Raw genomic sequence first — 57,671 nt, forward strand, 5'->3', positions numbered from 1 at the left:
ACTGGTGAGGTTCTTGTTAGGCGTAGCCTGGTTCAGGAAGGACTCGGCTTGATGCACCGATTTGGATTGATATCAGTTGCCCCCTCAGATACAGGTGTTTATTACCAAGCTACAGATGATGCACACCCTTTAGTTAAGCTGTTGAACTCTGAATACTCACAAGGACTCAAGAGCCGAGCCCAGTGGCTTGCTGACTTTATAGCCCCCATGTCTGGCGCTGAAATTAAAGAACTGATTCTTGCCAAAATTGGAAACTGGGAAGTTGAATTTCAAGGAGACTTAGCTCCAGAGGTTGTGCGCTATGAACCATAAAGGAATTGCAATCCGTAGTATCGAGTTTGTTGGAATTCAGGAAAAACCAGTTAGGCTGGACTTCACCTCTAGGCTTAATCTTATTTACGGAGCATCGAATACAGGAAAATCCTTCTCTCTTAAAGTTTTAGATTTTATGTTCGGCGGAGCTGGGCCTTTGCCTGGCATTCCTGAAAGAAATGGTTATGACACTATTCTGATGGGAATCGAAATATTGGGAGAAGGCCTATATACGGTTCTACGATCCACCTCAGGCGGTGCGTATAAGCTGTATAAAGGCCTCTGGAAATACTCGGAATTACCCTCGAAATCTAAGACTCTGCAGCCAACTCAACGCGGCTCAGGTGAACAGAGCTTTTCTGGCTGGCTCTTAGAATATTTAGAACTGTCGGGCCGTCAGCTGGCAAAAAATCAATCTGGCGAGAAAGAAAACTTTAATTTCCGAGAGCTAATGCCATACGTATTAGTAGACGAGACTAGCATTCAGTCTGAGCGTTCTCCTGTTGAGAGTGATCTTGGGCCTGTAACACGACCAAAAGAGCGAAGTGTATTTAGGCTACTGTTAACCGGTACGGACGACAAATCCATCATACCGATCCTTGACGCAAAAAAATTTAACGCTGCCAAGTCCACCAAAATAGAAGTCATCACAAGCTTATTAGATGACCTGAACAAAAAACTGGAAGCTGATTATCCAGACATATCTGATTTGAGAGCCCAAGGTGAGCGGCTTGATGAAAGCTTAGAAAAGGTGAAAAAAGAGTTAAAGTCTTACCAGAGTAACTCCGCAGAAATGCTAGAAAAACGAAGCTCACTCTTGAAAATCATTGCTCAGAACAAAGAGCGCGCCGACGAAATCCAACTGCACTTACAAAGATTTTATCAGCTGAATAGCATTTATGACTCAGACATTGACAGACTTGAATCTATAGAGGAAGCCAGCTTCTTACTTTCACTAGAAAGCGCAGACTGTTCTATCTGTGGTGCCCCAGCGGAAGCTCAAACTGCCAAAAGGCAAGTTGAAGAAGTACTCAAAAGCCAAAAGTCCGCTCTAGCTGAAATACAGAAAATAAGACTTCTACAGTCAGAACTTGAATCAACAATCAGCAAGCTTAGAATCGAGCTTTATTCAATAAACGAAGAGCTACCTGCCTCTGAGGATATATTGGCTGAAATAGACTCAGTGCTTGAGGCTAAGCGCCCAGAAGTCGGGTCTTATGAGGCGTCCCTGAATGATTTACTCTCTCAAAAATATCATGTCCTGAGAGGGCTTTCTCTTTTGAATCAAAGAGATGGTTATCTTGCCAAAATTTCAGAATTTGAAAGTGTAAAAGCACCAGGTAAAAAAGATAGACCTAATTTGACACTACCCGGAGCCTCGTCACTTGAATTTTGCAAGGTAATTTCTAGCGTATTAAGTGCATGGGGATTTCCTGGTGAGCACATAGTATCGTTTGACAATGATAAATATGACATCTCCATCGACGGTAAGTTACGCATCGATAATGGCAAAGGAGTTAGAGCTATTACTCATGCGGCCTTTAAAGTTGCTCTCTTGATTTACTGCAGAACGAAAGAACTACCTCACCCTGGATTTATAGTATTCGACTCACCGCTGATTACATATAGAGATCCGCTAAAAAACCCTAAAATGGGTGATCTGGCTCCTGACGAACTATTGCTTTCGAAAACTTCTGTAAAGTCCAGATTTTTTTCACATCTAGAAAGTATAAGTCACATGGGGCAGTTTATTATTTTAGAAAACATTGATCCACCCGAAAATATTGAGCGCATATCGAATGTAGAAATTTTCTACGGCAGCTCAGGTGGAGGTCGATACGGGCTTTTCCCGATGCTCGCAACGGCTTAATAGACTGGAATAATAGGAGCAGGACACGCTCAATTAATCGCGACCTGTTCCTATTGTCCGCTCCGCAGAACGTCAAATCCAAACACGCTCTAGCGGAATACTTCTAAACCGCCTCTACATAATTTCTGAAACCGAATAATGATTTTTTGCAGGCAGGATCAAACACCAACAATCCTCTGAAAGGTATGCCGTTGCGCTAACGGTCTTATCACCTGTACCCGCGGTGCATCTCGCGATGCAGGGTCGGAGTACGGCAGCACTGAAGCTGCTTTAGATGCCATCGTCGTTACAGGACTATGCAACTCAAGACACTGATGGCAAATAGCGGTGTCAATAAACCCTGCAAATACTCGGAGAGCACCGCTCCAAGGGGAAAAGCAGTACACCAGCGGTACAGTGCCCAGCTTTTACAGATTTCGCGTAAATTACGCTTAAACCCATCTACGACGCTACTTTCAGCTCACTGTACCTGCGCTAAGCTACGCACGATTTCACTCGGTTTGCAGCGTTTCTAGGCAACTCATAATCCTTTGGTCCACGGTTCGAGTCCGTGTGGATCCACCACCTTTAAAGCCGCGCACTGCGCGGCTTTTTCATGTCTGCAGGAAAAACCGTGCACGCCAGCCCCATGACCGTATCAGGTGCGCCGGTCGATCCGTAGCGTGGAGACTTGGAACCGAGCAGCGCTGGCGCGATCTATGACGCGCTGCATTCCGGTTACTCCGGTGCAGGTATTGCCGGGGCTTGAGGGTCTGGCTTCATTCTGCCCGGTGCCTCAAGCGCGTACAAAAGCCATCCCCAGGCTGTCCGCCGCTTCAGTTGTTCAGCACCCCCTGCAAGATGGTGAAGACGACGCCCGTGGCGACGGCAACTAACACCACATCGCGGCCGACTCGCCGCCACTCGTAACCCTGGTAGCTCGGCAAGCCACGCAGAGCATGGGCGTCGAGACGTTTGCCATAGCCCTTGGGCAACGGCTTGCCGGCCTTTATGTGCAGCCCCGGCGGCACTGCAGGCCCCTGGCCGATTTGCGCGCGGCGCTCATGGAAGGCTCGGTGCACCGGGGCGAAGTTCTTCGGCGGAGACTGATTGCCGCGAACTGTGACGGGCTGTCGCGCATGGTCCTGGGTAGGCTTCGGTATCTTGCCGGCACCGGCCGATGGCGTGATCGCGCGTGGCAGGCCCCCGCCCTGCTTGCTCGGACCGGACTGGCCATGCTGCTCCTGTCTATGCGTCGGGTTTTCCTGTGGGGCGGCTTGCAACAGTGGGCTAACTAGCAGCAAGGCGATGCTCAGGCGGGTAACCAGTGGTATGGCTTTCATCAATGAACTCTCGTATGGACGCGAAGAAATGTGACGTTTACGGGCACGGCGCTGGATGGTTGGCGCCCGGTTTATTCGCTGAAGCCACCGCCCAGCACCTTGTACAGGCTGATGCGATTACTCTGTTCGGTCAGTTGCAGGCTGATCAGGGTCTGTCGGGCGGCGTACAAGTTACGCTGCGCATCGAGGGCGTCGAGGTAACTGCTGGCGCCGTTGCGGTAAAGCGCATCGGCCAACTGGTAGCTCCTGGCCGTGGCATCGGTCAGCGCCTGCTGTGCGTCCAGACGCTCGCGCAGAGTGCTGCGCACGGCCAGGGCATCGGCAACTTCGCGGAAGGCGGTCTGCAGAGTCTTCTCGTAGCTCGCCAGCTCTATCTGCTGCGCGCTCTCGGCCGCATCCAGGTTGGCCCGGTTAGCGCCGGCATCGAAGATCGGCAAATTGATGCTGGGTGCGAATGCCCAGGCCTGGCTGCCACCGAGGAACAGGCTGCTGAGCGCGCTACTGCTTCTGCCAGCCGTAGCGGTCAGGCTGATGCTGGGGAAAAACGCCGCACGCGCCGCACCAATGCTGGCATTGGCTGCCTTAAGCTGGTGCTCGGCGGCGAGCACGTCGGGGCGCTGCTGCAGCAGGCTGGAGGACAGACCGGCAGGGATCTCCAGCAACTGTGCACTGTCGGCACCGAGGCTAGCTGGCAACTGCTCGGCACTCAGGCTGTCGCCGACCAGCAGGTCGAGGGCATTGATGTCCTGCTGCACCAGGCTCTGGTAGCTGGCAACATCGACCCGCGCCGACTCCACGGTAGTCTGCGCCTGGGCCAGGGCCAGACCGGAGGTGTTGCCAAGCTCATGACTGCGTTGCTGCAGGTCATAGCTGGCCTGCTGGCTGGCCAGGGTTTCCTCGGCCAATTGCAGCAGGGCCCGGTCGGCCGCCAGGGTCAGCCAGGAAAAGGCGACCTCGGCGACTAGGCTGATCTGCGTACTGCGCTGAGTTTCCTCCAGTGCCAGGTACTGCTCCAGGCTGGCATCGGTCAGGTTGCTCACGCGGTTGAACAGGTCCAGCTCATAGCTACTCACCCCGAGATTGACGCTGTACTCGTGGCTGACGCCATCGTCGCTGCCGACGTGGCTGCCGCTGGCAGTGGCGCTGACGCCCGGGCTCAGATCGGCGCGTTGCACTCGATATTCGGCGCGGGCCTGCTCGACATTCAGCGCGGCCACGCGCAGGTCGCGGTTATTGGCCAGGGCGCGCTCGATGACCTGTTTCAACTGCGGGTCGAGGAAGAAACTGCGCCAGCCAATGTCGACGCTGGCCTGGCCACTGGTCGCACTCGACCACTGGGCAGGGATCGGCGCCTGCGGCTGCTGGTAGTCCGGGGCCAGGTTGATGCAGCCGGCGAGCATCAGCGCAGGCAGCAACAGGGCCAATCGGCAAGAACGCATCATGGTAATACCACTCCGGAAGCACTAACGGGTGTCGGGCGGCGGCCGGCCAGGCGGCGCACCAGCACGAATAACAGCGGCACGAAGAAGATGCCGAGCACGGTGGCGCTGAACATGCCGCCGAGCACGCCGGTACCTATGGCCTGGCGCCCGCCGGCGCCAGCGCCGCTGCTCAGGGCGAGTGGCAACACGCCGAACATGAACGCCAGGGACGTCATCAGGATCGGTCGCAGGCGCTGGCGGCAAGCTTCTAGCGTTGCGCTGACGAGATCCTGACCCTGTTCTTGAAGTTGCTTGGCGAACTCGACGATGAGAATTGCGTTTTTCGCCGCCAGGCCCACGGTGGTCAGCAGACCGACCTGGAAGTACACGTCGTTGGCTAGCCCGGCGCCAGCGCTGCCGAGCACGGCGCCGACGATGCCCAGCGGCACCACCAACATGACCGCGAAAGGCACTGACCAGCTTTCATACAGCGCGGCCAGGCAAAGAAATACGAACAGGATTGAGACTGCATACAAGAACGGTGCTTGCGAGCCGGAAAGGCGCTCCTGATAAGACTGTCCCGACCATTCATAGCCAATGCCAGCCGGTAACTGGGCAAGCAGGGTTTCCACTTCATCCATGGCTTCACCTGAGCTGACCCCAGCGGCCGGATCGCCCACTAACTCTACTGAGGAGTTGCCGTTGTAGCGCTCAAGCAGGGGCGCGCCCACGCTCCAGGAGCTGCTGGCGAAGGCACTGAACGGCACCATCTCGGCACTGCTGTTGCGTACGTACCAGCGATTGATGTCTTCAGCCTGCATGCGCGCCTGGATATCACCCTGCACGTAGACCTTCTTTACCCGGCCATTGTGGATGAAGTCATTGACGTAGCTGCCGCCCATGGCGGTGCCCAGGGTGCTGTTGATGTCGCTGGTGGCCAGGTTGTAGGCGCCGGTCTTGCGGTCGTCGATCGCCACATGCAGCTCCGGCGTGTCGTCGAGGCCAGTGTTGCGCACCCCCACCAGTTTGCTGCTTTGTCTGGCCAGGCTGAGGAATTGGTCGCGCGCGGCAATCAACTCATCGTGCCCGACCCCACCGACATCTTTGAGTTGCAGGCTAAAGCCGGAACTGCTGCCAAGACCGCGAATGGCCGGTGGTTGAATGACGAAAATGTTCGCATCGCGCAATGAAGACAAAGCGATGGTGGCCCGTCTGGCGATGGCGGCAGCGGTCTCCTCGGCGTCTTCTCGCAAGCTCCAGTCTTTCAACTTGATGAATGCACGACCAGAGTTCTGCGCATTGCCATTCAGCCCCAGGCCGGTGATTGTGACTACTGCATCGACTTCCGGCTGAGCGCGGATGTAGTCGACAAACTGCTGGGTGGCAGCCTGAGTGCGTGAATCGGTTGCGCCGACCGGGAGCTGGATCATGGCCATCAGAATGCCTTGGTCTTCATCGGGCAAAAATGAGCCCGGCAGGCGCGTATAACCCATGGCCAGCGCCACCAGAATCAGTGCGTAGAGGGCCAGCATGCGTGGTTTGTGGCGCAGTACACTGCCAATGCTGCGCTGATAGCGCTGAGCATTACGCTCGAAGGTGCGGTTAAACCAGGCAAAGAAGCCGCGGCGCGGAGTGTCACTGTGGTTGGGTTTGAGCAGTGTGGCGCACAGCGCCGGGCTGAGGGTCATGGCCACCAGCACAGACAACAGCATGGCACTGACGATGGTGACCGAGAACTGCCGATAGATCACTCCGGTGGAGCTGCCAAAGAAGGCCATCGGAATAAACACCGCCGACAGGACCAGAGCGATGCCGACCAGAGCCCCGCTGATTTCGCCCATCGACTTGCGCGTCGCCTCCAGTGGTGACAAACCGTCTTCGACCATCACCCGCTCGACGTTTTCCACGACGACGATGGCGTCATCCACCAGCAGACCAATCGCCAAGACCATGGCGAACATGGTCAGGGTGTTGATCGAATAGCCGAACATGGCCAGTACGCCAAAGGTACCGAGCAGTACCACCGGCACGGTAATGGCAGGTATCAGAGTGGCGCGCCAGTTCTGCAGAAACAGAAACATGATCAGCACTACCAGGGCGATGGCTTCAAACAGCCCCTGAACTACTTCCTCGATGGACAGGCTGACGAACGGCGTCGTGTCGTAAGGGGTCGAGGTTTCCAGCTGCATTTCGGCCGGGAAGTTTGCTGCCAGTTCGGCTACCTTGGCCTTCACTGCCGCAGCGGTATCCAGCGCATTGGCACCTGTGGCCAGGGTTACACCCATAGCTGCATTGGGCTTGCCGTTGAGCGCGGTCACTACGTCGTAACTCTCGCTGCCCAGTTCTAGCCGCGCGACATCAGACAGCAACACCAGAGAGCCGTCGCTGGCAGACTTGAGGACGATGTTGCGAAATTGCTCCACGCTTTGCAGCTTGCTACGTGCGCTGATGGTGGCATTCAGTTCCTGCCCGGCGGCAGCTGGCAATGCACCGAGTTGGCCGGCAGATACTTCAGTGTTTTGCGCCTCCAGTGCGTTACTCACATCACTGGGCATCAGCGCGTACTGTTGCAATTTGGCCGGGTCCAGCCAGATACGCATGGCATACGCCGAGCCGAGCATCCTCACCTCACCGACGCCGTCGACACGACTGACCTGGTCAAGCAGTGTGCTGTCGATAAAGTCGCCAATGTCGGTGCTGCCGACGTTCGGGCTGCTTGAGCTCAGGGCGACGATCAGCAAAAAGTCGGAACTGCCTTTGGTGACGGTGATGCCCTGATTCTGTACCGCCTGGGGCAGACGTGATTCGGCTTGCTGCAGCTTGTTCTGTACCTGCATTTGCGCCACATCGGCATCGGTGCCGGCGGCAAAGGTCAGGGTGATGCTGGCGCTGCCTGCCGAGCTGCTGCTGGCGGACATGTACAGCAAGTTATCGAGCCCCTTCATTTGTTGCTCGATCACTTGGGTCACCGAGTCCTCGATGGTTTTCGCCGAGGCGCCGGTGTAGGTCGCAGAAATACGCACGGTGGGCGGCGCGATACTCGGGTATTGTTCCAGCGGTAGCTGGCTGATGGACAGGCCACCGGCCAACATGATGACGATTGCAACGACCCAGGCGAAGATCGGCCGGTCTATGAAGAAATGTGCCATGTGCGGTCCTTAATTAGTCGCCACTGCTGCTGGGCCAGCCGCCGGCTGGATCGTCACGCTGCTGACAGCGTCGCCAATACGTACTTTTTGCCCGCCTTCGACAATGACCTGGTCGCCCGCCGACAATCCGCTACTGACCCACCATTGGTTACCAACGCTGCGTTCGATGCTGACCAAGCGCTGCTCAACCTTGTCATCGATCACTACCAGCACGCTGGTTGCACCACTGTGGCTGCGCGTGACCGCGCGTTGCGGCACCAGTAGCGCTTGCGGGTCGATGGCTTCGGTCACTACGGCACGCACATACATACCCGGCAGCAACAGGCCCTCTGGATTTGGCACCACGGCGCGCAAGGTCACGCTGCCGGTACTCTCGGATACGCTGGCCGCGCTGAATTGCAACTGTCCGGCATGGCCATAGTGGCTGCCGTCCTCAAGGAGCAAGTCGATCTTCACACTGTCCTTATCGGCGCCGACAAGCGTGCCGTCCGCTAGCTGGCGCTTGAGGCGCAGCACGTCGGTGCTGGACTGGGTGATGTCGACATACAGCGGATCAAGCTGCTGCACGGTGGTCAGCACGCTGTCTTGACTGGCTGTGACCAGTGCCCCCGGGGTGACGCTGGAAGCCTCAATGCGGCCGGTGATGGGGGCCGTGATGGTGGTGTGGTTGAGATTGATGCGCGCACTTTCAACATTGGCTTGGGCCGCTTGATACGCGGCTTCAGCACTGTAGAGGCTGGCTTGGGCGTCCTCATTGTCTTGTTGGCTGATGGCATCTATTTTCGCCAGTTCGACATAGCGCTTGGCTTTGAGCTGAGCGGATTTAAGCGTGGCCTTGGTTTCGGCTGCACTGGCCTTGGCCTGAGCGTAAGTCGCCTGATAAGGGGCTGGGTCGAGCTTGTACAGCGCATCTCCGGCCTTGACTTCGCTGCCTTCGGTGAACAGCCGTTGTTTGACGATGCCACTTACCTGAGGGCGAATCTGTGCACTCATCCAGGCCTTGGTGCGCCCTGGCAGTTCACTGGTCAGGGTTTGTGGTTGTGGCGTCAGGGTGATGATGCCAACTTCGCTTGGGCCTTTTTGTGGCGGCTTGGGCGTGGGCGAGCAACCGGTTAACGCAAGGCCTATCGCCAGGGCAAGGGTGGCGAGGGTGCGAGGGGTGAGGCAGGGCATGGAACGTCTCCAACCGGCAGGGCCGTGCTGTTTCTATGCCGTTCATCCTGCAGGGCAAATGTGCAGACAATTTGGAGATTACCTTGCAGGCGTTGAAAGCTGTGTGGCGCTCGCTCTTAATACGCACATATATCTGCACATTGGCTCGTTATGAAACTCAGCTTGTCACGCAAACTCTTTCTCGCCGTACTGGGCACTTCCCTGTTGGCTGTTCTAGCCATGGGCGTGGCCGACAAGGTGAATTTCGCACACGGGTTCCTCGGCTATATCAATGGCCAAGCCGAGGAACGCATGAGCGGCGTGGTACCCAACCTGCGTGATTACTATATTGAGCACGGCAGCTGGGATGAGCTGCGTGCTGAGCATAAGAACTGGTTAAAGCTGATACGCCCGCCCAGCAGGCTGGACCCGAACCCGGCCAATTGGACGGTGCCGGTCTCTGATCTGACTGGCGCGATGTTCCGTATTGCCTTGCTGGATGAGCGTAAGCAGCTGCTCATCGGCTTTGTCGAACCGCGCGATAACGATCCACATCTACCGATCGAGGTGCAAGGTAAAACGGTCGGCTGGCTGGCCATGGCGCCTTTCCAAAGCGTCACCGAAGCCGGCGGCGCGGCGCTGCTCAAACGACAGTTATTAGCCAGCGTTGGTATCGGGACGCTGGCCCTGCTAATGGCCGCACTGATTGCCGGATGGACCTCGCGACGCTTGTTGGCTCCGGTTCGCCAGGTGGCAGCGGCCACTCACCGTTTAGCTGCGGGTGACTATGCCGAGCGTGTAGTGGTCCCCGAAGATGACGAAGTGGGACAGCTGGCCCGTGACTTCAATCAGTTGGCCCATACCTTGGAGCGCAATGAGCGAATGCGCCGTGATTTCATGGCGGATATTTCTCATGAACTGCGTACCCCGTTGGCGGTGCTTCGCGGCGAGCTCGAGGCGCTCGAAGATGGCGTGCGCAAGCTTGACGGCGACTCGCTGTGCTCGCTGCAACAGGAGGTTGTGCAACTGAGCAAGCTGGTTGATGACCTCTATGAGCTCTCCTTAGCCGACGTTGGTGCTCTGACCTATCGCAAACAGCGCCTGGATCTGATCGAACTGCTGCAACAAGCGCTGTCTGGTGCCGCCGAGCGCTGCCAGGAAAAGGGCCTGACCCTGGAGCTGCAACTGCCGGCCGCACCGTTGTTGCTGCTGGCCGATGCTGGCCGCCTGCGCCAGCTGTTCGGTAATCTGCTGGAAAACAGCCTGCGTTACACCGCGTCCGGCGGGCACGTACACATCCGCCTGCACAGCAAGCCCGGACAGATCATCCTCGACTGGCTCGACTCCTCTCCCGGGGTGGCCGAGGCCGATCTACCGCGCCTGTTCGAGCGATTCTTCCGTGGCGAGACATCACGCCAGCGCGCCAGCGGCGGCTCCGGCCTGGGCCTGGCGATCTGCCGCAATATCGCCGAGGCTCATGGCGGCACCCTCGAGGCCCGGCCATCGCCCCTGGGCGGCCTGTGGCTGCAGCTCAGCCTGACGCTGGAGGCAACCTGATGCGAGATAACGACAGCCTACTCCCAGCCAATATTCTAGTGGTGGAGGACGAGCCCAAGCTGGCCAGCCTGCTGCGCGATTACCTGCAGGCAGCCGGGCATCGGGTCAGTTGCCTCGACGACGGCCTGGCCGTGGTGCCGGCAGTGCGCGCGGCCGAGCCGGACCTGATCCTGCTCGACATCATGCTGCCCGGCCGCGACGGCCTGGCGATCTGCCGCGAGCTGCGCAGTTTCAGCGCGGTGCCGATCATCATGATCACCGCACGAGTCGAGGAGGTGGATCGCCTGCTGGGCCTGGACCTGGGTGCCGACGACTATATCTGTAAGCCATTCAGTCCACGCGAGGTTGTGGCGCGGACACGAGCCATCCTGCGCCGGCAGCAGCGCGCCGGCGATCCGCCGAACGTTGCCGGCCTGGAGCTCGATGCAGACCGCTACCGGGCACGCTACGCAGGGGTGGAGCTGGAGCTGACTCCGGTCGAGTTCCGTCTGCTCAGCAGCCTGGCCGCAACCCCCGGCCGGGTGTTTTCCCGCGACCAATTGATGAACCATGCCTACACCGACCAGCGCGTAGTGACCGACCGCACGGTGGACAGCCATATAAAGAACTTGCGGCGCAAGCTGGAGCAGGCCGCGCCGGACCGGGAGCTGATCCATTCCATCTACGGAGTGGGCTACAAACTGGAGCCGTAGCCCGTGTAATGATTCAGCACTGGTAATCGATGAGGCGGGGGAAATCCGTTCGATCCGTCTCGGTGTACGGGCAGCCCCTGTCGTTTTGCACGGACGCAACCCCGAGCAAGGTGTTGAAGGCGATATAGCGAAATGCCGCGAAGTACTGCTTGAACAGATACCCGTATACGAGCAGACAGAGGCCGGCACTAAATAACGTGGGGGTTCAGTACACAAAAACAGTACCCCAGCGGTACAGTGCCTAGCCTCTACCCGTTCCGCCAAACTACGCTCGACACCAGTAACCACAGTACTTTCAGCTAACTGTACCTACGCCAAGCCACTCACGATTTCACTAAGCTTGCAGCGTTTCCAGGCAATCCATAATCCCTTGCTCCACGGTTCGAGTCCGTGTCGGCCCAGCACTCAACGAGAAAGCCGCGCAATTGCGCGGCTTTTGCGTTTTCAGCGCATGACCTTAGCCGGGGTTAACGCTTGGCGATGATCCACACCGCGTGGATGATGCCGGGAATGTAACCCAGCAACGTCAGCAGAATGTTCAGCCAGAAGGCGCCGCCCAGTCCCACTTGCAGAAACACCCCCAGCGGGGGCAACAGGATGGCGATAAGAATGCGGATCAAATCCATGAGTTCACTTCCTTTGCAGTTGGCCCGAGCGGGCTGTACCTCTTAACCGACAGCATGCGCACTGGCGAGGTTCCTTGCCGCCACCTTGGGACGCCGCCCATAATCGGCCGCACTCTTTCTTCGGAACCCTGCTGCCATGGCGATTTCCCGCGCCGATCTCGATCAACACGGCCTGATTATCGGCGTCTCGCCCGAGCGCTTTCGCGCGGTGGCCATGCCGTTGTTGTTCGATCACCTGAACGCACAGTGCGAAGGCACCATTGCGGTGAATCGCCAGGCGCGGATTGTCTGGATCAACGACAAGTACGCGGCGAAAGTCGGGATCAGCGAGCCGAGTAGCGTGCTCGGCAAGGAAATCGAAGAGGTGCTGCCGGCCAGCAAGCTGCGCGAGGTGGTGGAGAGCGGTCAGCCGAGCATGCTCGACCTGATGGCCTTCGGCAGCGAGCACTTCGTGGTCACCCGCATTCCCCTGCGCGATGAGGACGGCACACTGGTCGGCGCCCTGGGCTTCGTGTTGTTCGACCGTGCCCACCACCTGAAGCCCTTGATGGGCAAATACAACGCGCTGCAGAGCCAGCTACTGGCCACCCAGCACGAGCTGGCCAAGGCGCGCCGCGCGCGTTACACCATCGCCGGTTTCATCGGCAGCAGCGCGGCCGCCAGCGAGATCAAGCGCCAGGCCCGCCGCGCCGCACAACTGGATGCCACGGTGCTGTTGCGCGGCGAAACCGGCACCGGCAAGGAGCTGTTAGCCCAGGGTATCCATAACCTGTCGCCACGCGCCAACAACCCTTTCGTCGCGGTCAACGTGGCGGCGATCCCGGAAACCCTGGTCGAAGCCGAGCTGTTCGGCACCGCCCCCGGCGCCTTTACCGGCGCTGATCGCAAGGCGCGCATCGGCAAGTTCGAGGTGGCCAACGGTGGCACCCTGTTTCTCGATGAGATCGGCGACCTGCCGCTGCCTCTGCAAGCCAAGCTGCTGCGCGTACTGCAGGAGCAGGAAGTCGAGCCGCTCGGCTCCAACCAGGTCAAGCCGCTCAACGTGCGGGTAATCGCCGCCACCCATATCGACCTGGAGGCCAAGGTTGCCGCCGGCCTGTTCCGCGATGACCTGTATTACCGCCTCAACGTCCTGGCCCTGCCCGTGCCGCCGCTGCGGGCACGCCAGGAAGATATTCCGGCGCTGGTCGAGTACCTGCTCGACGATATCGCCAACCGCTCAGGCCTGGCGCCGATGGAGCTGTGCGCGGATGCGGTAGCCCTGCTCGCCCGGCAAACCTGGACCGGCAACGTGCGCGAGCTGCGCAACCTGCTGGAACGGGCGCAGCTCAGTGCCGACAACGGCTTGCTCGACAGCGCGCAAATATCCGCGCTACTCGACAAACCGAAGTTAGCCCCAGCGCAGGAATCGCCCGGCGCGGCGGCCCTGCCCAACCCAACACAGGAGGTCGAGCCTCTGGCGCAGAGCCTGGCCCGTGCCGAACGAGCGGCCATTCTCCAGGCCCTCAGCGCCACCGGCGGCAACCGCTTGCAGGCTGCCGCGCGCCTGGGCATTTCCCGCGCAGCGCTGTACAACAAGCTGAATCAGCACGCGCTGGGCTAGTGTCCAGATGAATGGACACGCGCCCTCAATAACCTCCATAAATATGGACACTGTCTAACCGAGTAGACAGCCAAAGCCGCCCAGCCCAGCGTCACTGACCCCACACAAACCCCACCAACCACCTCTCGAAAGCCCGGAATAGAGCGCCTTGCCGCAGATACGAGCAGACTTGCCCGCTACCTGGCACGGCATTCGCTCTAGGGCTGTGCATGAATTGCGTGAACCTGCCAAGACGTCTCACGCAACCACTACCGGCCCGCCACAGAGCGGCGCCTAAAACAACAACAAAAGGAATAACCTGCATGGGTACCCTTGGTATTCTGATTTCTCTGGCCCTGTTGATGTACCTCGCCTACCGCGGCATCAACGTGCTGATCCTTGCTCCCCTGCTGGCCCTGCTCGCCCTGCTGTTTTCCGGCGAAGTGGCCATGCTGTTGCCGACCTACACCCAGGTGTTCATGAAGGCCATGGGTGGCTACGTGATGCAATTCTTCCCGCTGTTTCTGCTCGGCGCGCTGTTCGGCAAGCTGATGGACGACTCCGGATCGGCCCGCGCCATCGCCCACGGCATAGTCGCCAAGGTCGGCAGCCAGCGGGCGATCCTGGCCATCGTCCTGGCATGTGGCATCCTCACCTACGGCGGCGTCTCGCTGTTCGTGGTGGCCTTCGCGGTCTACCCGATCGGCGCCGCGCTGTTTCGCGAGGCCGGCATCCCCAAGCGGCTGATTCCGGGCGCCATTGCCCTCGGCTCGTTCACCTTCACCATGACCGCGCTGCCGGGCACCCCGGCGATCCAGAACGCCATCCCCAACCCCTTCTTCGGCACCGATGCCTTCGCCGCACCGGGCCTGGGCCTGATCGCCGGGTTGATCATGTTCGGCCTCGGCACCTGGTGGCTGAGCAGCCAGGCGCGCAAGCTGAAAGCCGCCGGTGAAGGCTATGGCGAGCACCGCGACGACCCTATCGCGCAAGACGACAGAGGCATTCCGGGCTTCTGGCTGGCGCTGCTGCCGATTCTGCTGGTGATTGCCCTGAACTACCTGATGGCCAAGCAAGTGCTGCCGAACATCGACGCCAGCTTCCTGGCCAAGCCGGAGTTCGGCGGCCTGCAGGACGCCAAGTCGCTGATCGGCATCTGGTCGATCATCGTCGCCCTGGCCGCCGCCATCCTGCTGCTGGTCGGATTGCACTGGAGGCGCTGGGCCAACCTGCAGAAAAGCGTCAACGACGGCGCCTTCGGCTCCATGCTGCCGATCCTCAACACCGCGGCGGAAGTCGGTTACGGCACGGTGATCGCCTCGCTGGCCGGCTTCGTGATCATCCGCGACCTGGTCCTCGGCGTCTCCAGCAACCCGCTGATTTCCGAGGCGGTGGCGGTGAACATCCTCGCCGGCATCACCGGCTCCGCTTCCGGCGGCATGTCGATTGCGCTGAAGACCCTCGGCGAGCAGTACCTGAGCCTGGCCACCGCCGCCGGCATCAGCCCCGAGCTGCTGCACCGCGTCGCAGCCATGGCCTCCGGCTGCATGGACACCCTGCCGCACAACGGCGCGGTGATCTCGCTGCTGGCGATCTGCAAGCTGACCCACCGCGAGTCGTACAAATTCATCTTCGTGAATACAGTGGGCTTCCCCATGGTCGCGCTGGTTGTGGTGATTATGTTGGGCACCATGTTCGGCAGCTTCTAACAGACCGCTGAAAAGCTGCTGCGCTCGGCTATACGGCGTTGCGCTCAGGCTCGGATGCTCATGTACAGCCGTACATTGCGCGTCCTCGCCTGACCGCGCCTTGTCTAGCCATCGCTCGCGACGCTTTTAAGCGCCCTGTAATTCTTCCTGTAGTTCTTGTTGTTTAACCGCTTTCGAGTACCCGCCATGAGCAAGATCATGAGTGCCGCCGCCGCGGTGGCGCGCATCGCCGATAACGCCAACGTCGCCACCGGCGGTTTCGTCGGCATCGGCTTCGCCGAGGAAATCGCCATCGCCCTGGAGCAGCGCTTCCTGGCTGAACAGGCGCCGCGCGACCTGACCCTGGTGTATGCCGCCGGGCAAGGCGACGGCAAGGGTCGTGGGCTCAATCACCTGGCCCACGAAGGTCTGGTGCGGCGGGTGATAGGCGGCCACTGGGGACTGGTGCCGGGCCTGCAGAAGCTGGCGGTGGAAAACCGCATCGAGGCCTACAACCTGCCGCAGGGGGTGATTTCCCAGCTGTTCCGCGACATCGCCGCGGGCAAACCGGGGCAATTGTCCAAGGTCGGCCTGGGTACCTTCGTCGACCCCGAGTTCGGCGGCGGCAAGCTCAACGCCCGGACCACCGCCGAGCTGGTGCGGCGCATGCCGATCGATGGAGTGGACTACCTGTTCTACCCGACGCTACCTATCCATGTCGCCATCATCCGCGCCACCAGCGCCGACCCCGACGGCAACCTGAGCATGGAGCGCGAGGCGCTGACCATCGAAAGCCTGGCGATCGCCATGGCCGCGCACAACTCGGGCGGCCTGGTCATCGCCCAGGTCGAGCGCATCGTCGAGCGTGGCTCACTGAACCCGCGCGAGGTTAAAGTGCCGGGCATCCTGGTCGACTGCGTGGTGGTCGCCCAACCAGACAACCATCAGCAGACCTTCGCCACCGCCTATAACCCGGCCTTTGCCGCCGAGACCCGCGTATCCATGGACAGCCTGAGCCCCATGCCGCTGGATGTGCGCAAGTTGATCGCCCGTCGCGCCGCCCTGGAGCTGAGCGCAGGCGCCGTGGTCAACCTGGGCATCGGCATGCCCGAAGGCGTCGCTGCGGTGGCCGCCGAGGAAGGCATGATCGAGCGCCTGACCCTGACCGCCGAACCCGGGGTGATCGGCGGAGTGCCGGCCTCGGGCCTGGATTTCGGTGCGGCGAGCAACCACAGCGCGCTGATCGACCAGCCTTACCAGTTCGACTTCTACGACGGCGGCGGCCTGGATCTGGCCGTCCTCGGATTGGCTCAGGCGGATGCTGCGGGCAATCTCAACGTGTCCAAGTTCGGCGCGCGCCTGGCCGGCGCCGGCGGTTTTATCAACATCAGCCAGAACGCCAAGCGCGTGGTGTTCGTCGGCACCTTCAGCGCCGGCGCTCAGGACATCCGCATTGAGGGCGGTCAACTGCACATCATCCAGGACGGTGAGGTGCGCAAGTTCGTCGCCGAGGTCGAACACCGCACCTTCGCCGGCCACCAGGCCGCCGAACGCGGCCAGCCGGTGCTGTACGTCACCGAACGCTGCGTGTTCCAGCTGACCCTGGATGGCCTGGAACTGATCGAGATCGCTCCCGGCGTCGACCTGCAACGCGACATCCTCGCGCGCATGGATTTCCAACCGATAATCCGCCAGCCCAAGCTGATGGATGCCCGGCTGTTCGCAGAGGCCGCTATCGGCCTATGCCAGCGGCTGGGCCAATCGGACGACGCCTAAGGGCGAATGCAGCGGGCACTTTTGCGTGACTGGGCAGCCCTCGGGCTGCCTTTTTTTATCCGCGATCACGTGGTATTCCGAGCGGGGCTCGACCCCGCCCGAAGGGCCATGGCCCTTCGGGCGGCGACTCAGTTCTGCCGCAGCTTGGAGGCGACACCCTCGACGAAGTACTTCATGCGGCCCAGGTCGTCATCGCTGATGACCTCGCCAGCGGGCACGCGAGTCCTGCCGTCCTGATCGACTATCGGGCCGGCGAACGGATGGAAAGTACCGGCGCGCATCTCGGCTTCCAATTTTTCCACCTGCGCTTTGACATCAGCCGGTACCGACGGGTTGAGCGGCACGATCTCGATCATCTCGTCCTTGATCCCGCCCCAGGTGGAAGCCGGCTTCCAGGTGCCATCCAGCACGCTCTGGGTGGTATCGGTATAAAACTTGCCCCACTGGTGGGTGGTGCCGGAGAGCTGCGCCTTGGCGCCGTACTTGCCCATGTCCGAGTGGTAGGAGAAGGCATTCACGCCCTTCTCCTCGGCCGCTTGCACCACTGCGGTCGAGTCGGTGTGATGGGTGATCATGTCGGCGCCCTGGGAGATCAGGGTCAACGCGGCTTCGCGTTCCTTGCCCGGGTCGTACCAGCTGTTGACCCAGATCACCCGCACTTCGGCATCCGGGTTGACGCTACGCGCACCACGGGCGAAGGCGTTGATACCCATCACCACCTCGGGAATGGGGAAGGCGGCGACATAGCCGAGCACGTTGGACTTGCTCATCTTGCCGGCGACCACGCCATTCAGGTAGCGACCTTCATAGAAGCGCGCGTTGTAGTTGCCGAAGTTCTTGCCCATCTTGTAGCCGGTGGCATGCATCAGGGTCACGTTGGGGAACTGCTTGGCGACACGCTCGACGTAGTTCATGTAGCCGAAGCTGGTGGCGTAGATCAGGTTGTAGCCGCTACTGGCCAACTCGCGGATGACCCGTTCAGCGTCGGCGCCTTCCGGTACGTTCTCGATATATTTGGTTTCGACCTTATCGCCCAGGGCTTTTTCCATCTGCAAGCGCCCTAGATCATGCTGGTAAGTCCAGCCGGCGTCGCCGATCGGGCTGATATAGACGAAGCCAATCTTGAGCGGGTCGGCCGCCTGCGCGTAGCCGAGCAGACCGACGCCGAACGCTGCCGCCACCGCCATGCCACCCGCTGCCTTGATGAAATGTCTGCGATTACCCATCAGTTCCTCTCCTAGCCTAGTGCTGTGATTGTTTTTGTTGTCGGGGGAAATGAATGCAACTGACCCTTCCCCCTCAGAGCCCGCCAACGGATCAGGCATCCGGCCGGTAAGGCTGGCCGAGCGACATCGGCGAGTTCAGCCGGATGGTCTGTTGATTACGCGAAATCAGCACCAGCACAATGATCGTCGCCAGATAAGGCAGCGCCGAGAGCAACTGCGACGGCACCTCGATCTGCAGGCCCGAGCCCTGGATAAACAACTGACTGATCATCACCCCGCCGAACAGGTAGGCCCCGGCCATCACCCGCAGTGGCCGCCAGGTGGCGAACACCACCAGCGCCAGGGCGATCCAGCCGCGGCCCGAGACCATGCCCTCGACCCATAGCGGCGTGTAGAACACCGACAGAAAGGCGCCGCCGATACCGGACATGGCGCCGCCGAAGGTGGTGGCCAGATAGCGGATGCCAATCACCGAATAGCCGATGGAGTGGGCCGACGAGGGCGACTCGCCGACTGCGCGCAGGATCAACCCGGCGCGACTCTTGTAGAGGAACCAGATCACCCCGCCGAGCAGGGCCCAGGAGAAATACACCAGGGACTGCTGATTGAATAGCGCCGGGCCGATATAGGGGATATCGGCCAGCAGCGGGATGCGGATCGCCGGCACCGCCTGCAGGGTCAACGACTCGAAGGGTTTGCCGATAAAGGCCGAGAGGCCGACACCGAAGATCGTCAGCGCCAGCCCGGAGGCCACCTGGTTGGCCATCAGCGTCAGGGTCAGCAGGCCAAACAGCAGGCTCATCAGCGCACCGGCAGTCATCCCGGCCAACACCCCGAGATAAGGGTTGCCGGTGTAATGGGTGGCGGCGAAGCCGGCCACCGCGCCCATGGCCATGGTGCCTTCGGCGCCCAGGTTGAGCACCCCGGACTTTTCGGTGATCAGCTCACCCAGGGCCACGATGATCAGCGGGGTGCCGGCCACCAGGGTGGCGAACAGCATTGAGGTAAACAGGCTCTGCTCCATCTCACGCCCCCGCCTTGGCCAGCGTTCTGCGCATGCGCAGCCGGTAGTTGATAAATAGATCCGAGCCGAGCAGGAAGAACAGCAACATGCCCTGGAATACCTTGGAGATCGACGCGGGCAGGCTCATATACAGCTGCGCCTGCTCGCCGCCGAGAAACAGCAGCGCCATCAACAGGCTGGCAAAGAAGATCCCGATGGGATTCAGCCGCCCGACGAAGGCCACGATGATCGCGGCGAAACCGTAGCCGCTGGCGACCTTGTCGGTCAGTTGGCCCATGGGCCCCGCTACTTCGGCCATGCCGGCCAGGCCCGCGCAGACCCCACCCGCCAGCATGCCGAACCAGACCATACGCTTGGCCGAGAAGCCGGCATAACGCGCCGCATCAGCCGCCTCGCCGGCCACGCGCATCTTGAAGCCCAGATAACTCCGGTGCATGAACACATAGCCGACCACCAGCACCCCAAGCGCCATCACGAAGGCCAGGTTCAACCGCGTGCCCTCGACCAGCATCGGCAACAGCGCCGAATCGGAGAACATCTTGCTCTGCGGGAAGTTGAAACCGTCTGGGTCCATCCAGGGGCCGAACACCAGCCAGGACACCAGCAACTGGGCGACGTACACCAGCATCAGCGAGACCAGGATCTCGTTTGCGTTGAAGCGGGTGCGCAGGAACGCCGGGATCGCCGCCCAGGCCGCGCCGCCCAGCGCCCCGGCGACGATCATCGCCAGCAGCACCTGAGGACCGCTGACGTCCTCGAGCAACAACGCTGCCCCGGTCGCCGCGCAGGCTCCAAGGATGAACTGGCCCTCCGCGCCGATATTCCACACATTGGCCCGGAAACCGATGGCCAGGCCCACCGCGATGAGCATCAGCGGGACGGCCTTGAGCAGCAACTCGGAAACCCCGTACCAGCTGCGCATGGGGTTGAGGAAGAACACCTGAAAGCCTTCCAGTGGGTCTTTGCCCAAGGCGGAGAACAACAGCAGCCCACCGAGCATCGTCAGAACCACCGCAATCAGCGGCGACAGATAGCTCATGGTGCGCGAGGCTTCGGGCCGGGCTTCAAGCTTGAAGGACAACATGGCTCGCTTTCCCTTGTTATAGATCGCTGGTTGATTGATCGCTGGGCGCTGCCGGCGCGCTCTCGGCGCCTGGCCACATGCCGCTCATCCACACGCCGATATCCTCCACCGAGGTCTCGGCCAAGGGCCGCGTTGGCGACAATCGCCCGTCGGCGATCACCGCGATGCGGTCGCAAATCTCGAACAGCTCGTCCAGCTCCTCGGAGACCACCAGCACCGCGCAACCGGCGTTTCTCAAGTCAATGATCTGCTGGCGGATAAAGGCCGCTGCGCCCACGTCCACACCCCAGGTCGGCTGCGCGGCCACCAGCAGCTTGGGCGCCTGCATGATTTCGCGGCCCATGATGTACTTCTGCAGATTGCCGCCGGACAGCGATCTGGCCTGCGCGGCCGGCCCGCCGCACTTAACGTTGAAGCGTTCGATGCATTCGCTGGCGAAGGCCTTGGCCGCACGAAAATCGATCAGCCCGTGCTTGACCAGGCCCTTCGCGGCGGCGGCGGTGAGAATCGCGTTGTCGCTGAGCGCCATGCTCGGCACTGCACCACGGCCCAGGCGCTCCTCCGGCACGAAGCACAGGCCGATTTGCCGGCGCTGGTCGGGCGACAAGCGCCCCGCCTGGTTGCCGCAAATCTGCACCGGGCCTGCCTCGCTCAGCGGGATTTCCCCGGAGATGGCCGCCAACAGCTCGGCCTGGCCGTTACCCGAGACCCCGGCGATGCCGACTATCTCGCCGGAGCGCACCTCCAACTGGAGGTCCTTGAGAGCGGTGCCGAAGGGATCGGGCGAGGCCTGCGACAACCCCGCCAGCTTCAGCCGGACCTCGCCGTCGGCCTGCCCCGCAGTATGGACACAGGCCGGCAGATCCTTGCCGATCATCAGCCGCGCCATGCTCTTCGGCGTCTCGGCTGAGGGAATGCAGGCGCCCGTGACCTTGCCGCCACGCAGCACCGTGGCGCTGTGGCACAGCTCCTGGATTTCGTCGAGCTTGTGGCTGATATAGAGAATCGCGCAGCCTTCGCTGGCCAGTCGGCGCAGGGTCTCGAACAGGACCCGCACCGCCTGCGGGGTGAGTACCGAGGTCGGTTCGTCCATGATCAGCAGCCGTGGGTTCTGCAGCAGGCAACGGACGATCTCGACCCGCTGGCGCTCACCAACGGACAGCGCATGCACATGCCGACGCGGATCGACCGGCAAGCCGTAACGCGTGGAGACCGACTCGATACGACGGGCCAGATCAGCCAGATCAGGGTTGCCTGGCAGGGCCAGGGCGACGTTTTCCAGCACGGTCAGGGTTTCGAACAGCGAGAAGTGCTGGAACACCATACCGATGCCCAGGCTGCGGGCATGGGCGGGGTTCTCCACCGTGACTGGCTGGCCCTCCCAGAACATCTCGCCGGAGGTTTGCCGCGTCACCCCGTAGATGATTTTCATCAGGGTCGACTTGCCGGCGCCATTCTCCCCCAGCACGGCATGAATCTCGCCAGGCATGACGCGCAGGTCAATGCCATCGTTGGCGACTACCGCAGGATAAACCTTGCGGATGCCCTGCAAGATCAAGCGAGGCTGTGCATCCGACGCAGCTGCGGCGTGCTCAGGCTTCATTGGGTTTTCTCCTGTTCTCCGATGACTTTAGCAGCTCGAATGAGCCGGTATCGGCGCCTTATTATTGGAGAGGAGCAGCAGCCCTGGCGGCAACTGCACCCTTGTGCTTAGCCACCCGAAACAGCCAGCCCGGTACGGATGCGCACTCTTGTGTACTACGCAAAATAATATTGTGCAACTCAATGCGCACAAAAATATTGCTTTATGTAAACAACATTCTCGACAGGCAAGTTCGCTGTTTGCTAGGTGAGCCGCTCTAAACCGGCGGTTTCGTTTTCATGGTCACGGGCAGTTGGCCACTATCCATCACCTGCCAGGAAAGCGCTTTGCTCACGACTGCGTCTGACTAGGCAAGATATAAGCCGGGGAGCGCAAACTCCGAGTCGCCGCTGCTTACGACTGCCAGAAAAACCAACAACCCCGGACAGCCTGTATGGCTGTCCGGGGCTGGAAGCGGCACGGCGCCTGGCTTGGCGCGCCATACAAAGACAGCTCAGGGCTTCAGTCTATGGCGCGCGGCGTACAGGCAGATCATCTCCATCGCCAGGGTGGCGCCGGCCAGGGCGGTGACTTCTGCGCTGTCATAGGGCGGCGCCACCTCCACCACGTCCATACCGACCAGATTGATGCCGCGCAGGCCGCGCAGGATCTCCAGCGCCTGATGAGTGCTGAGGCCGCCGCACACCGGGGTGCCGGTGCCGGGGGCGAAGGCCGGATCTAGGCAGTCGATGTCGAAGGTCAGGTACACCGGGTTATCGCCGACCCGCGCGCGAATGCGCTCGGCGATCTGCTCCGGCGTCTGTCGGTGCACCTCGCGGGCATCCAGCACCTGAAAGCCCATCACGTCGTCGTTGGTGGTGCGCAAGCCGACCTGCACCGAGCGCGCCGGGTCGACCAGGCCCTCGCGGGCGGCGTGATAGAACATGGTGCCGTGATCGATGCGTGCGCCCTCTTCGTCCGGCCAGGTGTCGCTGTGCGCGTCGAAGTGGATCAGCGACAGTGCGCCATGCTGCTTGGCATGGGCTTTGAGCAACGGGTAGCTGATGAAGTGATCGCCGCCCAGGGTGAGCATGGCGCAGCCGGCCGCGAGTATCTTGTCGGCATGCGCCTCGATCAGCGCCGGGGTGTCCTGCGGTGTGCCGTGGTCGAAGTAGCAGTCGCCGTAGTCGATGCAGGCCAACAGGTCGAAGGGGTCGAATTCCCAGGGAAAGTGCCGGGCCCAGGCCGACTGCACCGAGGCGGCGCGAATCGCCCGCGGGCCGAAGCGGCTACCGGGTCGATTGGTGGTGGCGGTGTCGAACGGCACGCCGCTGACCACCAGATCGACGCCGCGCAAGTCACGGCTGTAGCGCCGACGCATAAAACTGGTGATGCCGGCGTAGGTCGGCTCGGCCGCCGTGCCATACAGGCTGTCGCGAGTCATCGCCTGATCGTTTTCGTAGGCTTGATCCATGTTTACGGTCCTCACAGCTTGGATAGAAATTCAGCGCCCGCTGCCGGGCGCGCTCAGTACTGGCTACGGAATGCGGTCCACAAGCGGGTGCGTTGACGCTGTTGCTTGAGGCTCTGGATTTGCTCCGGGAACAACTTGGCGCGCACCGCCGCCGGCGGGTAGATGTCCGGATCGCCGCTGACGGCCTCATCCAGCAAGGGCGCGGAGGCCGCGTTGGCGTTGGCGAAATACAACTCGTTGGTCAGCTCGGCGATGGCCTCGGGCTTGAGCATGTAGTCGATAAAGGCGCGGGCGGCCTGCGGATGCGGCGCATCGACCGGAATCGCCATGGTGTCGAACCAGATCAGCGTGCCCTCCACAGGAATGCGAAACAGCACTTCGAACGGCTGCTTGGCCTCGGCGGCGCGGGCGGCGGCCATGCCGGCGTCGCCGGTGTAGGTCAGCGCCAGGCAGATCTCGCCCTTGGCCAGGTCGTCGATATGCTTGCCGCTGCCGATGTAGCGCAGGTTCGGTTGCAACTGGGCGAGCAACTGCTGCGCGGCCTTGAGGTCAGCGGCGGCGATGCTGTAGGGATCCTTGCCCAGGTAGTTCAGCGCGATCGCAATCACCTCCTGCGGCGAGTCCAATACGGCGATGCCGCAGTCTTTCAGCTTGCTGGCGTACTCCGGCTTGAACAGCAGATCCAGGCTGTTCAGCGCCACACCCGGCAGACGCTGCTCGACCGCCTGCTGGTTTAGCCCTAAGCCGACAGTGCCCCAGGTGTAGGGCACGCCGTAGCGGTTGCCGGGGTCGACGCTGGCCAGCTTGGCCAGCAGCTCAGGGTCGAGGTTAGCGGCATTGCTCAAGTCGCCGACCGGTTGCACGGCCTTGGCCTGAATTGCCCGAGCCAGGCCGCTGGAGGCCGGAAACACGACGTCGTAGCCACTGCCGCCGGTGAGCAGCTTGCTGTCGAGCACCTCGGTGCTGTCGAAGGTGTCGTATTTGACCCGGATACCGGTTTCGCTCTGGAAACGCTTGAGCGCCTGCGGCGCCACATAGTCGGCCCAGTTGTAGATGTTCAGCACCTGCTCCTCGGCCCGTAACGGCAGGGCGCAGGCGAGCAGTAACAGGCTAGTGACAAGACGCATGGCGGAGTCCTCTCTTCTGGCGAATCGGTGTGTCTGGGTACGAGCTCGCTTACGGGCGATCTTCAACAGAGAGAAATCGCCAGCAAGCTGGCTCCTACGAAAACGCTGGAATCATCCTGCGCGAGCTATTGCTTTGAATAAATATGAAGTGATCTACTTTGGCATCGATCAGCATCAATGTTTGGAGCCACCATGCTCAACCAAGTGCGCGACCTCGACCTGCAACTGCTGCGGCTATTCGTGACCGTGGTGGAGAGCGGCGGCTTCAGTGCCGCCCAGGGTGAACTGGGGATCGGCCAGTCGACCATCAGTACGCAGATGGCCAAGCTGGAAACGCGCCTGGGTTTTCGCCTGTGCGATCGTGGCAAGGCCGGGTTCCGTCTGACCCCCAAGGGCGAGCAGGTGCTGCTGGCCACGCACAAGCTGTTCGCCGCCCTCGAGACCTTCAAGGGCGAGGCCCAGGGCATGGCCGACAAACTGCTGGGCACCCTCAGCATCGGCCTCTCCGAAGCTCTGGATGAGCAGGTGCTGGCGCGAGTGGGCGCGGCCATCGGGCGCTTTCGCCAGCGCAACCAGGCGGTGCAGATAGAACTGCTCAGCGCCATGCCCGCCGAACTGGAGCGGCGCCTGCTACAGGATCAATTGCACCTGGCCATCGGCTACTTCTCCGGCACCCAGGCCGCACTCGACTACCTGCCGCTATTCGAGGAGACACAAGCCCTGTACTGCGGCGCCGGCCATCGCTTATTCCAGCAGTCCGACGTGAGCCTGGAGCAGTTGCAGGGCGAGGACAGCGCGCATCACCCCTACCGCTTCATTCAACGCGACGAACCCTGGCAAAACACCGCCAGCACTGCGCACAGCGAACAGGTCGAAGGCACCCTGGCGTTTGTCCTGTCCGGCGCCCATATCGGCTACCTGCCCCAGCACATCGCCACACCCTGGGAAGCACGCGGCCTGCTGCGCGCGCTGTTGCCGGAACGGCTCGGCTTCAGCGTGCAGTTTTACCTGAGCAGCCATCGCGGCCGCCAAGCGAGCGAAGCGCAGCAGGCGTTTGTCGAGGACCTGCTCGGCGCCTTTGCCTGAGCAACTGTTTGATCGCTGTGTCGCGCCGACGATGGCGCACAACAACAGCCTCGACAGGTCTGCATTCAGCCCTACGACAGTGACCAATTCAGCCGCTGAATCGACACATTCAGCACTTTTCAAAACTAAACCGACCGGTCTAAATACAGCACCATGAATACCAAGAACCCCACCACCCGCGACAGACTGGTCGCCGCCATGGCCGACACCTTGCAACGCAAGGGGCTGCATGGCGCCGGCCTGAATGAACTACTGATCCAGGCGCAGGCGCCCAAGGGCAGCCTCTACCATCACTTTCCCGGCGGCAAAACGGAACTGGCCGTGGCGGCCATCGAACACATCGGCCGACGCATCGACGGTTTCTTCGTGCAGCTGTTTCGCGAGCACGCGGATCCCCTGCAGGCCATGCAGCGTTGGCTGGACAACACCCTGCAGCAACTGGAAAGCAGCCGTTTCGAGCGCGGCTGCCCGCTGGCCACCGTGGCTCTGGAAAGCGGCCCGGAGGATGTCGAGATCCGCGCCGCCCTGGCCCGCTGCTTCGCCCGCCTGCGCCAGGCCCTGGCTGCCCAGCTGCAGGGGGTTGGCTTCACAGACGACAGTGCCGATGGTTTCGCCAACCTGTTCGTCTCGCTTTACGAAGGCGGTTTGCTGCAGGCCCGCGTGGCCGGCAATTGCGAGCCGCTGCGAACCGCCAGCGCAGCGCTTTTCCAGCTGATTCGCCATTACCCACGGGAACCCCGGCATGACCAGTGAAACTCCGACCATTCACCGCGAAGAGCTACAACTCAAGGCCCATGATGGCTATCCGTTGTGCGCCACCCTGTACCACGCCCCGGCGCCCCGCGCGCGCCTGTTGATCGGTGGTGCCACCGGTGTACCGCAAGGTTTTTACCGGCGCTTTGCCGAATACGCCGCGCAGCGCGGCTACACCACCCTGAGCCTCGACTACCGAGGCATCGGCCTGTCCAAACCGGCACAGTTGCGCGGCTTTGCCATGCAGTACCTGAACTGGGCGACTCACGACCTGGCCGCCGCCCTCGACCATCTGCATGGCGACGATCTGCCCACTTATATGGTTGGCCACTCTTTTGGCGGCCATGCCTTCGGTCTGCTGCCGGGGCACGAGCGGGTCTCCGGCTTCTACACCTTCGGCACCGGCGCCGGCTGGCACGGCTGGATGCCGCCGCTGGAACGGGTCCGCGTGCAGCTGATGTGGAACCTGATCGGTCCGCTGATCGTGTGGCACAAGGGCTACCTGGCCTGGAGCAAGCTGGGCATGGGCGAAGACCTGCCGCTGGGCGTGTACCAGCAGTGGAAGCGCTGGTGTCGTTACCCGCGCTACTTCTTCGACGATCCCGAACAAAGCCATCTGGCCGCATGCTTCGACAGCGTACGCACGCCGATCGTCGCCGCCAACACCCAGGACGACCTGTGGGCCCCGCCCGCCTCGCGCGATGCCTTCATGGCTGCTTACAGCGCCGCGCCCTATCAGGCTCGCACCATCGACTCCCAGGCCGAGGGCCTTGGCGCCGTCGGTCATATGGGCTACTTCCGCAGCAGCGCTGCGCCACTGTGGGACGAAGCGCTCAACTGGTTCGCACAACTTCAAACCAACCGTCGCGCCGCCTGAGCGCCAGGGAGACCCTCGATGAACCCACAACAGATGACCGGGCTGGAGCTCATGCAAGCCCTCGCCGCCGGCGACCTTGCCATGCCCAACATGGCCAAAACCATGCCCATGACCATGGAATCAGCAGAGGCCAACCGTGTGGTCTTCGCGGTTACCGCTGACGAGCGCCACTCCAATCCCATGGGCGGCGTGCACGGCGGCTTCGCCGCCACCGTGCTCGACTCGGTGACCGCCTGCGCCACCCATACCGTTCTGCCGGCCGGGGTGGGCTATGGCACCATCGAACTGAACGTGAAGATGTGCAAGGCCATCCCCTTCAACCGCACGCTGCGCGCCGAAGGCAAGGTGATCAATGTCAGCTCGCGGCTGGTCATATCCGAAGGCAGCATCCGCGACGAAGAGGGCACCCTCTATGCTTACGGCACCGCAACCTGCATGATTCTGCGCTGAGCGCCAGGCCAGGCGCCCAAAGCGCACCCTGGCGGATTCACGGGAAGCGACAACCCGTTGGCACTGTGTGCGGGACAGGCCCTCTGCTTACAGCAGCATCAGCCCGGTCTAAAGCACGTAGCCGAGCGCTGCACTATAGTTTCCAGCTCAGCCCTTTCATGGCACATACCTGGGAGTCAGCATGAGCAAGGTCTACCGCGTCGCGGTGCTGGTCGGCAGCCTGCGCAAAGCCTCCATCAATCGCAAACTCGCCCTGGCGTTAGCCGAGCTGGCCCCGCCTTCGCTGAAACTGGAAATTGTCGAGATCGGTGCGCTGCCGCTGTACAACGAAGATATCGACATCGACCCGCCACCGGCGTCCTACCTCGACTTCCGCGCCAAGGTCAAAGCCGCCGAGGCGTTGCTGTTCGTCACCCCGGAGTACAACCGCTCGGTACCGGCGCCGATGAAAAATGCCATCGATGTCGGCTCGCGTCCCTATGGCCAGAGTGTCTTCAGCGGCAAGCCCGGCGCGGTGCTGACGGCCTCGCCAGGCGCGGTAGGTGGCTTCGGTGCCAACCACCACCTGCGTCAATCCATGGTGTTTCTCGATGTCGCGATGATGCAGCAACCGGAAGCCTACCTGGGTGGCGCCGGCAGCTTCTTCGAGGAAGCCGGCATGCTCGGCGATGGCATCAAACCCTTCCTGCAGAAATTCATCAGCGCCTATGCGGACTGGGTGGCGCAGCACACCCCCGATTGACCGGTCAGGCACCTGGCTGGATTGCGTGGCGATCTCGCACATGGCAGCCAAGCTGATAGCCTATTTGCCTGACGGTTCTGGAGGGTTGGCACATGACCCCGACACAGGACGAAGACAGCTTCTGGAAGGAGACCAGCGAAGACAAACGGCAAGTCGACGACCTGTGCGCTGCCTTGCAACGGCGTGCGCAGTGCAACCAGCCGATGTCCGGCTTTCAACTGAAGAACGCCGAACTGACAGGCATTGATCTGGTCAACCACGGCAGCCACCACGGCTATGTGCTGCACAACGCCGATCTGTATCGCGCCAATCTGCAGAGCGCCCACCTGTTTGCCCTCGATCTGCGCGGCAGCTCGCTGATGAAGGCCGACCTGCGTCATGCCAACCTGCATTGCGCCGACCTGCGCGACTGCAACCTGCTCGGCATTCGCCTGGAGGGTGCACGCCTGGACAACATCATCTGGGATCAGCAACTGCTGCAAGAGCGCCAAGGCCGCGCACTGCTGCATGACGGTAACAGCGCAGCCGCCATTCAACTCTTTCAGGAGGCCGAGGAGACCTATCGCAACCTGCGCCTGCACCTGGAAAAAGCCGGGCTGTTCGAACAAGCCGGGCTGTTCTTCCACCGTGAGATGGTCATGCGCCGCCTGCAGATTCCGCGCTATTCGGCCAAACGTCTGTTGTCCTGGCTAGTCGACCTGTTCAGCGGGTACGGCGAGAAGCCGCTGAACGTGGTGCTGTTCTCTCTGGGCCTGATCGGTTTCTGCGGCCTGTTGTATTTTCTGGTCGGCGTACAGCAAGGTGACCGGCCCATGGGTATTGCCTTCGAGCACAGCCTAATGAGCAACCTGATGGACCTGCTCGGCTGCCTCTACTTCAGCGTGGTGACCTTCACCACCCTGGGCTATGGCGATATCAGCCCACACGGCTTGGCCCGCCCGATTGCCGCCTTCGAGGCGTTTGTCGGCAGCTTCACCATGGCCTTGTTCGTGGTGGTATTCGTCAAGAAGATGACCCGCTAAGACGCCGCTAAGACGCGCCTAGGAGTTAGGTTTGGGCGAGCGCCCAAAAAAGAAAACCCCGCTGTCGCGGGGCTTTTGCAGACTGAGTCCTGACATCCTTGATCTGCGCCACCATCCTGGCGGCAATCCAGCGTATCCCTGTTGGCTAATCTGCGCTTCCTGCGCGACGTCCATGGGCAACAGATTACTCAGCCCTCTTAAGGACTAACAGTGGTGATCAACGGCAGGCCCTGTAAGCCATAGCCTACATGGCAGCCCCCTGTGTATATCGGCCGCGTGCGCTGTCAATAGGCGGGCTAATCCACCATGCATCGACCAAGCCACTGATCGAATTTGACACCCATACTAAAAACCCCGCATCGGCGGGGTTTCCAGTTCAGCACTCAGTCACTCAGAACTGTGCGGCGTCCAGCAGGTACAGGCTTTCGCTGCCCGCCTTGACCGACGCACTCAGCGAATGAATGCGCGGCAGGATGCGCGCGAAGTAGAAGCGCGCGGTGCCCAGCTTGCTGGCGTAGAAGTCGTCCTGTGCCTCTTTGCCCAGTGCAGCCTTACCGATCGCGGCCCGAGCCATCAATGCCCACATGTACGCGTAAGCGGTGTAACCGAATACGTGCAGGTACTCGACCGAGGCCGCGCCGATTTCATTCGGATTGGACTTGGCGCGCTCCAACAGATCGGCGGTCATCTGCTCGAGGTTGGCGATGGCGGCTTTCAGCGGATCGGTGAACTCGCTCAAGCTGCTGTCGGCCGAATCGGTGAAGGCCTTGATCTCTTCGGCGAAGTGCTTGTAGAACGCGCCGCCGCTGCCAACCACCTTGCGCCCGACCAGGTCGAGTGCCTGGATACCGTTGGTGCCTTCGTAGATCTGGGTGATGCGGCAATCACGCACCAGCTGCTCCTGGCCCCATTCGCGAACGAAACCATGACCGCCGAACACTTGCTGACCGTGGATAGTGGTTTCCAGGCCGAGGTCGGTGAGAAACGCCTTGGCCACCGGCGTCAACAGCGCTACCAGTTCCTCGGCGCGCTTGCGGGTGGCCGGCTCTTCACTGAACTTGGCGGTGTCCAACTGCATGGCGACGTAGCTGGAGAAGGCACGTCCGCCTTCGTTCAACGCCTTCATGGTCAGCAGCATACGGCGTACGTCGGGGTGCACGATGATCGGGTCGGCGACTTTGTCCTTGGCCACAGGACCGGTCGGTGCCCTGCTCTGGATACGCTCGCGGGCGTATTCGATGGCGCTCTGGTAAGAGCGCTCGCCGGTCGCCAGACCTTGAATGCCGACGCCCAGACGCTCGTAGTTCATCATGGTGAACATCGCTGCCAAGCCACGGTTCGGCGCGTCGATGATGTAGCCGGTGGCGCCGTCGAAGTTCATCACGCAGGTGCTGGAGGCCTTGATGCCCATCTTGTGCTCGATCGAGCCGCAGGACAGGGCGTTGTGTTCGCCCAGCGAGCCGTCGGCGTTGACCATGAACTTGGGCACCAGGAACAGCGAGATGCCTTTCGGTCCCGCCGGGGCGTCCGGCAGTTTGGCCAGGACCAGATGAATGATGTTCTCGGTCAGGTCGTGTTCGCCGCCGGTGATGAATATCTTAGTGCCGCTGACCTTGTAGCTGCCGTCAGCCTGCGGCTCGGCCTTGGTGCGAATGATGCCCAGGTCGGTGCCGGCGTGCGGCTCGGTCAGGCACATGGAGCCGGCCCAAGTGCCGGCGTACATGTTGGGCAGGTACTTTTCCTTGAGCTCTTCGCTGGCGTGAGCGTTCAGCGACAGGCAGGCGCCGGCCGTGAGCATCGGATACAGGCCGAAGGACAGGTTGGCCGAGTTGACCATTTCCTCGACCTGCGCCGAGATCACCTTGGGCATGCCCATGCCACCGAACGATGGGTCGCCACCAACGCCGACCCAGCCGCCTGCGGCATAGGTCTGATAGGCCTGGGGGAAACCGGCCGGGGTCTTCACCGCGCCATTGTCCCAGGAGCAACCTTCTTCGTCACCGCTGCGGTTCAGCGGCGCAACCACGCCCGCGGTCACCTTGCCGGCCTCTTCGAGAATGGCGTTGGCGGTCTCTTCGTCCACCACCTCGGCCAAAGCCGGCAGTTCGGCCCATAGCTTGGACACTTCAAACACTTCATTGAGTACGAAGCGCATATCACGCAGGGGAGCTTTGTAGTCAGCCATGGGGAATCCTCGAACGAACCAACGGGCTTGCAGTAGGGTTCGGAGTTTAACTCAACAACTTTTAAGACATATAGGGTCGTGTTATGACCCAATAGTCTAATCAGGTCGACCCGCCGGCCTCATGTAGAAGCCCGCCAAACGGCGGGCTTCCTGGAACCGCGACCATTCGTCAGAGCGCGAAGTGTTCGGCCGGCAAGCCCATCATGCAGGCGCTGCCGGCCTCGGCCGCAGCCAGGTGCGCGGCGGTACGCGGCAGCAGGCGCTTGAAATAGAACTCGCAGGTGGCCAGCTTGGCTTGGTAGAACGCCGCCTCACCGGCCCCCGCCGCCAGCTTGTCCTGCGCGACCAGTGCCATGCGCAACCAGAAGTAACCCAGAATGACGTAGCCGGAAAACATCAGGTAGTCCACCGAAGCGGCGCCGACCTCATCTGGATTGTTCATCGCCGCCAGGCCGATCTTCTGCGTCAGCTCGCCCCATTGCTGGTTCAGCGCCGCCAGCTGGCCTACATAACCTTTGAGTTGCGAATGCTCGGCCTGCGCCTGGCAGAACTTGTGGACGATTTTACTGAAGCCTTTCAGCAGCTTGCCCTGACTCCCCAGCACCTTGCGACCAAGCAGATCGAGCGCCTGGATGCCGTTGGTGCCCTCATAGATCGGCGCAATGCGGCAGTCGCGCACCAGCTGCTCCATGCCCCACTCGCGGATGAAACCGTGACCACCGAATACCTGCATGCCATGGTTGGTCACCTCCAAGCCCGTCTCGGTCATGAAGGCTTTGCAGATCGGAGTGAGGAAGGCCAGCAGGTTTTCCGCCTCCTCGCGTTGTCCGGCGTCAGCACTCAGGTGGGCAATATCCAGCAGCTGTGCGGTGAAATAGGCCAGAGCTCGGTTGCCCTCGTTGAAAGCCTTCATGGTCAGCAGCATGCGGCGCACATCCGGGTGCACGATGATCGGGTCGGCCGGTTTGTCCGGCGCCTTGGGTCCGCTCAGGGCGCGCATCTGCAGACGCTCATTAGCGTATTTGATCGCCCCCTGAAAGCTGGTTTCGCCCAGGCACAGCCCCTGCATACCAGTGCCCAGGCGGGCATGATTCATCATGGTGAACATGCAGTTGAGGCCCTTGTTGGCCTCGCCGATCAGAAAACCCTTGGCGTTATCGAAGTTGATCACGCAGGTGGCCGAGGCCTTGATGCCCATCTTGTGCTCAATCGAGCCGCAGGACACGGCGTTACGCTCACCCGCCTCACCCTGCGCATCGGGCAGGAACTTCGGCACGATGAACAGGGAAATCCCCTTGGTCCCGGCCGGCGCATCGGGCAGCTTGGCCAGGACCAGGTGAACGATGTTCTCGCTCATGTCGTGCTCACCGGCCGAGATGAAGATCTTGCTGCCGGTGACGGCGTAGCTGCCATCCGCCTGGGGTACGGCGCGGGTCTTGATGATGCCCAGGTCAGTACCGCAATGCGCTTCGGTCAGGCACATGGTGCCGGTCCAGCGCCCTGCGGTCATGCGCGTCAGATAGGCCTGCTTCTGTTCTTGCGTGCCGTGAGCATGGATGGCGGACATGGCACCATGGGTCAGGCCTGGGTACATGCCCCATGAGGTGTTGCTGGCGCCGACCATTTCGCTGATCAGCAAGCCGAGCGAGTGCGGCAGCCCCTGACCACCGTAACTCGGGTCGGCGGCCAGGCCCATCCAGCCTCCTTCGGCGTACTGGGCGAAGGCTTCCTTGAAACCCCTGGGCGTGGTCACCACGCCGTTTTCGAACTGACACTCTTCCTCGTCACCGGAACGATTCAGCGGCGCCAGCACCTGCTCACAGAATTTAGCGCCTTCCTCAAGGATCGCGCCGACCATGTCCGGCGTCGCGTCGCTGGCACCGAGGGCGGCGTAGCTGCCGTGGAAGTCGAAGACATCGTCGATCAAGAAGCGCATGTCGCGCAGGGGGGCCTTGTACTCGGGCATGGTCGTTCTCCATCAGCAGGCGCGCAGGGCGCGGATTAATAGCCCCACGCTACTGCTACTAGGCGCCCCAGAACAATCACAGTGCGAGCGCTGAATGCGCCGCCATAAATGGCTCGACTCAGCCGCCCGTGCCCATCAGCTTGACCGCGCCACGGTGCCGTTGGCCGTGGATACGAATGCAATTGCGCCCGGCACTCTTGGCACCGTACAGCGCCTGGTCCGCCGCCTTGATCACCGCTTCCGGGCTGCGCTGCTCTGCCCCCCGCTCGGCCACCCCCATGCTCAGCGTCACCGCCACCTGGGTAGCGGCCGCGCTGCCGCGGCGCTGGCGACCTTGCTTGTCGTCCCGTGGACGGCTAACCGTGTCGCGCAATTGCAGGCGGTAGTCTTCAACCGCCTGCCGCACCTGTTCCAAGTGTGGCAGGCATTCCTCAAGAGTTTTACCGGGAAACACCAGAGTGAACTCCTCGCCGCCATAACGGTAGGCCTTGCCACCGCCACCGATCTTGCGCAGCTGGCTGGCGACCAGGCGCAACACCTGGTCGCCGGTTTCATGGCCGTGAGTATCATTGAAGCGCTTGAAGTGATCGACATCGGCCATGGCAATCACATAGCTGCGACCCAATCGCTGCAGGCGCTCGTTCAGCGCACGCCGCCCCGGCAACCCGGTCAGCTCATCACGAAAGGCCATCTGGTAAGCCTCATGGGCGACCGCCGCCACCAGCATGAGCATGATCAGGCAGCTCATCACGTGCAGGGCGTGGGGCACGATGAAGGTATTCGGCAACATCCACAACAAACCGAACAAGCCTACCAACTGCGCCGCATGCAAGGGCCGAGGCGCGCGCAGGTACTGCACCAGCAAGAGGATGAACGCGAGGCCAAACAACGGATAGGCAAATTGCACCAGGCTCATCCACTCGCCGTGCAAGGCTGGCCAGCGGATCACGGACAGCCACTGCAGCAGCGCCTCGGGGTAGCGCCGTTCAAGCGCCAGGGCGACGCCGCCCACTGCCAGCAATACCGCAGCACGGGCGACCAGGTCCTGCAGCAGATGGGTGCGTTCCTGCCACGCCGCGTATAGGCCGTAGAGCAGCGGCAACAACACACTGCTGAGATGGAACACCAAGGCCGCGTCGCTGCGCACCCGGCCTTCGGCACGGTAGTGATCGAGCTGGATATCCAGAAAAAAGTAGCCGAGATACAGCACCAGCAGCAAGAACAGCTCACGCTGACGGCCGTAGACCAGGCAGAAGGCACCGCCGAGTAACAGCAACAGTGTCGGCAGGACGTTGAACAGCGATATGAAAAACTCGCTCAGCTGCGGCAAACCGGCAGCCACCAGCCCCCCGCCGAGCAACAGCAGCGAAGGCAGGAAATGACTGAGGCGCACTGCAGCCAGGTGCGACAAGGCAAGCTCCACGGGCGAACCCGAGACAAGACGAAGGCTGGCATTTTGCCTGTCGTCGACGCGTTACGCACGGAGCATAGCGCGTAAATCGAAGCTGAGACGGCCGGCCGTGCGCCTCACCACAACACAGCCATAAAAAAGCCGCGCCCCAAAGGAGCGCGGCTTTCGACCCGAAAGTCGGACTGCGGCTTAGTAGCCCAGAGCGAAGTGCTCTTCGTCCATATCCATCAGGTTGTTGGCGCCGGACAGCATGGTTTCAACATGGCTGCGGGTGCGCGGCAGAATACGTGCGAAGTAGAAGCGCGCAGTCTGCAGCTTGGCCTTGTAGAAGGCTTCTTCGTTGGTACCCGCGGCGAGTTTCTCGGCAGCCAGGCGCGCCATGTCGGCCCAGAAGTAGGCCAGGCAGGCGTAGCCGGAGTACATCAGGAAGTCTACGGAAGCGGCACCGACTTCTTCGCGATCTTTCATCGCGGCCATGCCGACTTTCATGGTGACCTCGCCCCACTCCTTGTTCAGTTTGGCCAACGGCTCGACGAATTCCTTGATGGCTTCGTTGCCTTCGTTGGTCTGGCAGAACTTGTGCACGATCTTGGTGAAGCCTTTGAGTGCCTCGCCCTGAGTCATGAGGATCTTGCGACCCAGCAGGTCAAGCGCCTGGATACCGGTAGTGCCTTCGTACAGCATGGAAATCCGGCTGTCGCGCACGTTCTGCTCCATGCCCCACTCGGCGATGAAGCCGTGACCGCCATAGATCTGCACACCATGGTTGGCGGCTTCGAAGCCCACTTCGGTCATGAAGGCTTTGGCAATCGGAGTGATGAAGGCCAGCATCGCATCGGCGGCTTTCTTGTCTTCTTCGTTTTCGCTGTACTTGACGATGTCGACCTGCTTGGCAGCGAAGTACACCATCGCCCGGTTGCCTTCAGCGAACGCCTTCATGGTCAGCAACATACGACGCACGTCCGGATGCACGATGATCGGGTCGGCGGCTTTTTCAGGCGCTTTCGGGCCGGTCAGCGAACGCATCTGCAGACGCTCACGAGCGTACTTGAGACCACCCTGGAAACCGATTTCGGCGTGAGCCAGGCCTTGCAGCGCGGTACCCAGGCGAGCGGTATTCATAAAGGTGAACATGCAGTTCAAGCCTTTGTTCGCCGGGCCGATCAGATAACCGGTGGCGCTGTCGAAGTTCATCACGCAGGTGGCGTTACCGTGAATGCCCATCTTGTGCTCGAGAGAGCCACAGGTCACACCGTTACGCTCGCCGGCATTGCCTGCGGCATCAGGCAGGAACTTCGGCACGATGAACAGGGAGATCCCCTTGGTGCCGGCCGGTGCATCGGGCAGGCGGGCCAGCACGATGTGGACGATGTTATCGGCCATGTCGTGTTCACCGGCGGAGATGAAAATCTTGGTACCGGAAACCTTGTAGGAACCGTCGGCTTGCGGCTCGGCCTTGGTGCGCAACATGCCCAGGTCGGTACCACAATGCGGCTCGGTCAGGCACATGGTACCGGTCCACTCGCCGGACACCAGCTTGGTCAGGTAGGCGTGCTTCTGCTCATCGGTACCGTGCTCGGCGAGGGTGTTCATCGCGCCGTGCGACAGGCCCGGGTACATGCCCCACGACCAGTTCGCCTCACCGACCATCTCGCTCAGCACCAGGCCGAGAGACTCCGGCAGGCCTTGGCCGCCGTGGTCGACGTCATGCGACAGGCTCGGCCAGCCACCTTCGACATACTGCTGGTAAGCGTCTTTGAAACCCGTCGGGGTTTTAACGCCGGACTCGCTCCAGGTGCACCCTTCGATGTCACCGGTGCGGTTCAGCGGGGCCAGTACCTGCTCACAAAACTTGGCGCCTTCCTCGAGGATGGCGTTAACCATATCCGGGGTAGCGTCTTGGCAAGCCGGCAGGCTCTGATAATGCGCTTCGTAACCGAGCAGTTCGTCACGTACGAAACGAATATCACGCAAGGGGGCCTTGTAATCAGGCATAGCGAGTAACCTCTGCGGTGGGTTCCTAGTATTCAGGTGACCGGGCTAGCGGCCGTGTTCGGGATTGCTCCCAACTGTTTGGTAACCTCTCGGCAACCGAACAATCAAACATGTGTTTGAAACATACGTTTACGCCTAGCCCTTGTCAAGCACCCGCACTCTTCTCACTACGCAACGAAATCAATCTGAGGCCCGGATTCTGGCGCGCCAGCCACCCGTCGGTAGATATTCAGGTCGGCCGCAGGAGGCAGAGGTTGCAGGTTTGAGCTCTTCGCCGAGCCCTCTTGCTCCTGCGGTTCGGTTTTCGTTTGCCCTGAGCGCGCCGCATCGCCTTCGCGACTCTGCTGCTCGGCCAGTTCGACTCGTGCCTGGGCCATCTGCGCCTGGGCTTGCGCCGCTACACTGCGATCCTGGGCAGACGGTTCGGCCGGCGCCAACGCTGCTCGCACGACCACCTCCATCTTGCTCAAGGTGGCTTGCGGGTCGTTCGACACGGCGCCGGTATCGATGCTGACCTCGCCGCCCACCGCATAACGCTGACCATCTGGACCACGGCTATAGGTGTAGCTCGGCGCCCCGGCATGACTGCCACCCACAGCGGCATGCGCCTGTTCATGAGCGCGCACCTCCCGATCACGGCTAGCCAGTTCGGCGATTTCCAGTTGCTCGCTACGCTCTTGCGCAGGACTCTGTTCGTTCTTGCGGGACGGTTGATCGGCTGACTTATCCGCTTCTTCGCGAGCAGAAGGCGATTGCTGACCATCCAGCGAGGACGGCGGGGTTGCCGGCGCCTGGGTGGCGCGGGTCAAGTCCTGCGAGACGTCGGGCGAGGCGTTAGCGGACACCGGCTGCTGCGGCCGTGCCACCCCGGCGGGTAGAGGATATGAGGACGTACCACCTATCTGCATAGAGTCCTTCCTTGCTCAAGGTGCGCTGGATCTTTCCGTCGTAGGGACGAGCCCGCGGAACCAACTGCGGGGATCTGCGACATCTGGCCATGCAGCGTTGCAATATAGCGCTGCTGGTCACCTGATTGCATTGCGTCGCGCCCTAAAGCCCAGGTCGATCAGGGCCTACCCGGAGAGCACGGCAACGCCCGAAACATTACTCGCTACCGGCTCGAACGGGCTGTTACGCAGTGGTGTCGATCAAGGTCCCGAGCACTTCGTCTGCGGTTTTCACGACCTTCGCACCGGCCTGAGCTTCGTTCTGGCCGACGCGTAGCGCCACCAGGCTTTCCGTTAGATCCGGCCGACTCTCGGCGGGCACCTCGGCGGAGGGATTGACTTGATTCGGCCGCGCGGATTGCGCCGCCTGTGGTGGCGCAGTGAAGGCATTACTGGCGATGTCGCTGGCAGCCTGCTCGACACGGCGCTGACCGGACTGAATGGTGCTGACACCCGAGCTGAAGGCGCTACCGGAGATTTCCATGCACAAACTCCCGCAGTGGAAGGACAGTATTGCGTTGTATTGAAGCAGAAAAACCGCAGAACACGTACGGGAAAAAGGCTATGGCAAAAGGCCTGCTTATAGCTCGGGTACCAATAGGCTCAGGTCCAGATGCGCCGCTACTGCCGCTGGCGTGGCTGTATCCAGGCGCGGCACCCGCCCCAGACAGGGTGCTGGCAGCCGTTCGGCAAGGGTCGCGAGGTTCTCCTCCAGGCGCGAGGTCTGCGGGTCGACCACATTGGCCACCCAGCCCGCCAGCTCCAGACCATCGCGGGCAATTGCCTCGGCACTCAGTACGGCTTGGTTGATGCAGCCCAGGCGCACACCGACCACCAGAATCACTGGCAAGCGCAGGCTGATCACCAGATCGGACAAGTTAGCCTGGCCAGCCAAAGGGACGCGCCAGCCTCCCGCACCCTCGACCAGAGTGAAGTCGGCGCCCTTGTCCAGAATGTGCTGCACAGGGCCACACAACGCAGCCACATCCAGCAGCACACCGGCTTCACGCGCCGCCAGATGCGGGGCGATGGCCGGCGCGAACGCCAGCGGATTGACCTCGGCATAGTCCAACGCCAGGGTGCATTCGCCGAGCAGAGCCAGGGCGTCGTCATTGCGTAAGCCGTCAGGCGTCGGCAGGCAGCCGGAGGCCACCGGTTTAGACGCGGCGGTGGACAGGCCGGCCATTCGCGCCGCGTACAGCAGGCCGGCGGCGATGGTGGTCTTGCCGATTTCGGTGTCGGTGCCGGTGACGAAGTAGGCCTGGGTCATATCAATCCTCCCTCGCACTGGGGTTGTCTATCGGCCGCGTTGCGGGTCTTGCCGACTCGCTGGCGAAAACCGGGGGGTGCCAGTGACGAAAAGGCGGCAGTCATGCCCGAGGCTCCTTGCGCAGTACGCCGTAGACCACCTGATAGGTCGCCGGCAGGCCCTGCGGTTGACGGCAGCGTTCGTAGGCTTCGAGCAAGGCGCGCATCCGCGCACGCCCTGTCAAACCGCCGGGGCGACCAGGATTGAGGTTATGTGCACCGAGGGCCTTGAGTTCGTGGGTGAGGCCGCGCAGATCGGGGAAATGCATGACCTCCACCCGGGTATCCAGGCTGAGGAGCTGCAAGGCACTGGCGGCGCAGTGGTCCTGGTAGTCGGCGAAACGGCGGAAGCGGTTGACGTGGACGAAGCCATCCACCGCCTGCCAGCTATCGCGCAGCTCCTGCAGGGTGCCGACGCACAGGCTGCTGAACGCCAGCACGCCACCCGGACGCAGCACCCGATGCGCCTCGCTCAGCACCGCCTGGAAATCCGCGCACCATTGCAGCGCGAGGCTGGAAAACAGCAGATCGCAGGACGCGCCCTGCAACGGCAGACGCTCGGCATCGCCGGCAATGAACTGCTGCGCCCCGCCCAGTGGTCGCGCGTGGCGTAGCATGCCCTCGGCAATATCCAGGGCCAGACCGTCGGAAGCGCTGAAGCGTTCGGCCAAGGCCCGACTGAAATGCCCGGTGCCACAACCCAAGTCGAGCCAGCGTTGCGGGCTGAACTGTGCCGGCAAGCGCGTCAGCAACTCGCTGCCGACCTTGCGCTGCAGCGCCGCGACGCTGTCGTAACTATCTGCTGCACGGGAAAACGAGGCGGCGACCTGACGCTTGTCCGGCAGACCGCCGAGCGGGTTCTGCATCAACTCAGTCATCGCCGACCTCATGCAGGAACGCCTGGATCGCCGCGGCCACCTCGTGCGGTCGCTCCAGCACGAAGGCATGACTGGCCGTGTCAATCAGGCCTATTTCGACATCCGGCAGCAGTGCCAACAGCGCCGCTGCCGCGTCTGCGGGAACCAAGCCATCGAGACCGGCGAACAGATGCAGTTGCGGACCGGCAAAACTCTGCAGCGCCGCACGGGTATCCAGCGCGGCCAGCACATCCAGGCCCGCCAGCAGGCTTTCGGGCGCTACCTGTGGCGCCGCGCCCAGCAGCAAACGCGACAGGCCACGGGGGTCGGCCGCGCCCTGACTGCAGAGCAAGGCGAAACGCTTCAAGGTGACCGCCGCATCCGCAGCGCAGCCCTGGCGGAAGGCGGCGAAGGTCTCCGCTGGCATCGCACTGGGCCATGCCGAGCCGGCGACGAAACGCGGATTGCTGGCCAGGGTCAGCAGGCCGGGGCAACGCTCGCCACGCCGGCCGCCCAGTTCGGCGGCGAGCATGCCGCCCAGCGACCAGCCTCCCAACCAGGCATCTTGCGGCAAGCTGTCGTCCAGTTCGTCGAGCCACTCGGCGGGGTCGCGGCTGCTCAGCGTCGGCAAGGGTTCGACCTGCACCCGCAGGCGCTCATCCAACCCGCGCAAGGCATCGGCCAAGGGCTCCAGCGGCGCTGTGCCCAGGCCCCAGCCCGGCAGCAGAATCAATCGATCACGCATTGCCTTTGTCCTCCTCAACCGTGGCCAGCTGCGGCCAGCACTCGGCCAGCGCCTCCAGCAACAACTCTAGCTGGGCGACGCTGTGGGCGGCCGACAGGGTGACGCGTAGACGCGCACTACCCGCCGGCACGGTTGGTGGTCGAATCGCGGTGACCAGCAGGCCGCGCTCGCGCAGCATCTGCGACAGGCGCAACGCGCGGTCGCTGTCCCCGACCATGATCGGCTGGATCGGCGTCGGGCTGTCCACCAGGCTCAGGCCAATCGCTTCGGCGCCGGCGCGAAAGCGCTGAATCAGCGTCGCCAAATGCTCGCGGCGCCAGTGCTCGCTACGCAGCAACTCCAGGCTTTTCAGGGTCGCGCAGGCCAGCGCCGGTGGCTGACTGGTGGTGTAGATATAGGGACGGGCGAACTGCACCAGGGTCTCGATCAACTCCTCGCTGCCCGCGACGAAAGCCCCGGCAGTGCCGAACGCCTTGCCCAGGGTGCCGACCAGCACCTGTACATCGTCCGGGCCCAGGCCGAAGTGCTCGACAATACCACCACCGGTGGCGCCCAGCGGGCCAAAGCCGTGGGCATCGTCGACCATGACCCAGGCATCGCGCTGCTTCGCCTCGGCGCACAACGCCGGCAGGTCGGCCAGGTCACCGTCCATGCTGAACACGCCGTCGGTCACCACCAGGGTGTTGCCGTTGGCTTTCGCCAGACGGCCGGCGAGACTCTGCGCATCGTTGTGCAAATAGCGCGAGAAGCGCGCGCCGCTGAGCAGGCCGGCATCCAGCAGCGAGGCGTGATTGAGCCGGTCTTCCAGCACCGTATCGCCCTGACCGAGCAACGCGGTGACGGCACCCAGGTTGGCCATGTAGCCGGTGGAGAACAGCAACGCACGCGGCCGCCCGGTGAACGCCGCAAGCGCTTCTTCCAGTTCATGGTGCGGGGTGCTATGGCCGATCACCAGGTGCGAGGCGCCGCCGCCGACGCCCCAGCGGTGTGCGCCGGCACGCCAGGCTTCGATCACCTGCGGATGATTGGCCAACCCGAGGTAATCGTTGGAGCAGAAGGCCAGCAATTCACGGCCGTCGACCCTGACCAGCGGCCCCTGCGGACTGTCCAGCAGCGGGCGTTGGCGGTACAGGTGCGCGGCGCGGCGCTCGGCGAGACGGGTGGCGAGATCGAAGGGCATGGACAGCTCAGCTTGTTTGTAGGAGCCAGGGGGACGCCTAGTCCGTGCTGGCGATCTCCGCTAACCGGGATCGCCAACAAGCTGGCTCCTACAGGTTCGAGAAGGTCAGACCGCGGCGTCGTAGAAGAGCGCGCTGCTCTTTTGCTCGACCAGCGCCTGCTCGATGGCGGCCTGATGGACTTCGTCGGCGTGCTCTTCGCGCTCTTCCGGTTTGATGCCGAGACGGGCGAACAGCTGCATGTCCTTGTCGGCTTGCGGGTTGGCGGTGGTCAGCAGTTTCTCGCCGTAGAAGATCGAGTTGGCGCCGGCGAAGAAGGCCAGGGCCTGCATCTGCTCGTTCATCGCCTCGCGGCCGGCGGACAGGCGCACATGGGACTGCGGCATCATGATCCGCGCCACGGCGAGCATGCGGATAAAGTCGAACGGATCGACGTCCTGTTCATCGGCCAGCGGTGTGCCCTTGACCTTGACCAGCATGTTGATCGGCACCGACTCCGGGTGTTCCGGCAGGTTGGCCAACTGGATCAGCAGACCGGCGCGGTCGTCCAGCGTCTCGCCCAGGCCGAGGATGCCGCCGGAGCAGATCTTCATCCCGGAATCGCGCACGTAGGCCAGGGTTTCCAGGCGTTCGTTGTAGGTGCGGGTGGTGATGATGTTGCCGTAGAACTCCGGCGAGGTGTCGAGGTTGTGGTTGTAGTAGTCGAGGCCGGCCTCGGCCAGGGCAGCGGTCTGCTCCTTGTCGAGCTTGCCGAGGGTCATGCAGGTTTCCAGGCCCATGGCCCGTACACCTTTGACCATCTCCAGCACGTAGGGCATGTCTTTCGCCGACGGGTGCTTCCAGGCGGCGCCCATGCAGAAGCGGGTCGAGCCGATGGCCTTGGCTTCGGCAGCCGCTTCCAGCACCTTTTGCACTTCCATCAGTTTTTCTTTTTCCAGCCCGGTGTTGTAGTGGCCGGACTGGGGGCAGTACTTGCAGTCTTCCGGGCAGGCGCCGGTCTTGATCGACAGCAGGGTCGAAACCTGTACGCGGTTGGCATCGAAATGCGCGCGGTGCACGCCCTGGGCCTGAAACAGCAGGTCGTTGAACGGTTGCTGGAAGAGCGCCTTGACCTCGGCGAGGGTCCAGTCGTGACGCATTGGGGCGGCGGAGGTAGCGCTCATGGATGATTCCTTATTAGCAGCAACAGCCTGCTAGAGTCAGCAGGCAGACACGGATGTTCGGCATGATTATGGAAGCGTTATGCACTGTCAACCAAAGCGAGCACGCCAGGTTTACAACTGGTTAAAAATCAAACAAATCTGCTTATTGTGCGATGAGCCGACGGACACCGCGCACGCACTCTGCGTCAGCTGCGAAAGCGAGCTGCCCTGGCTCGCCGGGCGCTGCCTGATCTGCGCCCTGCCCTTGGCAAATGCGGGACTGACCTGCGGCGCCTGCCTGAGGCGACCACCGAGTTTTCACCGCGTAGAAGTACCCTGGCGCTACGCCTTCCCGATCGACAGCCTGATCACCCGCTTCAAACACCAGGCCAAGTGGCCCTTGGGACGTCTGCTCGGCGAGCTTTTGTCACATCATCTGCTGCATGCCTTCGATGAGGGCTTGGCCAAGCCAGAGCTGCTGCTGCCCGTGCCGCTGTCCGAGCGACGCCAGCGCCAGCGGGGCTTCAATCAGGCGACACTGCTCAGCCAGTGGCTGAGCCAAAGCTTGCAGCTGCCGCACCAGCCCAACTGGCTGCAGCGCGTGACCGACACCCCCGCCCAGCAACAACTGGACGCCGCCGCGCGCAAACGCAACCTGCGCCGCGCCTTTGCCCTGGCCGCCAACGCTCGGGTAGAAGGCCGTCACCTCGCCCTGGTCGATGACGTGCTGACCACCGGCGCCACTGCGGAAAGCCTCGCACGCCTGTTAACGCGGGCCGGCGCTGCGCGAGTCGATGTGTATTGCCTGGCGCGCACCGCAAAACCGGGTGACCGTTAACAGGCCGTTGAAAAACTACTGCGCTCGGCCATGCGGCGTTGAACCAGCCTCAAAATGCTCATGTACAACTCGTACACTGCGCTTTTTCGACTGATTTCGCCTTGCCTAGCCTTCGCTCGCTACATTTTTCAACGGCCTGTTAAGCCGCAAGGCCTGCCGCGCCTGATCACGGGCAGGGGCGACGGTATTGACTCAACGGTCAGGCTCGCGCACATTACAGCGCTATATAGCAAAGCATATAGCGCTACCCATATGACCCTCATGACCACCCTCGCCCAGCATGTCACTCGCCGCCCGCAGCGCATGGCCCTGCTCGAACAGATTGCCGTGCAAGGCTCGATCACCCGCGCCGCCAAAGCCGCCGGTCTGAGCTACAAGGCGGCCTGGGACGCGATCGACGAACTCAATAACCTTGCCGAAGAGCCATTGGTCCAGCGTAGCGTCGGCGGCAAAGGCGGCGGCGGCGCCAAGCTGTCCGCCGCGGGCGAACGCCTGCTGGTTCTCTACAAGCGCCTGGAAAACCTGCAGGCCCAGGTGCTGGCGGCCGAGGACGACCACGACCTGCAACTGCTCGGTCGCCTGATGTTGCGCACCAGCGCGCGCAATCAGCTCAGCGGACGGGTACGGGCGATTCACCCGCAGGGGCGTAACGACTTGATCGATATCGAGCTGCCCGGCGGCGCGCAGATCCAGGCACAGATCACCTGCGACAGTACGGAAAAACTCGAGCTCGCCGAAGACCGCCCGGTGATTGCCTTGATCAAGGCCGGCTGGCTGGAACTGAACGCACTGTCGAGTGCCGCCGACCCGACGCGCAATCAGCTGCAAGGCTGGATCGAGCAGATCATTCCGGCGGCCGACGGCCCCAGCGAAGTGCGCATCGGCCTGGCCAGTGGGCAGACCCTCTGCGCGTTGGCCGATGCCAGTCACCTGCGTGAGCAGCACCTGCATGCCAGCGACCCGGTGCGCGCGCAGTTCGCCGCCAATCAGGTGCTGCTCGGCACCCCCGTCTAAAACTTGGCCCGGACACAATCAGCATGTACAAAACACTTCTCCCCTGCGTCCTCGCCGGCCTACTGACGGCCCAGCAGGTGCAGGCTGCCGAGACGCTGCGAATCGCCGTCGCCGCCAATCTGCTGCCAGTGATGGAACGAATCGCCGCCGACTACCAGCAACAGACCGGCGCCAAGCTGCAGATCGCCGGCGGCTCCAGCGGCGCTTTCTTCGAGCAGATCCAACGCGGCGCGCCCTTCGACCTGTTTTACTCGGCCGATGCCGAACGCCCGGACAAACTCGCCGCGAACGGTCACGGCACAACCGCCATCACCTATGCCTGCGGACGTCTGGCCCTGTGGACGCCGCGGCAACCGGCAAGCCTCGACAATCTGCCGGCCGGCAAGGTGGCCATTGCCCAGCCGCAGACCGCGCCCTACGGCACGGCCGCCTTGCAGGCCCTTGAACGCAGCGGCCAATTGGCGACGATCAAGCCACGCCTGGTGTATGGCCAGGACATCGGCCAGACCTTTCAATTCGTCCTCAGCGGCAATGCGCCGAGCGGCTTGGTCGCCCTCAGCCAGCTGACCGCGGCCAACACCCCCAGCGTGCAGTATCAGCGGGTGGACGCCAGCCTCTATGACCCCTTGGTGCAAAAACGCCTGATCCTGGCCAAGGACGCACGACGTGACGCCGCCGAACGCTTCGCCGCCTTCTTCGACGCTCAGCAGGCCACCCTGCAAACGGCGGGTTACGCATTACCAGGCGAGGCCGGCTGTGCTGCTGACTGATAGCGACTGGCAGGCGCTGTGGCTGACCCTGCAACTGGCCGGGCTGTCCACCGCGCTGCTGATGCTGCTCGGCTTGCCGCTGGCGGCCTGGCGTGTGCGCAAGCAAACCCGCCTGCGCCAGGTACTCGACGCGGTGCTGGCCCTGCCGCTGGTGCTGCCACCAACCGTGCTGGGTTTTTACCTGCTGGTGCTCTTCGCCCCGGATAACCCGCTGGGATCGGCCTGGATCGCCCTCACCGGACAACAACTGGCCTTCAGTTTCAGCGGCCTGGTACTCGGCTCGGTGATCTACTCCCTGCCTTTCGTCGTGCAACCGCTGACCGTGGCCATGCGCGAGATCCCACCGAGCCTGCTGGAAGCCGCCGCCAGTCTCGGCGCCACCCGCTGGGAGCGTCTGCACCGGGTGATCCTGCCGCTGCTGCGGCGCGGCCTGCTGGTCGCGGCGACCCTGGGCTTCGCTCACACCCTCGGCGAATTCGGTGTCGTACTGATGCTCGGCGGCAGTATCCCCGGCGAAACCCAGGTGGTCTCAATCGCCCTGTTCCAGCACGTGGAGGCACTGCGCTACGCCGACGCCCACCGCCTGGCCGCTTTTCAGCTCGGCCTGTCGTTCCTGCTGCTGTTGCTGGTCTATGGCCTGGGCGATCCACGCCGATCGGCGCCCATGCGCACATAGGCGTTACACTTGCGGCCCACTTACCGGAGCCTCCCATGTCCCATCCCTTTGCCGACCTCACCCCCGATCTGGTACTGGATGCCGTGGAGAGCCTGGGCTACCTCAGCGATGCCCGCATACTGGCGCTGAACAGCTACGAAAACCGCGTGTACCAGGTGGGTATCGAAGACGAAACGCCGCTGATCGCCAAGTTCTATCGCCCGCAGCGCTGGAGCGATGCGGCAATTCGCGAGGAGCACAGTTTCACCTTCGAGCTGGCCGAGTGTGACGTGCCGGTGGTGGCGCCGCTGCAACGCGACGGCGAAACCCTGTTCGAACACGCCGGCTTCCGTTTCACCCTGTTTCCACGACGCGGTGGCCGCGCGCCGGAGCCGGGTAATCTGGATCAGCTTTATCGGCTCGGCCAATTGCTCGGTCGTCTGCATGCCGTCGGTGCAACCAAACCCTTCGCCCATCGCGAAAGCCTGCGGGTGGACAACTACGGCCATGCCTCGCTGGCCACCCTGCTCGAGGGCAACTTCATTCCGCGCAGCCTGCTGCCGGCCTACGAGTCAGTGGCCCGCGACCTGCTCAAGCGCCTCGATGCGCTGTTTGCCGGCAACCCGGTGCAGGCGATCCGCCTGCACGGCGACTGCCACCCCGGCAACCTGCTGTGCCGCGACGAGACCTTCCATATGGTCGACCTCGACGATTGCCGCATGGGGCCGGCCGTGCAGGACCTGTGGATGATGCTGGCCGGTGAGCGCCATGAGCGCCTCGGCCAGCTGTCCGAATTGATGGACGGTTACCAGGAGTTCCACGACTTCAACCCCCGCGAACTGCCGCTGATCGAAGGCCTGCGCGCCCTGCGCCTGATGCACTACAGTGCCTGGCTGGCGCGACGCTGGGACGACCCGGCATTCCCCCACAGCTTCCCCTGGTTCGGCAGTGAGCGTTACTGGGGCGATCAGGTACTGATGCTGCGCGAACAACTGGCCGCGCTGGATGAGGAACCGCTGAAGCTGTTCTGATAGAAGCAGCGTTAAGCAAGAGTCCCGTCCCGTAGCCCGGATGCAATCCGCGGATTGTGCTTCCCGGATTGCATCCGGGCTACCACGGTAGAACCGGGTAGGGTGAATAACGCCATTTTCATTCACCCTACGATGTCGCAGACCTGCGCTTAAGCGTAGGGTCTACGGCTGTAATGCCTGCCTTACGCAAAACAGCTTTTCCCCTTGCAGAAAAAACCTGAACCCACAGACAACAGCCGAGCGCCGCGACTAGAATCCGAGGCTTTAGTTAGCCGCCTAAGCAAGGAATCCCATGGCCACCGCCAACCCGCAACGCGGGTACATTCTCGGCCTCACCGCCTATATCATCTGGGGCCTGTTCCCCCTCTACTTCAAGGTCATTCAGGACGTTCCGGCGCTGGAGATCGTCGCCCATCGCGCACTCTGGGCGGCGCTGTTCGGCGCCGCACTGTTGCTGGTGTGGAAACACCCCGGCTGGCTGCGCGAACTGCGCGAACACCCTCGGCGCTTCGCCGTATTGACCTTCAGCGGCGTGCTGATCGCCAGCAACTGGCTGGTCTACGTCTGGGCGGTGAATAACGAGCGCATGCTCGAAGCCAGCCTGGGTTACTACATCAACCCGCTGGTCAATGTATTGCTCGGCATGCTGTTGCTCGGCGAACGCCTGCGTCGCCTGCAATGGCTGGCCGTCGGCCTGGCCACCCTCGGCGTGGCACAACAGGTCTGGCAGGTCGGCAGCATTCCCTGGGTGTCCCTGGTACTGGCCCTGACCTTCGGCTTCTACGGGCTGATCCGTAAGCAGGCGCCGGTCGCCGCGCTGCCGGGTCTGGTGGTGGAAACCTGGCTGCTGCTGCCGCTGGCAATCGGCTGGCTAGCGCTGAACCCGACCGCGATGAGCAGCCAACCCGAGTTCTGGTCGACCACCGAGGCGCTCTGGCTGATCGCCGCCGGGCCGATCACCCTGGTGCCGCTGGTGTGTTTCAACGCAGCCGCGCGCCACCTGCCCTACATCACCCTGGGCTTCCTGCAATACATCGCGCCGACGCTGGTGTTGCTGCTCGCGGTGTTCGTTTTCGACGAGCACTTCGACCCCAGCAAGCTGCTGGCCTTCATCTGTATCTGGGTAGGCCTGGCGATCTACAGCGTCGATGCCTGGCTGACGCTGCGCCGCAGGGCTTGAGGCAGAGGGGGCAGCGTGGCAATTACCTCATGGGCAAGCCCGCGCCCGCTCAGGCCAACGGAAGCGCGGAACTGTACAAAAAACGCTCAACCACCTGCAGCCGCCGCCCGACACGGGGTGCAGCCATGCATCCCAACCTTATCCACAGAAGCATCCCCGGACTTTGTGCACAAGCTGCTGAAAATGCTGGTTTTTTAATCAGCTCAGGAAGAACCCCGGCGCACTAGCGCGTACGCCGAAGCTCCCCAGGTTATCCACAGCGATACGCACCTGAGCCGTGGATATCTGCCTAGCCGTCTTACCTGCCGCGGTTAATTCTCGGTGCGCAGATTGAGCTCAACCATCAGGTCGTCGGCGAGCGTCTCCAGCTTGCTCTGCAACACTTCCAACGACAGCTCCAAGGGCACCGCGAGCAAGGCTTCGGCATGGAACAACAGCTCATTGCTCATGGGCGCCGGCATCACTTCGGTGACCAGGTTTTCCAGGTTGACCCCGTGTTCGGCGAGCAGGCTGGTGATATCGCGGACGATGCCCGGGCGATCGTTACCCACCAGGTCGAGGTGGATTGGCTTCCAGTTGCAGGACGGCTCGGCGCCACTTTCCGCCAACAGCACGCGGATGCCGTGGGCGCTAAGACCCTCTAGCGCGGTGACCAACTCGGCGCGGCCTGTGGCCGGTACCGCAACCCGCAGAATCCCGGCAAACTGCCCGGCCATCCGCGACATGCGACTCTCCAGCCAGTTGCCATGGTGATCCGCCACACACTGGGCGACACGCTCGACCAGCCCTGGCTGATCCTCGGAGATAACCGTTAGCACCAGATGATCCATAACATGCCTCTCGTTTTTATCAGGAATGACGTTGCGGTAGCCCGAGCTGTGCTCGCGCAATAATTGCCAAGTCTGCGCCGATCGGCTCAGTCGCCTTGCCGAGACAAACCTAGCCAATAGGTATAGAACACCTCATCGCGCACATACCCCAGGCGCTCGTACAGGGCTTGTCCTGCCAGATTGCTCTTCGCCGTCTCCAACTGCAAACCGCAGGCGCCCTGTGCTTCGGCATGGCCACGGGCGGCATTCATCAGCGCCTCGCCAATGCCCTGGCGGCGTGCCTGCTCGCTGACGAAGAGATCACTCAACAGCCAGGCCGGCTGCAACTCCAGGGATGCGAACAGCGGGTAGAGCTGGACAAAACCCAGTGCCGCGCCCTGATCGGCACGCGCGATAAATATCGTCGAGTCGCCCTGACTAAGGCGCGCCGCCAGAAAAGCCTGAATCGCCGGCAGCGGCTTGCCCGTCTGATAGAACTGCAGATAGTCGGCGTACAGCGGGACCAACTCGTCCAGCTCGGCCAGCCCGGCCACGTGTATGCGCATCGATAAACATCCTCGGCCGGAAATCATCGCTCGAGTATAGCCAACGGGCTACGGCCGGGCTTAACCACCGCCTGGTCAGCCCGACACAATTAATCGTGTACGATTTCGATATTTATATGAAACAATAAACACATAAATTTTAAACAAATCGCCCCTCTTGTGACTGCAAAGCGCCTTCTGGTCGCATCGCGACGCGCGCCCGCTGATTTTCATAGGATCTTGATGTAGTATGCCGCGGCTCGGACTACAAGACGCAAACCCCGGGTCCGAAGCGGCTATTGAGTAAGCTGAGCAGAATGAGGCAAGTGATGACTGAACGCGTTCAAGTCGGTGGCCTGCAGGTCGCCAAAGTGCTGTTCGACTTCGTGAATAACGAAGCCATCCCCGGCACCGGCATATCTGCCGAAAAATTCTGGTCCGGCGCCGAAGCCGTGATCAACGAGCTGGCTCCGAAAAACCGTGCCTTGCTCGCCAAGCGCGACGAAATTCAGGCTCTGATCGACAGCTGGCACCAGGCCCGCGCCGGCCAGGCCCACGATGCGGCAGCCTATAAAGCCTTCCTGCAGGAGATCGGCTACCTGTTGCCGGAACCGGCTGACTTCCAGGCGACCACCGCCAATGTCGACGAAGAAATCGCCCGCCTGGCCGGCCCGCAGCTGGTTGTACCAGTAATGAACGCGCGCTTCGCCCTGAACGCCTCCAACGCACGCTGGGGCTCGCTGTACGATGCCCTGTACGGCACCGATGTGATCAGCGAAGAAGGCGGCGCCGAGAAAGGCAAGGGCTACAACAAGGTCCGTGGTGACAAGGTGATTGCCTTCGCCCGCGCCTTCCTCGACCAGGCTGCGCCGCTGGCGGCCGGCTCCCACGTCGACTCCACCGGCTATCGCATCGAAGGCGGCAAGCTGGTGGTCAGCCTCAAAGGCGGCAGCAACAGCGGCCTGCAGGACGACGCCCAGTTGATCGGTTTCCAGGGCGACACCCATGCACCGATCGCCGTGCTACTCAAGCAAAACGGCTTGCATTTCGAAATCCAGATCGACGCCGGTAGCCCGATCGGCAGCACCGATGCCGCCGGGGTCAAAGACGTGCTGATGGAAGCCGCGCTGACCACCATCATGGACTGCGAAGATTCGGTTGCCGCAGTCGATGCCGATGACAAAGTCGTGGTCTATCGCAACTGGCTGGGCCTGATGAAGGGCGACCTGGCCGAAACCGTGAGCAAGGGTGGCACCACCTTCACCCGCACCATGAACCCGGACCGGGTCTATACCCAGACCGACGGTGGCGAGCTGACTCTGCATGGGCGCTCCCTGCTGTTCGTGCGCAACGTCGGTCACCTGATGACCATCGATGCCATCGTCGACAGTCAAGGCTTCGAGGTTCCGGAAGGCATCATGGACGGTCTGCTGACCAGCCTGATCGCCATTCACAACCTCAATGGCAACACCAGCCGCCACAACACCCGCACCGGCTCGGTGTACATCGTCAAGCCGAAGATGCACGGCCCGGCAGAAGCGGCGTTCACCAACGAGCTGTTCGGCCGCGTCGAAGACGTCCTCGGCCTGCCGCGCAACACCCTGAAAGTCGGGATCATGGATGAGGAGCGGCGCACCACCGTCAACCTGAAAGCCTGCATCAAGGCCGCCAGCGAGCGCGTGGTGTTTATCAACACCGGCTTCCTCGACCGCACCGGTGACGAAATCCACACTTCCATGGAAGCTGGCGCCATGGTGCGCAAAGCGGCCATGAAAGGTGAGCAGTGGATCGCCGCCTACGAGAACAATAACGTCGACGTCGGACTGGCCACCGGCCTGCAAGGCCGCGCGCAGATCGGCAAGGGCATGTGGGCCATGCCGGACCTTATGGCGGCGATGCTCGAGCAGAAAATCGCTCACCCGCAGTCCGGTGCCAACACCGCCTGGGTACCGTCGCCCACCGCGGCCACCCTGCACGCCCTGCACTACCACCAGATCGACGTGTTCGCCCGTCAGGCCGAGTTGGCCAAGCGCCCCCCGGCCTCGCTGGACGCCATCCTGAGCATCCCGCTGGCCGCCGATACCAACTGGAGCGCCGAGGAGATCCAGAACGAACTGGACAACAACGCCCAGGGCATCCTTGGCTACGTGGTGCGCTGGATCGACCACGGCGTCGGTTGCTCCAAGGTGCCGGACATCAACGATGTCGGCCTGATGGAAGACCGCGCCACCCTGCGCATCTCCAGCCAGCTGCTGGCCAACTGGCTGCGCCACGGCATCGCCAGTGAAGAGCAGATCGTTGCCAGCCTCAAGCGCATGGCTCCGGTGGTCGACCGGCAGAACGCGGGCGACCCGCTGTACCGCCCGATGGCGCCAGACTTCGACAGCAACATCGCCTTCCAGGCTGCCCTGGAGCTGGTGGTCGAAGGTGCCAAGCAGCCGAACGGCTACACCGAGCCGGTCCTGCACCGCCGTCGCCGCGAGTTCAAGGCAAAGAGCAAGGCCAAGAACGGCTTGTAATTCCGCGCTGCAGCATTGAAAGAGCCGCCCTTCGGGGCGGTTTTTTTATGCTCTAGACTTACGTCCAATGTGCAAGGGCCCGCATGCGGCCGACCATAGTTGTTCCGAGAACCGCCGAGACAGACATGAGCAAAACGGACGCCTTCGCCGAGGCCGGCAAGACGGCGGTGCTGCAGAACATCCACGGCACCATGGAGTTTCTGCAAAAATTCCCGCCGTTCAATCAGATGGACAGCGCCCACCTGGCCTACCTGGTGGAGCACTGTCAGCTGCGCTTTTACGGCCAGGGCGAAAGCATCATCAAGCCAGACGATGGCCCGGTCGAACACTTCTACATCGTCAAGCAGGGACGGGTGCACGGTGAACGACCGCACTCGGCCAGACGTGGCAGCGAGACCACCTTTGAAATCACCAGTGGCGAGTGCTTCCCCTTGGCCGCCCTGATCGGCGATCGCGCCACCCGCACCGAACATCTGGCCGCCGAAGACACCTTCTGCCTGCTGCTGAGCAAGCCGGCCTTCATCAAGCTCTTCGCCCTATCCAATCCGTTGCGCGATTTCGCCCTGCGTGGCGTCAGCAGCCTGCTCGACCAGGTCAATCAACGGGTGCAGCTGAACGCCGTGGAAACCCTCGGCGCGCAGTACTCACTGGACACCCCCCTGGGCGAATTGGCCATGCGCCAGCCGATCAGCTGTACACCCAATACCGCACTGCGCGAAGCGGTCAAGTTGATGCACGAGCAGCATGTCGGCAGCATCGTCATCGTCGATCCGGCACATAAACCTTTGGGGATCTTCACCCTGCGCGACCTGCGTCGGGTAGTCGCTGCGGGCAACTCACTGGATCAGCCGATCGACAGCCTGATGACACCTGAACCGTTCCACCTGCCACCGGACGCAAGCGCGTTCGATGCGGCGATTGCCATGACCGAACGGCACATCGCCCATGTCTGCCTGGTTGAACGGGGGCGCCTGAGCGGAGTGGTCTCCGAGCGCGACCTGTTCTCCTTGCAACGCATTGACCTGGTGCACCTGGCACGTACCATCCGCCACGCCGGCAAGGTCGAAACCCTGGCTGCGCTGCGCAGCGACATCCGTCAGCTGGTCGATCGCATGCTCGCCCACGGTGCCAGTTCGACCCAGATCACTCACCTCATCACCCTGCTCAACGACCACACCGTGTGCCGGGTGATCGAGCTGACTCTGGAAGACCTCGGCGACCCCGGCGTGCCGTTCACCTGGCTGTGCTTTGGTAGCGAGGGGCGCCGCGAACAGACCCTGCACACCGATCAGGACAACGGCATCCTGTTCGAGGCCAAGGACGCAACTGAAACCGCGGACATGCGCCGGCGCCTGCTGCCAGTGGCCGTCGAGATCAACCAACGCCTGGCCCAGTGCGACTTTACCCTGTGCAAGGGCAACATCATGGCGGGTAATCCAGAGCTGTGCCTGTCACGCCAGGAATGGACGCGACGCTTCACCAGTTTCATCCACGAAGCCACCCCGGAAAACCTGCTGGCCTCGAGCATCTACTTCGACTTGCGCGTGGTCTGGGGTGACTCCCAAGGCTGTGAACAAGTGCGCCAGACATTGTTCAAGCAGATCGCCGGCAACAGCCTGTTCCAGCGCATGATGGCCGAAAACGCCCTGCGCCAGCGTCCACCGGTCGGGCGCTTCCGCGACTTTGTGGTGGCCCGTACAGGCGCCGAGAAACACACCCTGGACCTCAAGGTGCAGGGCCTCACGCCCTTCGTCGACGGCGCCCGCCTGCTTGCCCTGGCCCACGGCGTCGAGACCTGTAACACCCTGGAGCGGCTGCGCGAACTGATCGACAAAGGGGTGATTGAGGCGCTCGATGGCGCCGCCTACGAGGAGGCCTATCACTTCATCCAGCAAACCCGCATGCAACAACATCAGCTGCAAGCGCGGCAGCAGTTGCCCTACTCCAACCGCCTCGATCCCGACCGTCTCAACCACCTGGACCGGCGCATCCTGCGCGAATCCTTCCGTCAGGCCCAGCGTCTGCAAAGCAGCCTGGCGTTACGCTACCAACTATGAACGCATTAAGCTGGTTGACCGGCCGCACCCCGCAACTGACCGAGCAGCAGCGCCAGCGCTGCGAGCACCTGCCCACTGCCGCTGCGCTCGACGACACAGCGTTAAACCAACAGCGCCTGGTGGTGATCGACCTGGAAACCAGCGGCCTGGATATGCGCCGCGATCAGGTCCTGTCGATTGGCGCCGTGGTCATCGAGCAGGGTGCCATCGACCTCGGTCAGCAGTTCGAGTGCACCCTGCAGCGCCACGACCATCAAGTCAGCGCCAGCGTGCTGATCCACGGTCTGGCCCCCAGTGCCATCGCCGCGGGCATTGCCCCGGCCGAGGCGCTGCTGGGCTTCATGGAGTTTCTCGGCGACAGCCCACTGCTGGCCTTTCATGCCGGATTCGATCAGCGCATGCTCGGCCGGGCGTTGAAGCAGACCCTCGGTTATCGCCTGCGCCATCCCTTCTTCGACGCCGCCGAACTGGCGCCGCTGCTCTGCCCGCAAGCCAATATCCAACAGGGGGGCCTGGACGACTGGACCGACTACTTCGGCCTGCAGGTGCAACAACGCCACCACGCCAGCGCCGACGCCCTGGTCACCGCCGAGCTGGCGCTGATCCTGTTCAGCCGCGCGCGCCAGCAACAGTTCGACAGCCTGCTGGCCCTGGAGCAGGGCCTGGCCGGCTGGCGCAGACGACAGCAGGCACACTCGCTCTAGCAGACCGTTGAAAAGCCTAGCGCAGTAGTTTTTCAACGGCCTGCTCCCCCGCCCAGTCCCTGAAACTCAGGCCCTGCAGGCCAAAGCCTAGGTCGACCGAGCGAGGTTGTTAACGCTAAGGATTGGGCTGCTTGCTTCCCGACCTGGCGCAATCCTGGTCCTGGCTGCTCGACGCCTTTACCCACAAAGCCGGTGGATGGCGCTGTGGATAAGCTGTACAGACAGTGACGCAGCCCAAGCCACACCACGGCTGCCCTAAACTGGTTATTTTTTGAACCAGATCAACAGGATAACTATCCACTTAAACACAATAACTGTGCGCTGAGCTGTGGATAAGCTGTGCCCTGAACCATCCACCCCATAGCCTGCGAGGCCTTGCTTGCACTGGCTATTTTTCGTACAGACCGAAGCTGCTGGCACCTCGCGGGCGCCCCGCCTCTGCAGCTCTAGCTTCTGCAGCTCTATATGAACAGCTCCCCTGCACAACAAACAGGCCCGGTGGCGCCCCGAGCACGCGAATACTGCACAGACGTCGACTCCGACAACAGGCCAGAGCAGAAACGACAACGCCCCGTTTCCGGGGCGTTGTTGACCTTGTTGCGCTTAGCGCTTAGTGATCGATGGCAGCACCGGCACCGCGGGGAATGCGGATGTCTTCGATGATGTGCTGGATATGCTCCGGCGGTGCGGCAGTGATCTTGGCCACTGCGATTGCAGCGATAAAGTTGAAGATCATGCCCAGGGTACCGATGCCCTCAGGGGAGATACCGAACCACCAGTCAGCAGGCCCTGCAGTCGGGAAGATGAACTTGTAGTAGACGATATAGCTGAAGGTGAAGGCCAGACCGACCACCATGCCAGCGATCGCGCCTTCTTTGTTCATCTTCTTGGAGAAAATCCCCATGACGATGGCCGGGAAGAACGAGGCTGCCGCCAGGCCGAAAGCGAACGCCACCACCTGCGCCACGAAGGCCGGCGGGTAGATACCGAACAGGCCGGCAACCAGTACCGCCACACCTGCTGCAAAACGTGCGGCCAGCAGTTCCTTCTTCTCGCTGATGTTGGGCATCAGGTTGCTCTTGAGCAGGTCATGCGAGATCGAGGTCGAAATCACCAACAGCAAGCCTGCTGCAGTCGACAGTGCAGCCGCCAGACCACCCGCGGCGATCAAGGCGATCACCCAGCCCGGCAGACCGGCGATTTCCGGGTTGGCCAGCACCATGATGTCGCGATCCACATACAGCTCGGTGGCCGCTTCAGTCGGTGCGTTGGTCACCACACGCTCGCCATTGGCCCCACGCTCGGCGGCGAAGGTAGGCGCACCAACGAACGGAGCACCTGGGCCGTACTGGATCTTGCCGTCACCGTTCTTGTCCAGCCAGGCGATCAGGCCGGACTTCTCCCAGTTGCTCACCCACTGCGGCGCCTCGGTGTAGCTGATGCCAGGAATGCTGGTCAGCAGGTTGGTACGGGCAAAGGCGGCGATGGCCGGCGCGGTGGTGTAGAGAATGGCGATAAACAGCAGGGCATAACCGGCGGACAGACGCGCCGCACGCACAGTCGGGGTGGTGAAGAAGCGTACGATCACGTGCGGCAGACCGGCGGTGCCGACCATCAACGCCATGGTGATGAAGAACACGTCGATGGTCGACTTCTTGCCATCGGTGTAGGTGTCGAAGCCCAGCTCAGTGCTCAGTCCGTTGAGTCGTTCGAGCACCGACTGACCGGTACCGATAACTTCGCTGCCGAAGCCCAGCTGCGGGATCGGGTTGCCGGTGATCATCATCGAGATGTAAATCGCCGGCACCATATAGGCGAAGATCATCACACAGTACTGCGCCACCTGGGTGTAGGTGATGCCCTTCATGCCGCCGAGAACGGAGTAGAAGAACACGATGCACATGCCGATGATCACACCGACGTTGATGTCCACTTCCAGGTAGCGAGAGAAGACGATACCGACGCCGCGCATCTGCCCGGCCACGTAGGTGAAGGAGATGAAGATCACGCAGATCACTGCCACCAGACGCGCGGTCTGCGAGTAGTAACGCTCGCCGATGAAGTCCGGCACGGTGAACTTGCCAAACTTGCGCAGGTAGGGCGCCAGACACATGGCCAGGAGCACGTAACCACCGGTCCAGCCCATCAGGTAGACGCTACCGTCGAGGCCGACGAAGGAGATGATCCCCGCCATGGAGATGAACGACGCCGCGGACATCCA

General features: G+C 62.1%; 47 protein-coding genes (2 of these 47 running past the window's edge). 22 read left to right on the top strand and 25 right to left on the bottom strand.

Annotated elements, in window-relative coordinates; translation table 11 throughout:
- Together TMS3_RS24910 and TMS3_RS24915 are read left to right on the top strand one after the other, a co-directional pair.
- Positions 1 to 312, top strand: the 3' portion of a protein-coding gene (locus TMS3_RS24910) for an ABC-three component system middle component 2 (protein ID WP_152985461.1). 201 nt of this gene lie to the left of the window's left edge; only the last 312 of its 513 coding nucleotides appear in the window; its start codon lies off the left edge, out of view; its stop codon occupies positions 310 to 312.
- On the top strand, positions 302 to 2,182 hold the full coding sequence (locus TMS3_RS24915; protein ID WP_152985462.1) for a coiled-coil domain-containing protein: 1,881 nt from the start codon (positions 302 to 304) through the stop codon (positions 2,180 to 2,182). The genes TMS3_RS24910 and TMS3_RS24915 overlap by 11 nt, the downstream gene beginning before the upstream one ends.
- A gap of 815 nt (positions 2,183 to 2,997) precedes the next feature.
- Here TMS3_RS24915 and TMS3_RS00280 read toward each other — a convergent pair.
- From TMS3_RS00280 to TMS3_RS00295, 4 genes are all read right to left on the bottom strand, one after another.
- Entirely contained in the window at positions 2,998 to 3,504 is a 507-nt protein-coding gene (locus TMS3_RS00280) for an anti-virulence regulator CigR family protein (protein WP_025163229.1), read from the bottom strand.
- 71 nt (positions 3,505 to 3,575) lie between these two features.
- The gene (locus tag TMS3_RS00285) at positions 3,576 to 4,943 is read right to left on the bottom strand and encodes an efflux transporter outer membrane subunit (protein WP_152985478.1); all 1,368 of its coding nucleotides are present in this window, start codon (positions 4,941 to 4,943) and stop codon (positions 3,576 to 3,578) included.
- Positions 4,943 to 8,074, bottom strand: a complete 3,132-nt coding sequence (locus TMS3_RS00290) for an efflux RND transporter permease subunit (RefSeq protein ID WP_025163231.1) — start codon at positions 8,072 to 8,074, stop codon at positions 4,943 to 4,945. The genes TMS3_RS00285 and TMS3_RS00290 overlap by 1 nt, the downstream gene beginning before the upstream one ends.
- A gap of 9 nt (positions 8,075 to 8,083) precedes the next feature.
- Complete coding sequence (locus TMS3_RS00295; RefSeq protein WP_025163232.1) at positions 8,084 to 9,247, bottom strand: efflux RND transporter periplasmic adaptor subunit; 1,164 nt, start codon at positions 9,245 to 9,247, stop codon at positions 8,084 to 8,086.
- A gap of 150 nt (positions 9,248 to 9,397) precedes the next feature.
- Here TMS3_RS00295 and TMS3_RS00300 point away from each other — a divergent pair, with 150 nt between their 5' ends.
- Positions 9,398 to 10,783: an ATP-binding protein gene (locus TMS3_RS00300; protein WP_025163233.1), complete on the top strand. Its 1,386-nt coding sequence runs from the start codon at positions 9,398 to 9,400 to the stop codon at positions 10,781 to 10,783.
- Positions 10,783 to 11,475 (top strand): response regulator, encoded by a 693-nt coding sequence (locus tag TMS3_RS00305; protein WP_025163234.1) that lies wholly within the window; start codon positions 10,783 to 10,785, stop codon positions 11,473 to 11,475. Before TMS3_RS00300 ends, TMS3_RS00305 begins: the two co-directional genes overlap by 1 nt.
- Positions 11,476 to 11,942: 467 nt before the next feature.
- Here the strand turns inward: TMS3_RS00305 and TMS3_RS24390 are convergent, their stop codons facing one another.
- Positions 11,943 to 12,101 carry a YqaE/Pmp3 family membrane protein gene (locus TMS3_RS24390; RefSeq protein ID WP_006991541.1) on the bottom strand — a complete coding sequence of 53 codons (159 nt, stop codon included), beginning with the start codon at positions 12,099 to 12,101 and terminating at the stop codon, positions 11,943 to 11,945.
- A gap of 136 nt (positions 12,102 to 12,237) precedes the next feature.
- On the opposite strand from TMS3_RS24390, the gene TMS3_RS00310 reads away from it, so the two are divergent.
- The 3 genes from TMS3_RS00310 (at position 12,238) to TMS3_RS00320 (ending at position 17,147) form a co-directional block, all read left to right on the top strand.
- On the top strand, positions 12,238 to 13,704 hold the full coding sequence (locus tag TMS3_RS00310; protein ID WP_025163235.1) for a sigma-54 interaction domain-containing protein: 1,467 nt from the start codon (positions 12,238 to 12,240) through the stop codon (positions 13,702 to 13,704).
- 302 nt (positions 13,705 to 14,006) lie between these two features.
- Positions 14,007 to 15,392, top strand: coding sequence for a GntP family permease (locus tag TMS3_RS00315; protein ID WP_025163236.1), 1,386 nt, complete (start codon positions 14,007 to 14,009; stop codon positions 15,390 to 15,392).
- Between the two features lie 186 nt (positions 15,393 to 15,578).
- Positions 15,579 to 17,147 carry an acyl CoA:acetate/3-ketoacid CoA transferase gene (locus TMS3_RS00320; RefSeq protein WP_025163237.1) on the top strand — a complete coding sequence of 523 codons (1,569 nt, stop codon included), beginning with the start codon at positions 15,579 to 15,581 and terminating at the stop codon, positions 17,145 to 17,147.
- Positions 17,148 to 17,275: 128 nt separating this feature from the next.
- On the opposite strand, the gene TMS3_RS00325 is transcribed toward TMS3_RS00320, so the two are convergent.
- From TMS3_RS00325 to TMS3_RS00350, 6 genes are all read right to left on the bottom strand, one after another.
- Positions 17,276 to 18,373 (bottom strand): BMP family ABC transporter substrate-binding protein, encoded by a 1,098-nt coding sequence (locus TMS3_RS00325; protein WP_025163238.1) that lies wholly within the window; start codon positions 18,371 to 18,373, stop codon positions 17,276 to 17,278.
- A 91-nt stretch (positions 18,374 to 18,464) separates the two neighbouring features.
- Positions 18,465 to 19,397 carry an ABC transporter permease gene (locus TMS3_RS00330; RefSeq protein ID WP_025163239.1) on the bottom strand — a complete coding sequence of 311 codons (933 nt, stop codon included), beginning with the start codon at positions 19,395 to 19,397 and terminating at the stop codon, positions 18,465 to 18,467.
- A gap of 1 nt (position 19,398) precedes the next feature.
- Positions 19,399 to 20,478: an ABC transporter permease gene (locus TMS3_RS00335; RefSeq protein ID WP_025163240.1), complete on the bottom strand. Its 1,080-nt coding sequence runs from the start codon at positions 20,476 to 20,478 to the stop codon at positions 19,399 to 19,401.
- Positions 20,479 to 20,497: 19 nt separating this feature from the next.
- The gene (locus TMS3_RS00340; RefSeq protein ID WP_025163241.1) at positions 20,498 to 22,084 is read right to left on the bottom strand and encodes an ABC transporter ATP-binding protein; all 1,587 of its coding nucleotides are present in this window, start codon (positions 22,082 to 22,084) and stop codon (positions 20,498 to 20,500) included.
- Positions 22,085 to 22,577: 493 nt separating this feature from the next.
- Positions 22,578 to 23,537: an agmatinase gene (speB, locus tag TMS3_RS00345; protein ID WP_025163242.1), complete on the bottom strand. Its 960-nt coding sequence runs from the start codon at positions 23,535 to 23,537 to the stop codon at positions 22,578 to 22,580.
- A 53-nt stretch (positions 23,538 to 23,590) separates the two neighbouring features.
- Positions 23,591 to 24,664, bottom strand: coding sequence for an extracellular solute-binding protein (locus tag TMS3_RS00350; protein WP_025163243.1), 1,074 nt, complete (start codon positions 24,662 to 24,664; stop codon positions 23,591 to 23,593).
- A 192-nt stretch (positions 24,665 to 24,856) separates the two neighbouring features.
- Between TMS3_RS00350 and TMS3_RS00355 the strand changes: the two genes are divergently transcribed.
- The 6 genes from TMS3_RS00355 to TMS3_RS00380 all read left to right on the top strand — a co-directional run bounded on the left by TMS3_RS00355 (position 24,857) and on the right by TMS3_RS00380 (position 29,594).
- Positions 24,857 to 25,750: a LysR family transcriptional regulator gene (locus TMS3_RS00355; protein WP_025163244.1), complete on the top strand. Its 894-nt coding sequence runs from the start codon at positions 24,857 to 24,859 to the stop codon at positions 25,748 to 25,750.
- A gap of 153 nt (positions 25,751 to 25,903) precedes the next feature.
- Positions 25,904 to 26,503, top strand: a complete 600-nt coding sequence (locus TMS3_RS00360) for a TetR/AcrR family transcriptional regulator (RefSeq protein ID WP_025163245.1) — start codon at positions 25,904 to 25,906, stop codon at positions 26,501 to 26,503.
- Positions 26,493 to 27,380, top strand: coding sequence for an alpha/beta hydrolase family protein (locus TMS3_RS00365; RefSeq protein WP_025163246.1), 888 nt, complete (start codon positions 26,493 to 26,495; stop codon positions 27,378 to 27,380). The genes TMS3_RS00360 and TMS3_RS00365 overlap by 11 nt, the downstream gene beginning before the upstream one ends.
- 18 nt (positions 27,381 to 27,398) lie before the next feature.
- Positions 27,399 to 27,830 (top strand): PaaI family thioesterase, encoded by a 432-nt coding sequence (locus tag TMS3_RS00370; protein ID WP_025163247.1) that lies wholly within the window; start codon positions 27,399 to 27,401, stop codon positions 27,828 to 27,830.
- A 181-nt stretch (positions 27,831 to 28,011) separates the two neighbouring features.
- The gene (locus tag TMS3_RS00375; protein WP_025163248.1) at positions 28,012 to 28,572 is read left to right on the top strand and encodes an NADPH-dependent FMN reductase; all 561 of its coding nucleotides are present in this window, start codon (positions 28,012 to 28,014) and stop codon (positions 28,570 to 28,572) included.
- Positions 28,573 to 28,664: 92 nt separating this feature from the next.
- The gene (locus TMS3_RS00380) at positions 28,665 to 29,594 is read left to right on the top strand and encodes an ion channel (protein ID WP_025163249.1); all 930 of its coding nucleotides are present in this window, start codon (positions 28,665 to 28,667) and stop codon (positions 29,592 to 29,594) included.
- A 391-nt stretch (positions 29,595 to 29,985) separates the two neighbouring features.
- On the opposite strand, the gene TMS3_RS00385 is transcribed toward TMS3_RS00380, so the two are convergent.
- The 11 genes from TMS3_RS00385 to bioB all read right to left on the bottom strand — a co-directional run bounded on the left by TMS3_RS00385 (position 29,986) and on the right by bioB (position 43,349).
- Positions 29,986 to 31,779, bottom strand: coding sequence for an acyl-CoA dehydrogenase C-terminal domain-containing protein (locus TMS3_RS00385; RefSeq protein WP_025163250.1), 1,794 nt, complete (start codon positions 31,777 to 31,779; stop codon positions 29,986 to 29,988).
- Between the two features lie 169 nt (positions 31,780 to 31,948).
- A complete protein-coding gene (locus TMS3_RS00390; RefSeq protein WP_025163251.1) occupies positions 31,949 to 33,745 on the bottom strand; it encodes an acyl-CoA dehydrogenase C-terminal domain-containing protein in 1,797 nt (598 codons plus the stop codon).
- Positions 33,746 to 33,863: 118 nt separating this feature from the next.
- The gene (locus tag TMS3_RS00395; protein WP_025163252.1) at positions 33,864 to 35,156 is read right to left on the bottom strand and encodes a GGDEF domain-containing protein; all 1,293 of its coding nucleotides are present in this window, start codon (positions 35,154 to 35,156) and stop codon (positions 33,864 to 33,866) included.
- Positions 35,157 to 35,345: 189 nt separating this feature from the next.
- Positions 35,346 to 37,151: a phenylacyl-CoA dehydrogenase gene (locus TMS3_RS00400; protein WP_025163253.1), complete on the bottom strand. Its 1,806-nt coding sequence runs from the start codon at positions 37,149 to 37,151 to the stop codon at positions 35,346 to 35,348.
- A 167-nt stretch (positions 37,152 to 37,318) separates the two neighbouring features.
- Positions 37,319 to 38,059, bottom strand: coding sequence for a putative metalloprotease CJM1_0395 family protein (locus TMS3_RS00405; protein WP_025163254.1), 741 nt, complete (start codon positions 38,057 to 38,059; stop codon positions 37,319 to 37,321).
- A 223-nt stretch (positions 38,060 to 38,282) separates the two neighbouring features.
- The gene (locus TMS3_RS00410; protein WP_025163255.1) at positions 38,283 to 38,582 is read right to left on the bottom strand and encodes a hypothetical protein; all 300 of its coding nucleotides are present in this window, start codon (positions 38,580 to 38,582) and stop codon (positions 38,283 to 38,285) included.
- Between the two features lie 96 nt (positions 38,583 to 38,678).
- On the bottom strand, positions 38,679 to 39,368 hold the full coding sequence (gene bioD, locus TMS3_RS00415; protein ID WP_025163256.1) for a dethiobiotin synthase: 690 nt from the start codon (positions 39,366 to 39,368) through the stop codon (positions 38,679 to 38,681).
- A 100-nt stretch (positions 39,369 to 39,468) separates the two neighbouring features.
- Positions 39,469 to 40,296, bottom strand: a complete 828-nt coding sequence (bioC, locus tag TMS3_RS00420; RefSeq protein WP_407691593.1) for a malonyl-ACP O-methyltransferase BioC — start codon at positions 40,294 to 40,296, stop codon at positions 39,469 to 39,471.
- Positions 40,277 to 41,008: an alpha/beta fold hydrolase gene (locus TMS3_RS00425; RefSeq protein WP_025163258.1), complete on the bottom strand. Its 732-nt coding sequence runs from the start codon at positions 41,006 to 41,008 to the stop codon at positions 40,277 to 40,279. The genes bioC and TMS3_RS00425 overlap by 20 nt, the downstream gene beginning before the upstream one ends.
- Positions 41,001 to 42,188 (bottom strand): 8-amino-7-oxononanoate synthase, encoded by a 1,188-nt coding sequence (gene bioF, locus TMS3_RS00430; RefSeq protein WP_025163259.1) that lies wholly within the window; start codon positions 42,186 to 42,188, stop codon positions 41,001 to 41,003. Before bioF ends, TMS3_RS00425 begins: the two co-directional genes overlap by 8 nt.
- Before the next feature lie 105 nt (positions 42,189 to 42,293).
- Positions 42,294 to 43,349 (bottom strand): biotin synthase BioB, encoded by a 1,056-nt coding sequence (gene bioB / locus TMS3_RS00435; RefSeq protein ID WP_025163260.1) that lies wholly within the window; start codon positions 43,347 to 43,349, stop codon positions 42,294 to 42,296.
- Positions 43,350 to 43,428: 79 nt separating this feature from the next.
- Between bioB and TMS3_RS00440 the strand changes: the two genes are divergently transcribed.
- From TMS3_RS00440 to rarD, 6 genes are all read left to right on the top strand, one after another.
- Positions 43,429 to 44,166, top strand: a complete 738-nt coding sequence (locus TMS3_RS00440) for a ComF family protein (protein WP_025163261.1) — start codon at positions 43,429 to 43,431, stop codon at positions 44,164 to 44,166.
- Between the two features lie 252 nt (positions 44,167 to 44,418).
- Positions 44,419 to 45,180 carry a TOBE domain-containing protein gene (locus TMS3_RS00445; protein WP_025163262.1) on the top strand — a complete coding sequence of 254 codons (762 nt, stop codon included), beginning with the start codon at positions 44,419 to 44,421 and terminating at the stop codon, positions 45,178 to 45,180.
- Between the two features lie 23 nt (positions 45,181 to 45,203).
- Positions 45,204 to 45,950: a molybdate ABC transporter substrate-binding protein gene (gene modA / locus TMS3_RS00450; protein ID WP_029866024.1), complete on the top strand. Its 747-nt coding sequence runs from the start codon at positions 45,204 to 45,206 to the stop codon at positions 45,948 to 45,950.
- A complete protein-coding gene (gene modB / locus TMS3_RS00455; protein WP_025163264.1) occupies positions 45,937 to 46,626 on the top strand; it encodes a molybdate ABC transporter permease subunit in 690 nt (229 codons plus the stop codon). The genes modA and modB overlap by 14 nt, the downstream gene beginning before the upstream one ends.
- Before the next feature lie 35 nt (positions 46,627 to 46,661).
- Positions 46,662 to 47,636 carry a serine/threonine protein kinase gene (locus TMS3_RS00460; RefSeq protein ID WP_025163265.1) on the top strand — a complete coding sequence of 325 codons (975 nt, stop codon included), beginning with the start codon at positions 46,662 to 46,664 and terminating at the stop codon, positions 47,634 to 47,636.
- A gap of 292 nt (positions 47,637 to 47,928) precedes the next feature.
- A complete protein-coding gene (rarD, locus tag TMS3_RS00465; RefSeq protein ID WP_025163266.1) occupies positions 47,929 to 48,816 on the top strand; it encodes an EamA family transporter RarD in 888 nt (295 codons plus the stop codon).
- 311 nt (positions 48,817 to 49,127) lie between these two features.
- Here rarD and TMS3_RS00470 read toward each other — a convergent pair whose 3' ends face one another.
- Together TMS3_RS00470 and TMS3_RS00475 are read right to left on the bottom strand one after the other, a co-directional pair.
- On the bottom strand, positions 49,128 to 49,646 hold the full coding sequence (locus TMS3_RS00470; protein ID WP_025163267.1) for a glycine cleavage system protein R: 519 nt from the start codon (positions 49,644 to 49,646) through the stop codon (positions 49,128 to 49,130).
- Positions 49,647 to 49,732: 86 nt separating this feature from the next.
- Positions 49,733 to 50,191 carry a GNAT family N-acetyltransferase gene (locus tag TMS3_RS00475; RefSeq protein WP_025163268.1) on the bottom strand — a complete coding sequence of 153 codons (459 nt, stop codon included), beginning with the start codon at positions 50,189 to 50,191 and terminating at the stop codon, positions 49,733 to 49,735.
- Between the two features lie 308 nt (positions 50,192 to 50,499).
- On the opposite strand from TMS3_RS00475, the gene TMS3_RS00480 reads away from it, so the two are divergent.
- The 3 genes from TMS3_RS00480 to TMS3_RS00490 all read left to right on the top strand — a co-directional run bounded on the left by TMS3_RS00480 (position 50,500) and on the right by TMS3_RS00490 (position 55,450).
- Positions 50,500 to 52,689, top strand: a complete 2,190-nt coding sequence (locus TMS3_RS00480) for a malate synthase G (protein WP_025163269.1) — start codon at positions 50,500 to 50,502, stop codon at positions 52,687 to 52,689.
- A 125-nt stretch (positions 52,690 to 52,814) separates the two neighbouring features.
- Positions 52,815 to 54,746 (top strand): putative nucleotidyltransferase substrate binding domain-containing protein, encoded by a 1,932-nt coding sequence (locus TMS3_RS00485; protein ID WP_025163270.1) that lies wholly within the window; start codon positions 52,815 to 52,817, stop codon positions 54,744 to 54,746.
- Positions 54,743 to 55,450, top strand: coding sequence for a 3'-5' exonuclease (locus TMS3_RS00490; protein WP_025163271.1), 708 nt, complete (start codon positions 54,743 to 54,745; stop codon positions 55,448 to 55,450). The genes TMS3_RS00485 and TMS3_RS00490 overlap by 4 nt, the downstream gene beginning before the upstream one ends.
- Before the next feature lie 610 nt (positions 55,451 to 56,060).
- Here TMS3_RS00490 and TMS3_RS00495 read toward each other — a convergent pair.
- Positions 56,061 to 57,671, bottom strand: the 3' portion of a protein-coding gene (locus TMS3_RS00495) for a sodium:solute symporter family protein (RefSeq protein WP_025163272.1). The gene runs 156 nt beyond the window's last position; 1,611 of the gene's 1,767 nt are visible here — the last part of the coding sequence; its start codon lies off the right edge, out of view; its stop codon occupies positions 56,061 to 56,063.

The sequence above is a fragment of the Pseudomonas taeanensis MS-3 genome (genome assembly GCF_000498575.2).
Classification (GTDB): domain Bacteria; phylum Pseudomonadota; class Gammaproteobacteria; order Pseudomonadales; family Pseudomonadaceae; genus Aquipseudomonas; species Aquipseudomonas taeanensis.

Excerpts from the sequence above, each read along its gene's own strand:
- TMS3_RS24915 (WP_152985462.1), top strand. The coding sequence starts at position 302 with ATGAACCATAAAGGAATTGCAATCCGTAGTATCGAGTTTGTTGGAATT.
- TMS3_RS00280 (WP_025163229.1), bottom strand. The coding sequence starts at position 3,504 with ATGAAAGCCATACCACTGGTTACCCGCCTGAGCATCGCCTTGCTGCTA.
- TMS3_RS00285 (WP_152985478.1), bottom strand. The coding sequence starts at position 4,943 with ATGCGTTCTTGCCGATTGGCCCTGTTGCTGCCTGCGCTGATGCTCGCC.
- TMS3_RS00290 (WP_025163231.1), bottom strand. The coding sequence starts at position 8,074 with ATGGCACATTTCTTCATAGACCGGCCGATCTTCGCCTGGGTCGTTGCA.
- TMS3_RS00295 (WP_025163232.1), bottom strand. The coding sequence starts at position 9,247 with ATGCCCTGCCTCACCCCTCGCACCCTCGCCACCCTTGCCCTGGCGATA.
- TMS3_RS00300 (WP_025163233.1), top strand. The coding sequence starts at position 9,398 with ATGAAACTCAGCTTGTCACGCAAACTCTTTCTCGCCGTACTGGGCACT.
- TMS3_RS00305 (WP_025163234.1), top strand. The coding sequence starts at position 10,783 with ATGCGAGATAACGACAGCCTACTCCCAGCCAATATTCTAGTGGTGGAG.
- TMS3_RS24390 (WP_006991541.1), bottom strand. The coding sequence starts at position 12,101 with ATGGATTTGATCCGCATTCTTATCGCCATCCTGTTGCCCCCGCTGGGG.
- TMS3_RS00310 (WP_025163235.1), top strand. The coding sequence starts at position 12,238 with ATGGCGATTTCCCGCGCCGATCTCGATCAACACGGCCTGATTATCGGC.
- TMS3_RS00315 (WP_025163236.1), top strand. The coding sequence starts at position 14,007 with ATGGGTACCCTTGGTATTCTGATTTCTCTGGCCCTGTTGATGTACCTC.
- TMS3_RS00320 (WP_025163237.1), top strand. The coding sequence starts at position 15,579 with ATGAGCAAGATCATGAGTGCCGCCGCCGCGGTGGCGCGCATCGCCGAT.
- TMS3_RS00325 (WP_025163238.1), bottom strand. The coding sequence starts at position 18,373 with ATGGGTAATCGCAGACATTTCATCAAGGCAGCGGGTGGCATGGCGGTG.
- TMS3_RS00330 (WP_025163239.1), bottom strand. The coding sequence starts at position 19,397 with ATGGAGCAGAGCCTGTTTACCTCAATGCTGTTCGCCACCCTGGTGGCC.
- TMS3_RS00340 (WP_025163241.1), bottom strand. The coding sequence starts at position 22,084 with ATGAAGCCTGAGCACGCCGCAGCTGCGTCGGATGCACAGCCTCGCTTG.
- speB (WP_025163242.1), bottom strand. The coding sequence starts at position 23,537 with ATGGATCAAGCCTACGAAAACGATCAGGCGATGACTCGCGACAGCCTG.
- TMS3_RS00350 (WP_025163243.1), bottom strand. The coding sequence starts at position 24,664 with ATGCGTCTTGTCACTAGCCTGTTACTGCTCGCCTGCGCCCTGCCGTTA.
- TMS3_RS00355 (WP_025163244.1), top strand. The coding sequence starts at position 24,857 with ATGCTCAACCAAGTGCGCGACCTCGACCTGCAACTGCTGCGGCTATTC.
- TMS3_RS00360 (WP_025163245.1), top strand. The coding sequence starts at position 25,904 with ATGAATACCAAGAACCCCACCACCCGCGACAGACTGGTCGCCGCCATG.
- TMS3_RS00365 (WP_025163246.1), top strand. The coding sequence starts at position 26,493 with ATGACCAGTGAAACTCCGACCATTCACCGCGAAGAGCTACAACTCAAG.
- TMS3_RS00370 (WP_025163247.1), top strand. The coding sequence starts at position 27,399 with ATGAACCCACAACAGATGACCGGGCTGGAGCTCATGCAAGCCCTCGCC.
- TMS3_RS00375 (WP_025163248.1), top strand. The coding sequence starts at position 28,012 with ATGAGCAAGGTCTACCGCGTCGCGGTGCTGGTCGGCAGCCTGCGCAAA.
- TMS3_RS00380 (WP_025163249.1), top strand. The coding sequence starts at position 28,665 with ATGACCCCGACACAGGACGAAGACAGCTTCTGGAAGGAGACCAGCGAA.
- TMS3_RS00385 (WP_025163250.1), bottom strand. The coding sequence starts at position 31,779 with ATGGCTGACTACAAAGCTCCCCTGCGTGATATGCGCTTCGTACTCAAT.
- TMS3_RS00390 (WP_025163251.1), bottom strand. The coding sequence starts at position 33,745 with ATGCCCGAGTACAAGGCCCCCCTGCGCGACATGCGCTTCTTGATCGAC.
- TMS3_RS00400 (WP_025163253.1), bottom strand. The coding sequence starts at position 37,151 with ATGCCTGATTACAAGGCCCCCTTGCGTGATATTCGTTTCGTACGTGAC.
- TMS3_RS00405 (WP_025163254.1), bottom strand. The coding sequence starts at position 38,059 with ATGCAGATAGGTGGTACGTCCTCATATCCTCTACCCGCCGGGGTGGCA.
- TMS3_RS00410 (WP_025163255.1), bottom strand. The coding sequence starts at position 38,582 with ATGGAAATCTCCGGTAGCGCCTTCAGCTCGGGTGTCAGCACCATTCAG.
- bioD (WP_025163256.1), bottom strand. The coding sequence starts at position 39,368 with ATGACCCAGGCCTACTTCGTCACCGGCACCGACACCGAAATCGGCAAG.
- bioC (WP_407691593.1), bottom strand. The coding sequence starts at position 40,296 with ATGAGGTCGGCGATGACTGAGTTGATGCAGAACCCGCTCGGCGGTCTG.
- TMS3_RS00425 (WP_025163258.1), bottom strand. The coding sequence starts at position 41,008 with ATGCGTGATCGATTGATTCTGCTGCCGGGCTGGGGCCTGGGCACAGCG.
- bioF (WP_025163259.1), bottom strand. The coding sequence starts at position 42,188 with ATGCCCTTCGATCTCGCCACCCGTCTCGCCGAGCGCCGCGCCGCGCAC.
- bioB (WP_025163260.1), bottom strand. The coding sequence starts at position 43,349 with ATGAGCGCTACCTCCGCCGCCCCAATGCGTCACGACTGGACCCTCGCC.
- TMS3_RS00440 (WP_025163261.1), top strand. The coding sequence starts at position 43,429 with ATGCACTGTCAACCAAAGCGAGCACGCCAGGTTTACAACTGGTTAAAA.
- TMS3_RS00445 (WP_025163262.1), top strand. The coding sequence starts at position 44,419 with ATGACCCTCATGACCACCCTCGCCCAGCATGTCACTCGCCGCCCGCAG.
- modA (WP_029866024.1), top strand. The coding sequence starts at position 45,204 with ATGTACAAAACACTTCTCCCCTGCGTCCTCGCCGGCCTACTGACGGCC.
- TMS3_RS00460 (WP_025163265.1), top strand. The coding sequence starts at position 46,662 with ATGTCCCATCCCTTTGCCGACCTCACCCCCGATCTGGTACTGGATGCC.
- rarD (WP_025163266.1), top strand. The coding sequence starts at position 47,929 with ATGGCCACCGCCAACCCGCAACGCGGGTACATTCTCGGCCTCACCGCC.
- TMS3_RS00470 (WP_025163267.1), bottom strand. The coding sequence starts at position 49,646 with ATGGATCATCTGGTGCTAACGGTTATCTCCGAGGATCAGCCAGGGCTG.
- TMS3_RS00475 (WP_025163268.1), bottom strand. The coding sequence starts at position 50,191 with ATGCGCATACACGTGGCCGGGCTGGCCGAGCTGGACGAGTTGGTCCCG.
- TMS3_RS00480 (WP_025163269.1), top strand. The coding sequence starts at position 50,500 with ATGACTGAACGCGTTCAAGTCGGTGGCCTGCAGGTCGCCAAAGTGCTG.
- TMS3_RS00485 (WP_025163270.1), top strand. The coding sequence starts at position 52,815 with ATGAGCAAAACGGACGCCTTCGCCGAGGCCGGCAAGACGGCGGTGCTG.
- TMS3_RS00490 (WP_025163271.1), top strand. The coding sequence starts at position 54,743 with ATGAACGCATTAAGCTGGTTGACCGGCCGCACCCCGCAACTGACCGAG.